We start from the raw sequence: 57,671 nt of genomic DNA on the forward strand, positions 1-57,671 counted from the left end.
AAAACAAAAACATTATTACTTGCTGCACTTTTATCTGCTGGAATTTTAACAGGTTGTTCAACACCTAACAAAGACAATATGTCAAAAGAATCTGAAACTACAATGATGAAAAAAGATGATATGAAAAAAGACGACATGAAGGACGACATGAAAAAAGACGATATGAAAGATGACATGAAGGACAACATGAAAAAAGATGATATGAAAGATGATATGAAGGACGACATGAAAAAAGACGATATGAAAGATGACATGAAGGACAACATGAAAAAAGATGATATGAAAGACGACATGAAGGACGACATGAAAAAAGATAATATGAAAGAAAATAAAAATAACTAGAAATACAGTGCAATAATGAATGCACTGAAATGAATCACTGGAGCAAAAGCGTCGAAATGAGTTAGCACTCCAAGCATTTTATGAAGTGAATATCATTTCAGCTCATTTGAGCCACAATAAATCAAAGTGCGAAAACAAGTGAACTAAATAATCCACTAAAAATATAATGTAAGCGAGGATTTCTGGCTTGATCCACATCGCAAAATGTAACGGAACTCATCAACGTTTCAAGCATTTTGCGATGTGGATATCAAGTCAAACTAAGCGAACAATAAAAGGAGAAATTAATATGCCAAAAGGAAAATTACTTTTAACTAGTCTTGCATGCGTAAGTATTTTAACAGCATGTTCTACACCTCAAGCAACTACTATGACAAAAAAATCTAATATGGAAAAACAAGAACAAACAATGTCAGATGACAAAAAAGATATGAAAAATGACGCTAAAGACATGAAAGAAGAGTCAAAAGATATGAAAAGTGACGCTAAAGACATGAAAAAAGATGATAAAGACACTATGGCAACAATGAATCAAGGATCAATGGCACCTGATTTTAGTTTAGAGGGGGTTGACGGTAAGACATACTCCCTCTCTGATTTTAAAGGTAAAAAAGTATATTTAAAATTCTGGGCTTCTTGGTGTTCTATCTGTCTAGCTACTTTAAATGATACTGAAGAACTTGCTAGCAAGGTTGATGATAAAGATTATGTTATTTTAACTGTTGTGTCACCTGAACAATTAGGTGAACAATCAACTGAAGATTTTAAAAAGTGGTATTCTGGTTTAGATTACAAACACATGCCAGTCCTTATTGATCCTAGTGGCCAATTAATTAAAGAATATGGCGTAAGAGCTTATCCTACAGCTGCCCTAATTGGTAGCGACGGTGTATTAGTCAAAACACATGCAGGTTTTATGGACAAAACAGCAATTGAATCAGCCTTATCAGAAATTAAATAAAACATGGTGCGTCATGAAATGAACAACATTTCAGTAGCTTGAAATCAGAATAGGAGGAACTTATGATGCAAGATAAAACAAGATTACTCTTTATAGTAGGAAAAATACTCATGGTCATTGCCGTTATCTTTTTAGGAAGCCGATTATTTAGCTCGACAGCTTCTTCTGCTGAAAAGATGAAAGAGGCTTCTATGAGCCAACCAAATGAAACTGCACAAAAGGAGAAAAAAGAAACAATGAAAGAAGATATTAAAGAAATCTACCTTGCTGGGGGTTGTTTCTGGGGAGTAGAAGAATATTTCTCACGTGTAGACGGTGTCACTGATGCTGTATCCGGATATGCTAATGGTAAAGGAACAACAACTAAATATGAATTACTCAGCCAAACAGGTCATGCTGAAACAGTAAAAGTTAGCTATGATTCAACAAAAATTTCTTTACGTGAAATTTTATTACACTACTTCCGTATCATTGATCCGACAAGTGTTAACCAACAAGGTAATGATAGAGGAACTCAATATAGAACTGGTGTTTATTATACAGATAATGAAGATTCTGCAATTATTGAAAAAGTATTCGATGAACAAGCTAATAAATTAGATAAACCACTTGCAGTAGAAAAAGGTGCTCTTGATAATTTTATTGAAGCAGAAGAATATCATCAAGATTACCTTAAAAAGAATCCAAATGGTTACTGCCACATTAATGTCAATCAAGCAAGTTATCCAGTAATTGACGAAAGTCTATATTCAAAACCAAGTGATGAAGAAATCAAAAAAATGTTAACTCCTGAAGAATATGCTGTGACTCAAAAAAATGATACTGAACGTGCATTTTCAAATCGTTACTGGGATAAGTTTGATGAAGGTATTTACGTTGACATTGTAACAGGTGAACCACTCTTCTCTTCTAAAGATAAATATGAATCTGGTTGTGGCTGGCCAAGTTTTTCAAAACCAATCAGTCCAGATGTCGCAACTTATAAAGAAGATAAAAGTTTTAATATGGTGCGTACAGAAGTTAGAAGTCGTGTCGGCGATTCACACTTAGGTCATGTCTTTACTGACGGTCCAAAAGATAAAGGTGGATTACGCTACTGTATTAATAGCTTATCTATTAAATTTATTCCAAAAGATGAAATGGAAAGCCAAGGATATGGCTATTTATTAGATTATGTTGGTAACTAATTATCACACTACTCAATTTTAGGGACTGGGAAAAAGTCTAATCATTGCCTTGTTGCAAATGATGACTGAATGCTCAGTCCCCTACTTTTATATTGCTTAATGAATTTGGTATAATAAAGTAAATATAGATTGAAAGGAGAGTATAAACATGTATAGGATTATGATTGTAGAAGATGAATATATTGTGCGTAAAGGTATCTCATCTTTAATTAATTTTGAAAATTTTAAAATGACGATTAGTGCAGAAGCTGAAAATGGCTTGGAAGCATGGGAATTATTTCAAAAAGAACCTGTTGATATTCTATTGACCGACATCAATATGCCCCATATGAATGGTATTCATCTTGCAAAATTAATACGAGAACATTATCCTGCAACTCATATCGTATTTTTAACTGGATATGATGATTTTGAATACGCCCTTTCAGCAGTTAAAATCGGAGCTGATGATTATCTTTTAAAACCTTTTTCAAAGTCAGATGTTGAAGAAATGTTACAGAAGATAAAAACGAAATTAGATTTAGAAAATAAAAATCAACAAATAACAGACCTTGTTCAGCAAAGTGAAACATCCAATCTAGCTCAATTAGTACAAGAACACTTAGCTGATCAGCATTTAACATTAAAATCACTAGCACATGATCTTGGTTTTAGTCCATCACATTTTAGTGTAATATTTAAAAAAGAAATTGGGATTCCTTTCCAAGATTATCTCATTCAGGAACGAATCAAGAAAGCAAAATTACTGCTGCTAACGACAGACTTAAAGATTTATGCAATTGCAGAACAAGTAGGGTTTGAAGATATGAACTACTTTTCACAGCGTTTCAAACAAATCGTTGGCATGACACCAAGTCAATTTAAAAAAGGAGGTCAGCTATGAAACGCCCTTCCCTTTTAATACAGTTAATCGTCTATGTATCGATTATCATGTTATTACTACTTAGTATTGTAGGAACTATATATTACAATACTAGTTCTCGAGTTATTCAAGAAGCTACTGAACAAAGCACCCAACATATTATTTCTCAAAGTGGACGTTTTGTAGAATCCTATCTAAAAAAATTAAAAGAAACTTCTAATAGTCTAACTACCAATGATATGATTCAACGCTATGCAAAAAATCCGACAAAAGAGAACGAAGACAATCTACGCTCACTCTTGGAAACCGTATTAGCAACCGATCCGGATTTAATTTCTGCTGTTGTTGTCACTAAATCTGGTCATCTAGTATCGACTGATGATGAGATTAGTATGGAAACTTCCAGCGATATGATGCGAGAACCATGGTATCAAGCAGCCATTCATGAGCATGCAATGCCCGTCTTAACATCTGCAAGACAAAATGCACTTCAAACGAATGATAAATGGGTAATATCCATTACACAGGAAGTGGTAGACTCGACAGGACATAACTTAGCAGTAATTCGTTTAGATATTACTTATGATAGCTTAGAAACCTACTTGGACAGTTTACAATTAGGAATGAATGGCTTTACTTTTATCGTTAATAAAAATCATCAATTTGTTTATCATCCGAAAAAAAGTGTATATAGCTCCAGTGAAGAAATGCAAGCTATGCAGCCCTATATCGAAACTCAAAATGGATATGTTGAACAAGATCATTCCTATGTCTATCAATACGAAGTACCAGAATCTAATTGGCTAATCATCGGTGTAGCTTCTATGGAAAATTTAGCAGAACTACGCCAACAAATTCTTACTTCATTTATAGGTACAGGAGGACTTGCTCTCATTATTAGTCTTTTAGGTATTTGGTTTATTTTACGTCACTGGATTCAGCCATTGCGTGATTTACAAACAACTATTTTAGCGATTGGTGCTGGAAATGCTAATATTCGAGCGGAGGAAACAGGTGCCCCTGAATTAGTCGATTTAGCACAGCAATTTAATTTGATGCTTGATCAAATTGATAGATTAATGCTAGCAATTAAAGAAGAAGAACAAAATGTTCGCAAATATGAATTACAGGCACTTTCCAGTCAAATCAATCCTCATTTTCTCTACAATACCTTAGATACAATTGTGTGGATGGCTGAGTTTAATGATAGTCGAAAAGTCGTTGAGATGACAAAATCACTAGCAAAATATTTCCGTCTTGCTCTCAACCAAGGTAATGAACAAATTGCACTAAAAGATGAAATTGACCATGTGCGACAATATTTATTTATACAAAAGCAACGTTATGGTGATAAATTAAACTATGAAATTAAAGAAGATTCACATTTCGATAACTTCAAATTACCTAAACTCGTCTTGCAGCCATTAGTAGAAAATGCTATTTATCATGGTATCAAAGAGATTAAAGAAAATGGCTTGATTCGTATTAAGGTTGAATCAAACCCAGATTTTTTAGTAATTTCAATTTATGATAATGGAAAAGGCTTTATTGCTCAAGATTCAACTGAAAATTTATTAATCAAACTCGGTGGTGTCGGATTAAACAATGTTGATCAGCGCTTACGATTACAATTCGGCAATCGCTACCGTATGGAAATTGAGTCAAAACAAGGTAGTGATACACGTGTTTCGCTCTATTTCCCATTAAACAATTAAATGCAAAAAACTACCGTCCTAATAAAAAATGGACGGTAGTTTTTTTATTTAGCTTTCTTTTTCATTGAAAATAACTGCTTACTACACACTAATAGATATGAGAACAAGAAAAATCCAAGTGCCAAGGCTATAACATATTTAAATATGCCATTATATCCATATTTATCCACATTTAAAAAGAAATATGGGAATGGACTATCTGCATTATCTTCAATTGGCAGTCGCAATGTTACGCCAATCCAAACAGCCGAGATAGCATAAGCAATCGGTACAAGCGTCCACCATAGTGGGTCACTCCAGCGATAACATTTTGCCTTATCAAATACTAAACAATCCAACAAAGTTCCCCATGGTACAATATAATGCACTAAAAAATTTTCCACAGTCCAAAATTCTTCGCTCGTTTTTTGTGGTCTGAGCATAATATGATACACAGCTCCAGTCAACACAATCGCCATTGTAAGACCACCTTTCAAACGCATCTGCCCTTTTGTCCAATGACCTTGATGTGCGTACTGATATAATAAATACAACATAAAAAAGCCAACCAATAAATTCGATTGCACCGTATAATAACGCAGCATATACCCACCATACTTAAATAATTGCATAGCCACTCCTATAAAAGCAGCACCTGCAATCATCACTTTAAAACCAATATTCCACCGTATAAATAATGCTCTCAATATCCATTCCCTCCTGCCACGGTTTCTTACAATAATTTTATTATCATTTATACACGATTAATTGAAAAAAATCAAATTTTTTCAGAATTATTTTTTTCGCTATAAAATGCTCATGCAGTACCAATCCTTTATCAGATTAGTACTGCATGAATGTCGCTTTTTTAGTATATTGGGTTGATACTTATATTATATGTCATATAAATTAATACAAGGTGCTTGGACAGTCTCTCGCACTATGTTTTACTCGTACATTGCATCAATTGGTTGGCTGAACCAGCGTCCGTTTAAGACTGATTTATGCAGCATTTCTTTTGTTTCTTCATCGATACTTGTATCTGCTAGCATTTGTTCAATAATATCTGCTGGCATTTCTTTATCTGCTATCATCTCAACTAATGATTTATCTTTATCAGCATCTAATTGAAGCACTTGGCTTTCTGCCGCTGTCCATTGTTGCCATTCCGGAAGTCCGTCTGCGTTTGGATTACCATTTGCTACAAATGCTTTTAAATATTCTTTAAATATTTTGCTTAACTCTTTAGCACCCTCCGTTTCAAATTCATCTGCGATAAAATCAGCATAATTTGACGGAGCTTGTAATAATGGTTCAAAAACTCCATGGAACGAACCTAGAAGTGTGTTTAATTTTGGTGTAACTTCTGCGTTATCACCATAAGAAATTTCACTAATATAGATTGGCGATTGATATTTACCGTCTAACATACGTGCACTATCGACTGTATTAGATAGACGATATAATGCACCACCATATTTTCTAACATAAGCAAATTCTTTACTCAATTTTTCATCACTAAATAATGTACCGTCCCCTACATGCTTACCAAAATAAGCGTCAAAAGCAGAGAACAATGAAAATTCATTCGTTCCAGTTACTAACATCAATGGAACATCATTAAATTTATCTGTTTCAAATCCTTCTTTCGGAATCACAACACCGTCTTTATATAAATGTGGAAACACAGACATTCTAATACCAGCATTGCCCATTAAGCCTGCCAAACGTTCTGCTGATAAACCATATAAGTAATCTGTTACTTCTTGCTCATCTTGCAATAACCATTCGATTGCCTCTTCTTCCGTTGCTTTGACACCGTCTTCAACAACTAAACTAGCAATTGCCTTAGCAAAAATTTGTTGTGATTCAACTTCATCAGCTAAGGTCATACCACCACTATAAGAAATGGCACGATGAAATTTGCCTGCAAACATAGGCGAGATTAGAGTCGCCATGACATCACGTCCACCAGCTGAAAAACCAACTAATGTCACATTATCTTTGTTACCACCGAATGCAGCAATATTTTCTTGTACCCAATCCAATGCAGCTGCAATATCTAATAATGTAAAGTTACCTGAATTTTCTTCATCTGTTCCATGCTTTAATGCTGCTAATGGGTTAAAGCCTAACGCTCCTAATCGATAATTAATCGATACATAGACAGCATTAATATCATTAGCAAATGTATTACCTTTAATTTCTTGTGCATGTCCTGTTTGATTATTACCACCATGTAAAAATACATAAACTGGTAAATTTTCTTCGTCTGTATTAGGTCGCACAATATCAAGATTCAATGAAGATTCCGTTCCAACTAATCCCTCTCTCGATAATTGAACAAATGGTTCAGCAGCTTTAGTCGCATCAAATACTGATTCAAACGAATCCACAGGTTGTGGGGCTTTCCAACGAAATTCGCCTTCTGGAGCTTTCGCATACGGAACTCCTAACCACTCTAAAACATTATGTTCACTATCTAAATTACCTTTAATTTGACCACTTGCAATGTTACGAATTAACACGTCATTTTGTTCTTCTTCAGCTAAAACTTTAACACTCATTGACGCAGAACATAATAATAGCATTAAGGCTGCAAATATTTTTAACAAATAGTTTTTCATTTTTATCCTCCTCTAGTGAATACACTTTCATTTTATGGTCAGTAAATAGTCGTGATTAAATTTCTCACGACTATTTGTGACGACATTGTCGCCTAAATTAATATTATTTTGTGCTATGCTGGTTCAGTTGGATTGACTGGATGTCCACTTCAGAAGTCCTCTCTGTGCGATATTCGCACACCGATGACTTCCTCCAGTGGTTCATTTCAAAACGCTCATTGTCGCACTATGTGGATTCCGGTTCGCTCGGCTTGGCTTGACGTCCACTTCGCAAAAATGCTCGTAGTGCTATCGCACTCCTGTGCTTTTTACTCCAGTGATTCAAGCCAAAACAGCCTCACTCACACTATGTGATTACTCTACGCTAGCTCCATTAGTTGCGATAACTTCTTTATACCAGTGGAATGATTTTTTCTTCGTACGTTTTAAAGTCCCATTTCCGTCATTATCTCGGTCTACATAGATGAAACCATAACGTTTTTTCATTTCACCAGTACCAGCTGATACTAAATCAATACAGCCCCAAGTTGTGTAACCTAATAATGGCACACCGTCTTCATTAATCGCATCACGCATCGCTTGAATATGTGATTTCAAGTAAGCTATACGATAATCATCTTCCACATAGCCATTTTCATCTGATGTATCCACAGCACCTAAACCATTTTCTACAATAAACAATGGTTTTTGATAACGGTCCCAGATAGCATTCATCGTAATACGCAAACCTAATGGGTCAATTTGCCAACCCCATTCGCTCGCTTCTAAGTATGGATTTTTAATTGACGCAAAAATATTGCCTGCTGTTTTTTCTTTTTCAGCTGGGTCGCCAGAAGCCACACGACTTGAGTAATAAGAGAATGAAATAAAGTCAACAGTATGATTTTTTAATAAAGTTAAATCGTCTTCAGTCATCTCTACATGAATATTTTCTTTTTCGAATTTCTTCAATGCGTAGTTTGGATATTCACCACGGGCTTGAACATCGATAAAGAAGTAATTTTCACGGTCTTCTTGCATCGCTTCCCAATAATCTCTTGGATGTGCCGTATTTGGATAATACTGTCCGGCAGCCAACATACAACCTACTTTGTTTTCTGGGTCAATCTCATGTGCAATTTGTGTCGCACGTGCACTTGCCACTAATTCATGATGAGCTGCTTGATATTTTACTTGTGTTTTATTTTCACCTGGTTCAAAATATAAACCTGCTCCCATAAATGGTGCATGTAAAATCATATTAATTTCATTGAAAGTTAACCAGTATTTTACTAATCCTTTATATCGTGTAAATAATGTGCGGCATAAACGTTCGTAGAAAGTTAACATTTTACGATTACGCCAACCACCATATTTCTCAATTAAATGCATCGGACAGTCAAAGTGTGTAATCGTCACTAATGGTTCAATCCCATGCTTATGGCACTCTTTGAATAAATCTTCGTAAAATTGTAAGCCTTTTTCATTTGGCTCTTCTTCATCACCTTTAGGGAAAATACGTGACCACGCAATCGATAGACGATATGTTTTAAATCCCATTTCGCCAAATAACGCAATATCTTCTTTGAAATGATGATACATATCAATCGCTTCTTTTGCAGGGTAGAAATAGCCGTCTTCAAAGTCGAACATCTTTTTCTCACCCGTAATAATTGGGAAACGGTCTGGACCAATCGGTACCACATCAACGTTTGCTAATCCCCGCCCGTCAACATTATATGCACCTTCACATTGGTTCGCTGCCGTAGCACCACCCCATAAAAATCCGTCTGGAAATGTTTTAATTTCTGACATATTTATCTTCCTCCTATTTAGGTTCGTTCAGCTTGACTTGACATCCACTTCAAAAAATTCCTTTGTGCGTTTCACGCACGCCGTCAGTTTTCTCCAGTGGTTCAAGTCAGAACAGCTTCACTCACACCATGTCCTATTTAGGTTCGTTCAGCTTGACTTGACATCCACTTCAAAAAATTCCTTTGTGCGTTTCACGCACGCCGTCAGTTTTCTCCAGTGGTTCAAGTCAGAACAGCTTCACTCACACCATGTCCTATTTGGGTTCGTTCAGCTTGACTTGACATCCACTTCAAAAAATTCCTTTGTGCGTTTCACGCACACCATCAGTTTTCTCTAGTGATTCAAGCCAGAGCAGCCTCACTCACACTATTTATTTATTTCATAAATCTGTCTAGTTATTGGGTCAATAATTTGAACAATATCAAATTGTCCATTTTCATATGTATATTCGTAAATCGCACAGTTAGGCATTATCGGAACAGGCTCTTTTACCAAATTGAGCGAAACATAAAATGTCCACATCGCACCACCATGAGATACCATTATCACATTTTCACCCTCTACGGAATCTAAAGTGTTAGCAATGGTTTCACGCATTCGATTAGCGACTTTATCACTTGACTCTCCACCATAAGCTACAAAGTAATCCCCATAAGTTTTTGCACCTGCTTGATGTTTTGGATTTAAAAATTCTGGTTGGGCTTCAAATTGTCCAAAATTCCATTCTTTAATCCCTTTTAAACGTGTATATGGTTCTCCTTTTGTCAATACGATTTCTAATGTATCACTCGCTCTTTCCTGTGTAGAAGAAAATGCAGCATCAAATTTAATGCCTCGCTCAACAAAATAATCATGAGCAGCTTGAGCTTGTTCTTTACCTAGTTCTGTTAGCGGCGAATCACAAGCTCCTTGAATACGTTTCTGCACATTAAACAATGTCTGTCCATGTCGCATTAAAAATAAGCGTTTCATTTTACACCTCAAACTGTCATTATTTCAATTAACTTTATCTCATTTTCACTAAATCAGACCAAAATGTTTGAACGCATTATAAATACCATTATCATCAACTGCGTCGGTAATATAATCAGCCATTGCTTTTATTTCGTCGCCACCGGAATCAACGGCAACACCAATATCACAATACGCTAACATCGGAATATCAATTTTAGCGTCACCAAATGCAAATGTATCTTGACGATTCATGCCTAAATGTTCTAGCAATAACTCAATTGCTTTCGCCTTATCAACATCGGCAACTCCAATATCACCGAACAAAGCCGTTTCGCCAGCACCACCCCATGTACCGACTTTCAAATGACTAAACTGTTCCTTAGCATCTAAATAATCTTGGTAGGACTCTAAAATGAACGATACCTTATTCAAATCATCACGATATAATTCACCATTATAAATCATATCTGGAAATGCTGATTCTACCGTTGTTTGTTCAGCATTCTCTTTTCCTTTATAGCGAGAATACTCGATAAAAACAGGAGTTCCACGCTCAACAAAGTTTTTAGATGCGTAAAGACCTGAATTTGACTCTAAGTAAAATTCTAATCCACGTTGATGTAACCAATCGACCACTGCTTTAGCATCTTCAGCACTCATCACTTGTTCAAAAATTACTTGGTCATCCGACTCAATATACGAACCATTACCACCGATGTAACCGTCAAAGCCAATATCTAAAATATCTTGATACATTTCAGCTTTAGAACGACCAGTCACCGTATAAACAAGATGACCGTTCGCTCGTGCTTGCCGAATCGCTTCAATGGCAGAAACAGGAATTTGATTTGAATAATTAGTTATTGTTCCATCTACATCTAGGAAAATAATCTTTTTATTCATGCTTATCTCCTAATATAAACTTTCACCATTGGTTGCGATTACTTCTTTGTACCAATCAAATGATTTTTTCTTATAGCGATTCAACGTACCTGTTCCGTCATCATGACGGTCTACATAAATAAATCCGTAACGTTTACTCATTTGAGCTGTTGATGCTGATACTAAGTCGATACAGCCCCATGTTGTATACCCCATTACTTCAACACCGTCTTGAATCGCTTCCCCTACTTGTTGTAAATGTTTTTGTAAGTAATCAATTCGGTAATCATCTTCAACTGTTGGACCATTTGGTCCGTCCACTAAAACATCCTTAGCACCTAAACCATTTTCAACGATAAATAAAGGCAATTGATAACGGTCATAAAAATCATTTAAAACTAAGCGTAAACCAACTGGGTCAATTTGCCAGCCCCATTCAGATGCTTCTAAGTAAGGGTTATTAATACCACCTAAAATATTTCCTTGACCAGAAGAATATTTTTCTGGATTGTGTGCTTGTACGGCACTCATATAGTATGAGAACGAAATAAAGTCAACCGTATGGTTTAATAGCAATTCTTCGTCACCGTCAGCAAACTGAATCTCAATATTATTTTCTTTGAAGAAACGTTTAATATAGTTAGGATATTTCCCACGTGCATGAATATCAGAGAATAAATAGTTTTGGTTTGAAAATTGTCGCACAGCTAATTGGTCCAATGGATGAGATGTCATTGGATAGGCTGGCATCGATAATACCATACAACCTACTTTCATTTCAGGATTAATTTCATGTGCAATTTTAGTTGCTAAAGCTGACGCTACTAATTCATGATGTACCGCTTGATACAAATCTTGTTTTGATAATTCTTCAAGTGGTGTCGCAATCCCCCCACTCATAAATGGAGCATGTAACACTGAGTTCACTTCATTGAAAGTTAACCAGTATTTCACACGATTTTGATAACGCTCAAACACTGTCCGAACATAACGCTCATAAAATGAAATTAAATCACGATTCGCCCAGCCATTGTATTCACGAGCTAAGTGAAGTGGTGTTTCATAATGCGATAAAGTAACTAATGGTTCAATTCCATATTTTTCTAGCTCATCAAATACTCGGTCATAAAACGCTAAACCTGCTTCATTTGGCTCTAACTCATCACCTTTAGGGAAAATACGGCTCCAACCGATTGATAAACGGAATACTTTAAAGCCCATTTCTGCAATCAATGCAATATCTTCTTTATAGCGATGATAAAAATCAATTCCTACTAATTTTAAGTTATCTTCAGTCGGCTCAGCTGTACTTGGCCCAAAAAAGCCTTGTGGTGTCACATCTTGTACACTTAAGCCTTTACCGTCTTCATTATAAGCACCTTCTAATTGGTTAGCAGCTGTTGCCCCACCCCATAAAAATCCTTTAGGAAATACTGTCATTTGTTCTATTACTCCTTTCAAACTTTTATTCCTACCTATACTATTGTAGCGGATTGACAATACTTCTTTCAAATAAAGTCCTATTGTTATCCGCTACTTTTTTGTCACTTAAAAATTATAGTACCGCATCCAATAAGTAATCACCAGTTGATACTTCTTCTGCTTGAGTGGTAATCACATCTGTATATTGATTTGTGTTAGTGATGATGATTGGTGTAATCGTTGGCAATCCTGCTGCTTCAATTGTCGCAATATCAAAATCAATTAATTTTTGTCCCGCTTGAATACGGTCGCCATTTTTAACATGAGCCGTAAAGCCTTTACCATCTAATTGAACAGTATCCATGCCGATATGAATCAAAATTTCAGCACCAGAATCCGAAGTAATCCCCACTGCATGTCCTGTTGGGAAAATAGTTGTTACTACCCCATTAACAGGAGAAACTACTTCACCTTTACTTGGTAAAATCGCAATCCCTTTACCCATTGCCTCACTCGCAAATACTGGGTCTGGTACATCCGTTAATGTCACCACTTTACCAGATAATGGTGCAGCAATTAATTCTTGTTTTAATTGAGTAGTTGTTGGTGCAGCCACTTCTTGCGGTGTTTCAGCTACCATTTCTTTAGTATCATTACCCCCAAAAATATCTTTAACACCATATAATAAAGTTAAAACAAATGACACGCCAATCGCAATCGCAGTACCGATAAACATATGAATCATACTAGAAAAATCACCATTTGCTGGATTAATGTATGAAGGATAAGCAAAAACACCTAAACCACCCATAGCGTAAGATGTTGCTCCTTGCCATGCAACATAAGCACCTTGAGCAGCACCTGCGATACATGAAATAATGAATGGTGTACGCATTGGTAAAGTCACACCATAAATTGCTGGCTCTGTTACACCAAATAATGAAGAAACTAAAGCTGGCCCAGCTAATTGTCTTGTTTTATCTTCTTTTGTTTTTAACATAATCGCAGCCAATGCACCTGTTTGAGTAAAGTTAGGTAAAACAGCAGGTGAAAAAAATGATGAAAATCCTTGTACTGTCATTTGGTTAATTACCATAGGTATAATTGCCCAATGCATACCGAACATTACTAATACTTGCCACGAACCACCTAAAATAAGACCGAATAAAATTGGACTGAAGTTATACACAGCATTAAATGCACCAGATAATAAATTAGATAAAATATTCGATACTGGCCCAACAACGATAAACGTTAATGGCACAGAAACAAGTAATGTTAAGAACGGAACACCGAATAATTTAATTACTGTTGGCATCCAAGATTTAACCCATTTCTCAACTTTCGCAGCAACCCAAATCGCTAAAATAATTGGGATAACCGTTTGATAGTAACTTCCTGCTTGTGGTAGTGCAAATGGAATACCAAAAAGGTTTGTTCCAGCTACAATTTGTTGTCCAATATTAGGATAGAGCAACGCTCCTGTAACAGCTAATGCTGTAAATTGATTTAATTTAAATTTACCAGCTGCTGTAATCGCTAATGCGAATGGTAAATATTGGAAGAATGCATCTCCAGAAGCATTTAATAAAATATATAAACCAGAAGTCGTAATCTCTTTGCCACCAAAAGCACTTAAAATTGCGACTAACCCTTTAATAATACCGGCTGCAGCTAATGCACCTAAAAATGGTTGGAATAAACCAGACATTAAGTCAACAAAGCGGTCAAATAAATTACCATTTGCTTTTTCGTCTGCATCATCGGGTGCTACTTCTCCGACACCTGTAATGCCTTGTTTTAATACAGCCTCATAAACTTCTGGCACATGGTTACCAATAACTACTTGATATTGTCCTCCTGCTTGAACAACCGTTACGACACCTTCACGTTTTTTCAAATAATCTGTATTTGCCTTACTTTCGTCTTTTAATTGGAAACGAAGTCTTGTAATACAGTGTCTTACGTTTTTAATATTTTCCTTGCCACCGACATTCGCAATAATGTCTTTAGCTAAAATTGTGTAATCTGCCATGTTGCATACCTCTTTCTACAATTTTTATTTTTTTCCTACCTAAGTAATGAAAAGAACCTAGATAGATAATCTAAATCACGCTAACACAAATAGCCGATAGTTTGCCTATCTCTGCTATTTTAGATAGCGGCACTTAGATTATCCACCTAGGTTTCGCCTGCATGACCAGTCACGATCCTATTGTGAATTTTCCTATTGCTTTATTTGACTTTGAGTAATCGATCGTTGAATGTGAATCGATAAATAAACCTGTTCATCTTGATTAATCGTAAAACGATGTACCTTTTCGGCATAGTCCTTAATTCTCTGCGTGCACTCAAACGCTTTAGGATAAGACGCTTTTACTTGTTCATAGAGAAACGAATCAGCATCTCCATGATGAAGATTTTTAACAATTCGTTGTGCAAAAAACTGTAAATGCGTTACAAAGCGTGAATAAGTAATTGATTCTTCATCAAAATTAACACCAAAATAAGTACGGACAATATTTAAAATATCTCGAACAATTTTAGTCACCTTAATCGTTTGTTCCAAATGGTCACCTTGTTTACTTGCATTAACTAGATGAAGTGCAATTGAAGTAGCTTCACTTTCATTAAACTGAATCCCAACAATCTCTTCAATCAAAGTTAAGGCTTGCAAACCAATCGCATATTCTTGTGGATAGAAATTTTTTACCTCCCAAGACAATGGATTTTCAAGACTAATTCCATTTTCCTGTCTTTCAATCGCAAAATTAATATGATCTGCTAATGCTAGATAGGCACTAGATTTTAAGGTTATCGACAATTCAGCTTCTGCTAAATCAACAATTTTGAGTAAAGCATCAATCACTTCAGGCTTGGTGCTCTCGTATAAATCAGAGAAAGTAGAAACCGATTCATCTTGCAAGACGAACACTTTTTCTACGACAGATTCATCGATATAATCACCTGTTTTTTTACCGAACGCTATCCCCTTTCCCATTACTATAACTTCTTTATTGGACTGCTCCACTGCTAAGGCCACGTTATTATTGAAGACTTTTAAAATCTTCACACAATCACCCCCAGTAACTCAATAAAAAAACCTATATAAATACAAATCGCCATTTATGGTACTAACCCAAAGCAAAAAACAACTTGTATGTATATAGGTTTTGCCTGCATGACCAGTAACAATCCTGTTTGACATTATCTTATCAAAGTTCAATTTATTTTGCAAGCACTTTTATGAGATATTGTGGGAGGAATTTTATGGAGGGGGAAAGGTGTTTTGTAATTCAAAATACACAATCCTTTTGAAAATATTATTCAGTACCTTTAAATTCTACTCTTATAAAAAAATTGGAAATGCTATTCACTTAACATCTCCAATTCAATTTGTCTTTAAAATAATCCTACAATTTGCCCTTGTGCATCAATATCAATCGATTCTGCTGCTGGTACTTTTGGTAGGCCTGGCATAGTCATAATATCTCCTGTCAAAGCCACAATAAATCCTGCACCAGCTGATAATCGTAATTCCTTAATTGATACCGAAAAATCATTAGGAGCACCAAGTAATTTCGCATTGTCCGAAAACGAATATTGTGTCTTAGCCATACAGATTGGCAAATGAGCGTATCCTAATTCTGTCAATTGTTTGATTTGTTTTTTTACTTGTGGCGACAATTGAATATCACGACCACGATATACTTTTTGCACAATCGCCAATAATTTTTCTTCAATCGTCTGATTTAAGTCATATGCATAAGTTAATTGATTTGGTTGTTTAGATAATTCAACGACTTTTTTAGCTAGTTCAATACCACCCTTACCACCTTTTGCCCACACGTCTGATAACACGACTTCCACACCACGTTGACGGCAAGTTTCGATAACTAAATCAATTTCTGCTTGCGTATCTGTTGGGAACTTATTCAATGCTACCACAACGGGCAATTGATATACTTCCTGTAAATTCGATAAATGACGTTCTAAATTAGCTAGTCCTGCAACAACTGCTGCTAAGTTTTCAGTCGCTAAATCTTTCTTCGCAACACCACCATGCATTTTCAAAGCACGAACTGTCGCAACTAATACAGCAACACTTGGGTTCAAATTCGCCACACGGCATTTAATGTCCAAAAATTTTTCTGCACCTAAGTCTGCTCCAAAACCAGCTTCCGTCACCACATAATCAGCATATCGTAAGGCTGTTTTCGTGGCAATGACACTATTACAACCATGTGCGATATTTGCAAATGGGCCCCCATGTAAAATTGCCGGTGTTTTTTCAAGTGTCTGCACAAGATTCGGCTGAATCGCCTCTTTAAGTAATGTCGTCATCGCACCTTCTGCTTTCAAATCAGCAGCCGTAATCGGTTTTCCGTCAATATCATACGCAACAATAATTTTAGCGATACGAGCTTTCAAATCCATTAAATCCGTTGCTAAACATAAAATCGCCATAATTTCGCTAGCAACTGTAATATCGTAGCCGTCTTCTCTCGGTACACCATTCGTTTTACCTTGAAGACCCGATACAATATGACGTAATTGACGGTCATTCATATCGACAACACGTTTCCAAACAATCGAACGAGTATCAATATTTAACACATTTCCATGATGAATATGATTATCTAACATTGCTGCTAATAAATTATGAGCTGCACTAATAGCATGAAAGTCACCAGTAAAATGCAAATTAATATCTTCCATTGGCACAACTTGTGCATAGCCACCTCCAGCTGCACCACCTTTCATTCCAAAGACAGGCCCTAAGGACGGTTCACGCAATGCTAATATGACATTTTCACCAATCTCTTTGAGTGCATCAGCTAGTCCTACTGAAGTAGTCGTTTTCCCCTCGCCTGCCGGTGTTGGTGTAATCGCCGTCACTAAAATGAGTTTTCCTTTTTCTAGCTGTGGTCCTTTTGAAAAATCAATTTTCGCTTTATATTTGCCATAATGAGATATATGTTCCACATCAATTCCAGCTTGTTCAGCAATTGCATTAATGGGTGCCATAGTAATTTTGTTGGCAATTTCCAAATCGGTTAAATGTGTCATATTGTTTCCCTCCTTTATTTCGGTTCGTATTGGTAGTGTCGCTCGGATTGACTTGACATCCACTGCAAATCGCTCATTATCGCACTATATATTCAGGCTCGCAACATATATTACAATCCGAGTCGTTCAAATATTGTGTCTACCTGACGGATATGATAGCGATAATCGAACGCATCATCAATGTCTTCTGCCGATAGATGTGCTGTAATTATTTCATTAGCTTCAACTAAAGTTCTAAAATCACGTTGTTCATCCCATGACAATGCCGTCAATGGTTGTACGGTATCATAAGCATGTTCACGGCTCAAACCAGCATCAACGAGTTTTAATAATAAACGTTGTGAATAAATCAAACCCAATGTCGCATTCATATTGCGTAACATGTTTTCTGGAAAGACTGTTAAATTTTCAATAATGCGTGCAAAGCGTGCTAATTGATAGTCTAATATCGTCGTCAAATCAGGTAAAATAATACGTTCAGCAGATGAGTGTGAAATATCACGTTCATGCCATAAGTTAACATTTTCATAGGCTGTCACCATATAACCACGCATCACTCGTGCCAATCCTGATACGTTTTCACTACCAATTGGATTGCGTTTATGTGGCATAGCCGACGAACCTTTTTGCCCTTTAGCAAAAAATTCTTCAACCTCACGTGTTTCCGACTTTTGCAACCCACGAATTTCCGTAGCAAATCGTTCGACACTCGTACCAATCAATGCCAAGGTTGCAACATATTCAGCGTGTAAATCACGTGGCAACACTTGTGTCGAAATATCTTGTGCATTAATACCTAAATGCTCGCATACATAAGCTTCAACTTCTGGTGGAGTATTCGCAAATGTTCCGACTGCCCCACTAATTTTCCCTGCTTGAATACCATTAGCAGCTTCATCAAAGCGTTTTAAGTGACGTTTTAATTCTGAGTAAAATCCAGCCAATTTTAACCCAAATGTTGTTGGTTCTGCATGAACCCCATGTGTACGTCCCATACAAACTGTATATTGGTGCTCTTTTGCCTTTTTCGCAACGACATCAATTAAGTGCAATAAATCTTCACGCAAAACTGCATTAACTTGTTTTAATTGATAGCCATAAGCTGTATCCACCACATCAGTACTCGTTAAGCCATAGTGCACCCACTTGCGTTCTTCCCCTAAACTTTCGCTCACTGCACGAGTAAACGCCACGACATCATGATGTGTTTCAGCTTCGATTTCTAAAATTCGTGCAACATCAAACGTTGCATTTTGGCGAATTAATTTCGCATCTTCTTTAGGCACTACACCCAATGTCGCCCATGCTTCAGTCGCTTGAATCTCAACTTCCAACCATGTTTCGTAACGTTTTTCATCACTCCATAAAGCTGCCATTTGTGGTCGAGTATATCGTTCAATCATTGTTTTAAGCTCCTTTTCTATCTCCAACGAAATGAAACACTTTGTGCAGTGATTCGTTTCATAGTACTCGTTGTCGCACTATTTTTATTCTGTTAAGCATTCTGATTTCTATAATGGTATGTTCTTTGTAATCCGTACCTATTTTCCTTTATAATCATAACCGAAATGTGCTTATTTGTGAACTGATTATAGTGGGGAATTTAGTAAAAAAGCTCAAAACACATGTCAAAATAATCATTCTATCACTAAAAATAATATGCCCCTAAATAGCAATAATGAAATAATATCCTATCTCAATACTATTTAAGGAGCATATCTATAGCTCTTTAATTATTTTTACACTCTCATACCCAACTACGCCAACCCATTCTCCGCAACATATTCAACAGCTGCTGCTTTCATCTCAGCAATAATTGCTTGAATTTCTTCTTCACTATACGCATTAGCACCACTTGCCATAGGGTGTCCACCACCATGATGATTCGCAGCAATGCCATTGATAACTGGCCCTTTAGAACGAATACGGCAACGATAGAAAAAGTCTTCTCCGTCTTGTTCCACAAAAGTCACCCAACAATAGACCCCTTTAATGCGTGACGCAATATTAACGATACCATTTGTTTGCTCTTCTGTTATACCAAATTCTGCTAAATGTGTTCGGTCAATTCGTAAAAATGCCATACCTGACGGGTCAACAACTAAATGCTCATAAGCGAATGCTTGAAATTTCAGTTCTTCTAATGTCGTTAATTGGAATGTGTCATTAATTTCAAAGGCATTGATACCTTGTTCTAATAATCGGCTAGTCAACTGATGCGTCATCGCTGTCGTTGCATTATATAAAAAGCGACCGGTATCTCCTACAATTCCAGCATACAATAGTCGTGCTGCCTTAGCATTTAATGGTAGACGATGTTTCAATTCTTCACTCATCGCTGTCAATAACTCACTGCACGAACTCGCTTGTGGATGCACAATTTGTAAATCACCATACTGTTCTACATCGGGGTGATGGTCAATTTTAATTAAGGCTGCCCCTAAAGTATAGTGTTCGCCGTCAATGCGTTCTTGGTTAGCAGTATCGACTACAATAACTAAAGCATCTTGATAATCTTCTCGTGTTACTTTATCCATTTCGCCCAACCACGCTAAACCTTGCGTTGTCGTTCCTGCTGCGAATACTTTCTTTTGTGGATACGTTGCTTCAATCAAATATTTAAGTCCTAATTGTGAACCAATCGCATCTGGGTCAGGTCGTTTATGACGATGAATGATAATACGTTCATATTGTTTCAACAATTGATAAAATGCGTTTGTTTGTTCTGATAATAAGTACATATCGTTTCCTTTCATTTGTTCCATTAACTTCGTTCAATAATTTGACTAGTGACAATCGCTTTAGCTGCTAAAGTATTTTCATGATACACATCTACTTGAACGAGTGCACTGCGTCGATTATGGTGAAATACTTCTTGTTTCAACAATTGATAAAATGCGTTTGTTTGTTCTGATAATAAGTACATATCGTTTCCTTTCATTTGTTCCATTAACTTCGTTCAATAATTTGACTAGTGACAATCGCTTTAGCTGCTAAAGTATTTTCATGATACACATCTACTTGAACGAGTGCACTGCGTCGATTATGGTGAAATACTTCTACTTTAAATTGCATCTCATTGTCTATCTGCAATAAATTAAAGTAATTCAACTCAAATTTCTCAATAATATTATTAAGATTGGTGACTTCTAATACTTGACGTTGTGCCACTTGTGTAATTAACTCACATAGAACACCATACGAAATCGTACCTAAATTGTTAATCATCTGCGGTTGAACACGTGCTTGATAGCGATAACCAGAATAACGGTTCGTTGCTTCAGTCGCTTGCAAATGTACCACCACATCGTCTTCAAAAGTATGCACAATTTGTGGCTGTTGTTGTACTGTATGCACTGCTTTCATCACATCTTGTCGTGACACAACGCCGAGCAATTGTAAATTATCAGCTACTACTGGAATCATTTCAATATCTTCCCAAATCATCTTATGCGACACACTGGCAATACTCATGTGCAACTTTACCGTTACAGTATCTCGTGTCATTACTCGGTCAATTAACACATCTTCTTCACGTCCGATTAAATCTTTTGCTGTAACAACTCCAATCAGACGGTTATTGTATACCACCGGAAAACGTGATAATCCTGTTTCATCTGATAATTGATGAAAAGTTCTAACCGTATCTTGTGCTGTCAATGCTTTTGATTTTTCGATTGGCATGTAAATATCTTTAATCGTCAAAATTTCCTTTTTAATCAATTGGTCTGAAATAGAACGGTTAATCATTGTTGCAACTGTAAAGGTATCATAAGACGTTGAGATAACGGGTAAATTGCGTTCATTTGCTAAATCAATAATTGATTGTTTCGCTGTAAAACCACCGGTAATCAACACAGCTACATCATGTTCGAGTGCCAACTGTTGTACTTCTGTTCGGTTTCCGACAATAATCATCGAATGTTCACTGAAGTAACGCATCATCGCATCTTTTTTCATCGCTCCGATAATAAATTTACTTAAATGACGATTAAGTCCTTTTTCCCCACCCAAGATTTCGCCGTCAATGATACGAACAATCTCTTTAAATGTCAGCATATCGGTCATGTATTTCACTTTTTGTTCAATGCGAATAGTACCGACACGTTCAATAGTCGAAACAAGCCCCACAGATTCTGCTTCTTTAATCGCACGATACGCTGTTCCTTCACTCATCTTGAGTTTTTTAGCAATGCCTCGTACTGAAATTTTATGTCCAACTGGTAATGTTTTAATGTATTGCATGATTTGTTCATGTTTCGTTGCCATAATTTCTCTCCTTATTCTGCTGAAATGACGTTCACTTCGCATAACTCTTGAAGTTTTCTCTCACTATGTTTTATTCTAAAAAGATAACGCTTGCTCAATTATGTACATTATAACAGTTTTTTATTAAAATTCCAATTTGCTATCATGACTATATAACAGCTCATAATTTCGGCAGTAAGCAAAAAAGTTGGCACTGCTCTCAGTCCCAACATTTGCTTACAACTCATCAATGCTCAATTGAATCGTCATCGATTCCGGTTCAACTAAATTCGACACCGATACTCCTAACAACCGAATTGATTTATCAAGATTACCATGCAATTGCCACAGTTGCTGTGCAATTTGATAACAATTTTTAGCGTCATTAAAATATTCGACCACCTGTTGTTGACGAGTGATAGTTTCAAAATCATCATATCGTATTTTTAAAGTCACTAAGTTCGTTAAAACTCCTTTGGCTTGGACTTTTTCCATGACACGCTCGCATAAGCGTTGAATATGGTCGAGCACTTGTGCTTCCTGTTCTAAAAATTGACTGAATGTTCGCTCACGACCTATCGATTTGCGACTGCGTTGATTGCTGACCGGTGCATCATGAACACCACGCACTTTATGATAGAGCGAGTACCCCATTTTGCCAAAATGTTGAATTAACGTATCAAACGATGTATTATACAAATCTTCGCCTGTCTTAATGCCTAATTCATGAAAATGCCCCACTGATTTTTTACCAACGCCATAAAATTTTTCAATCGGTAATTGCTTTAAAAATGGCACCGCCTGTTCTGGAGTCACCAGTGTAATACCTTTTGGCTTGTGAAAATCCGATGCAATTTTAGCAATAAATTTATTATAGGATACTCCAATCGAACACGTTAACTGCAAAGTATCCCATATTTCTTGTTGAATCATGCGTGCTAATTTAAGAGCACTCCATTCACCTAAATGATTTTCGGTTACATCTAAATAGGCTTCATCTAATGATAAAGGTTCGATTTTATCCGTATATTTTAAAAATATTTGACGTATTTGATTGGAAACTTCTTGATAATACTGCATATTTCCTTGAATAAATACGGCTTTGGGACATAATTTATAGGCTTTCATCGCAGGCATCGCCGAGTGAATACCGTATTGTCTAGCAATATAATTACACGTCGACACAATTCCTCTACCCTCTGTTAAATTGGGGTGCTTGGCAATGACAACTGGACGATTTTTTAATGCTGGATTATCGCGCACTTCAATACTGGCATAGAAAGCATCCATATCGACATGTAAGATTTTACGTGATGTATCCGGTACTGGTTCAGCAAAGGTTAACAATCCATATTGCATACTTTCCCTCCTTCATAATTTGGTAACTAATGAGATACTAAATGATAACTCTGTTGAATCATTGACATTATGGCTTCGCTAATTGTATTTTCACGTAAATAAATGGACAGCCAATGCTTTTTATTCATGTGGTAAGCAGGGAAAAACGTATGGTAATCAATACGAGCCTTAATTGTTTCAGGTGGTAATTTAATATTTAAAATCGATACATTCTCCTTTGTATCTAATCCTATTTTTTCACCTGAAATTTCCGTATACAAGGCAAACCAACTACCATTTATTTTAAAAGTTGAAAAATTAGGCGATTTTTCCCATGGTCGCTCAATTTGTGCCTGCGGAAATTGTTGGCTTAATAATGTTTCCATGCGTTCTTGCGTCATGTGTTCGTTCGTCGACCATTCTAATAATTGCTGCTGAATTAATTCTTTGATACGTTCGGCATTCGAATGATTCGTTTGATAAAAAGGTAACCAGACATCATCAAATTGTAAATCGATGACTTCAATAGATGTTCCAGTTTGAGTCACCGTTATGTTCACACTCAACTGTGGTGCTTCATCAAATTGTAGTTTTTTTCTCACGAAATTCTCTTGCACGTCAAAACCTTTGCTCTGCCATGCTTCATTATCGAAATCACTCAATCGTAATTGCTTAGTAAACATCATCTATCACCACCTTGTTAATTAAAATATAGTACTTAGTTCCATTGTCGCACTATATGGATAACGGCTCCAATGAGCTGAAATGACGTCCACTTCACAAAACACCTCTGTGCGTTATCACGCACTCCGGCATTTTGCTCCAGTGGTTCATTTCAAAACGCTCATTGTCGCACTATGTTAATTCCGGCTCGTTCGGACTGCCTCGACGTCCACTTCGCATAGCTCTTGAAGTGCTTTGGCACTTCTTCGACCTCTGCTCCAGTGATTCAAGGCAGAACGTCCTCTCTCGCACTATGTGAAAAAAACAGGTTTGAAACATACTTTCAAACCCATTTTGATTCATTATGTTTGTTAGGCTTATCTTGGCATTCACTTCACAAAATCCCTATATGCACTAACCTTATGCAAGAATTTTGCCCCATTTGTTCCAATCAGAGCAATCTCGCTCCTACCTTAATTTTCATTGAAAATATCTCGTGTATAAACTTTATCCACTACATCTGCTAAGGCATCTGAGTGTCGGTTCGCTAAAATGATTTGTGCTTGTTCTTTGAAATTCGCTAACTGAGGTTCAACACGATAGCCTTCAAATTCATCTACTGATAAAGTTGGCTCATAGATGATAACTTCAATTCCTTTAGCACGTAATAATTCCATTACGCCTTGAATTGATGATTCTCTAAAGTTATCTGAACCGGTCTTCATCGTCAAACGATACACACCGACACATTTCGGCTTCAATTTAATGATTTGATTGGCAATATGCGATTTACGTGTCGCATTCGATGATACAATCGCTTCAATTAAATTATTCGGCACATTAGTATAATTCGCTAATAATTGTTTCGTATCTTTTGGTAAGCAATATCCGCCATAGCCAAATGACGGATTATTATAATGCGTTCCGATACGTGGGTCTAATCCAACTCCTTGAATAATCGACTTCGTATCCAACCCTCTCACTTCAGCATAAGTATCCAACTCATTAAAGAACGATACTCGCATTGCTAAATAGGTATTCGCAAATAATTTTACTGCCTCTGCTTCTGTCGAATTCATCAACAAAATTTCGACATTTTCTTTCAACGCACCTTCTAATAATAAATCAGCAAACGCTTGTCCTTTTTCTCCTTGATTGCCAACGATAATGCGTGACGGATATAAATTATCATACAATGCACGACCTTCACGCAAAAATTCCGGTGAAAAAATAATCGTTAAATTAGGATACAACTGTTGCATTTTCTCAGTGAATCCAACTGGAATCGTCGATTTGATGACAATAATGGCGTTCGGATTTAAAGTTGCGACCTGTGTAATCACACTTTCAACTGATGTCGTATCAAAATAATTTGTTGTTTCATTATAATTGGTAGGCGTCGCAATCACAATCCAATCAGCTTTTTCATAAGCAAATTGGGCATCATCTGTCGCAGTTAAATTCAATTGTTTATTCGATAGATAGTCTTGAATTTCATTGTCAACGATATGTGCTTGACGTCGGTTAATTTTTTCGACAATCGTTGGATTAATTTCTAAAAGCGTAACCTCATGATGTTGTGCGAACAAAATAGCATTGGATAAACCAACGTATCCAGCACCCACTACGGTAATTTTCATATTTTTCCTTCTTTCACTTTAATAAACATTGAAAAATCAGCAGTATTGCTTTCTATTTTGACATTATTCTTCACTCGGTGCATTACCAACCGGATCTGCCACCGACTCAACTGGTGTTTCCGGTATCTCAGGTTCAGTCGGTTCTACTACTGGTGGGGCTATTTCTGATATAGCCGGATCAGTTGGAACTGGTGGTGAGGTAATTAACGTACTATTTTCAGACTGTGAAATTGGCGGTGTCACCACTGGTGCTGTCCAACCACTGCCTACTTCATTGTAATTACTCACTGACGGATTCGTATAGTTATCATAATTATAATAATTTTCTTGTTGTCGAATCGTTTGAACCAATTGTTGTGCCTCATTAATTTCATCAATTTGTGCTTGCGATAAACCACTTGGATATTGATTCATCACAATTGTCGTCGTCTTCGTTACTGGTTTATCCGAATCGGATAATGGGTCTTTCAACGTATTCGCCGTAATGACTGGTAAATCCGTATGTTGCCTTAATTCATTCGCAACTTTTAAACGGTCGCTCATCGGAATGTAAAAATAAAAAATTTCATCAAAGTAAATTTCTTGAAACTTTTCAAAGCGAAGTGCACTAATATTATTTAATGCTGGCATATATTTAGGATAGACCGACAACAATGTTGAAAAATCAAAGTTCGTTCTAACATTTTTCGCCACAATTTTTAATAAGTCTGAATAATATGAAATGGAGTTAACAGATAATAATTTATCCACAATCGCCTTAATCACAATTTTTTGTCGATTTTGACGACCAATTTCACCTTGTGGGTCATCGTATCGCATTCTTGCAAAATTCATCGCTTTGACTCCATTGACTTGACGTGTTTCTCCTTTTTTAAAATTCGTGCCACGATAGGTAAAAGTTAATGGACTCGTCACTTCAATTCCACCAATCGCATCAATCAATTGCTCTAATGCCGACATATCGACAACAGCATAGTAGTCAATCGGAATATTTAAAAACTTTTGTACCGTGTCAATCGACAATTGAGCACCACCAAAGGCATAAGCATGGTTGATTTTGTCCGGAGTGGAATAACCGTCTATATAGGTCAAGGTATCACGTGGAATGCTTAGCATTTTAGTCGATTGCAATTCAGGATTCAAACTGACAATCATAATGGTATCAGAACGGCTTACATATCCTTCAGACTCTAAACGTTCAATATTATTACCATCTGTTCCGAGCAATAAAATATTAATCGGATCACTATTGGTAATTTCTACTTTTTTTTCACGAATCGGTTGTATCGCTACTTCTTCTACCACCGATTGTTTTAGTCCTTGAATATCATGGTTGATTTTATAAAATAAACCGACACCTGCAATGATGACTACTGCAAGTAATACCAGCAATATCTTTATTACGCTGATTTTGCCCTTTTTATTCTTAAACATGCTGATCTTCCTTAATTAAACTCATGATTTCTCTCTCCAATCCATCACTCACTCTTCACTCATTAATCTTTGGATTTGCTGACGTACTTCATCTTGATTCGCTGTTGAAATCATTACATGAGTAGCATTATCAAGCGATTGCTGCCAACTTAGTTGGCTTAATCGTAAAAACTCTTTCCAAGTAATAGAACTATTAATCGCTGTATCTGCTGCTTCAAAATAATATTGCCAATTTAAAAAATGCTGCCAATCGAATAGCTTTTTCCGTAAACTATCCATTACTTCTATTTGTCGTTGTGCAGTTAGTTCATTGGTTTCATCAGAATCATGTAAAATATATTGTAATACTTGCCTAGTTGAAAGTAAAGTTTCCTCGCCTGCTGTAATGACTTTGTCGTCAAGTTGTAAATTAGTTTCCGCCTGAATCGCCAACCCTTGTAACTTTTCAAATAAAGGTCTTGCATGCGATAGATTATATAATGTGGCATATTGCACAGGAGTATTGATGAGTGTTTCAATTTGAGATTGAATTTGTATCATTTCCTTGCGTGGATTATATTCAACCAGTGTTTTATCACCGATTTTGAGTTCCGGAGACAGACTAAATTGAATACTCTTTTTAGTCTGTGGATTAATAGCTGTTAATTGCCAAGCAATCGCTTGTTCCGGTTGGATTCTTCCAGCGTCCGGAAAAGCCATACCGACCGTCAAAATAACGGTCGGCTGGGATTGCATCATCGCATGTTCATCTTCCATTTGCCATTCAGATTGGTATAAAAATTGGTTATAATAATGCGATGCTCGCTGATACTTTTGATACGCGAAGAAAAATAATATTACTAAAACAATCATCGCAATAAATCCTGTAATGAACGGATTTTTACGTTTCGGTCGTTTTCTTGGTGCAATGGTTTGACCAATGGTTTGGTTTCTACTAACTGGTTGTGATTTCTTCATCGTATCACCAACATACTATGCACCATATCCTTGTGGATTGTTTGATTGCCATTTCCATGAATCACGGCACATATCTTCTAATGTTTTTTCAGTTTTCCAGTTCAACTCACGATTGGCTGCAGTTACATCTGCATAGCATACTGCCACATCACCCGGACGTCGCTCGCTGATAACGTGTTTGACTTCTATTTCATTCGTACGTTCAAACGCATGAACTAAGTCCAATACACTATACCCAACACCTGTACCTAAATTATAAACTTTAACACCTTTTTGTTGCTCATTTTTTGCTAATGCACGAATATGCCCTTTCGCCAAATCAACGACATGAATATAATCACGAACACCAGTTCCGTCATGCGTATCATAGTCATTACCAAAAACTGTCAATTGCTCACGTTTTCCAACTGCCACTTGCGTAATATATGGCATTAAATTATTCGGAATCCCTTGTGGGTCTTCTCCAATGCGACCTGATTCGTGTGCTCCGATTGGATTGAAATAACGTAAAATCGTAATACTCCATTCATTATCTGACACTGCCAAATCTTGTAATAGATGTTCATTGACTACTTTTGTATAACCGTACGGACTATTTGCTGTATCAGCTGGCATTGTTTCAACTAATGGTGACGGATTATTTAATCCATACACCGTTGCAGATGAACTAAAGACAATATCTTTAACACCAAATTCTTGCATCACTTCTACTAACGCAAGTGTTCCCTCAATATTGTTATGATAATAAGCTAACGGTTTAGCAACAGACTCTCCTACTGCTTTATATCCTGCAAAATGGATGACAGATTCAATTGTATTTTCTTTAAAAATTTCACGTAATGCATCACGATTTAAAATATCAGCTTCATAAAATTTAAAGGTTTTACCTGAAATTTCTTTAATTCGTTCTAATACGGCTGGTTTACTATTATAAAAATTATCGACAATCACAACTTCTTTATCTAGAGCTAGTAATTCAACAACTGTATGACTACCAATATATCCAGCTCCACCTGTTACTAATACTGCCATATAAAACACTCCCCTATACGTTATGTTTTTCTTTTCAATACTAATCATAATATTTAAAAAAACTTACTGTCTTGATTATAACATTTTTCAAAGACTTCTCAATGTTGAACCCCTAATTTTTTAGAAAATTTAACGTATCAAAACTTTTAGCAAAATTATTATGCCCTATGATTAAAAGTTTGGTATAATAAGTCTATATATTTTCATATTGAATTAGAAATAGGTACTTCGATAGTAGGCATAATGATACATAGCTATACAGTATCATCAACCTACAAGACGTTAATTATCATTATCGAACACCTTACTTAAAGGAGGAATATACAATTGGCAGAAGCACTAATCGTTTTCGCTAGTCTTACTGGTAATACTGAGCAAATGGCTGATATTGTAGCCGAAGCACTTGAAGCAAGAGGGATTGACGTTGAAATCGTTGACTCAATGCAAGCCGATGCACAAGATTTTTTAGATTATGACATTTGTATCGTGGGTAGCTATACCTACGGTGTAGACGGCGTACTACCTGATGAGATGATTGATTTTCACGAAGAATTAGGTGAATTAGATTTAACAGGGAAAATTTTTGGAGTCTTTGGTTCAGGCGATGATTTTTATGACTATTTCTGTGCAGCTGTTGACTTTTTCGAAGACCAGTTTATTAAAACAGGTGCAACAAAAGGTGGCGACAGTGTCAAAGTAAACTTAAATGCAGAAGATGAAGACATCGTCAACTTACAAGCATTAGCAAATGCTATTGCAGATAAAGTGGAATAATTTAGAAAGCAGGTTATTAAATGGTATTAGAAAACTTCAATCAATTATTAGATAAATACGCAAAATTATTAGTAGGTAAAGGATTAAATGTTGGTAAAGGTGACCATGTCATCATCAGTTCAGATGTAGAACAAGCTCCACTCGTTCGCTTATTGACAAAACATGCTTATGAATTCGGTGCTGCTCATGTTAAAGTAAGCTGGATGGACGATGAATTAGCACGTTTAGCTTATACACATCAAAGCATTGAAACATTGACAGATATTCCACAATATAAAATTGACGAAAGCCATTATGACATTGAAAAACGTGCAAAACGTATTGCCCTACGTTCTGGTAATCCAAATGCCTTAAAAGATGTCAACCATGAAAAATTAGCGGCTACTGCAAAAGCCACTTCGAAATCTCTTGAAGCACAACGTATTGCGACACAAGCAAATGTCGTTAGCTGGCTTGTTTGTGCTGCTGCTGGTCAAGAGTGGGCAGAATTAGTATTTCCTAACTTAGAATCAGCTGAAGCAAAATTAGATGCATTATGGGATCAAATTTTCAAAACAACTCGTGTTTACGAAGCAGACCCAATTTCAGCTTGGAATGCACATGAAGCCTTATTGAATACCAAAGCGGATTACTTAAATGAGCAACAATTTGATGCCTTACACTATACTGCACCTGGTGTTGATTTTACAGTTGGTTTACCTGCAAATCACGTTTGGGAAAGTGCTGGCAGTGTCAATCAACAAGGTGAAATTTTTATCGCTAATATGCCGACTGAAGAAGTCTTTACTGCACCGGATTATCGTCGTGCAGACGGCATTATTAAAAGTTCAAAACCATTAAGTTACAATGGTGTCGTAATTAAAGATATGACCTTTACTTTTAAAGACGGTCAAATCGTTGATGTTAAAGCAGCTCAAGGTGAAGAAACGTTACGCAAATTAGTCGAAGAAAATGACGGTTCTCGCTCATTAGGTGAAGTAGCATTAGTGCCACATAGTTCTCCTATTTCTCAATCGAATGTGACATTTTATAATACTTTATTCGATGAAAATGCGTCAAATCACTTAGCAATCGGTTCAGCTTATGCGACATCTGTTCAAAATGGAACTAAAATGACACAAGATGAATTACAGGCTGCTGGATTAAACCGTTCTAATGTCCATGTTGATTTTATGGTGGGAACAGCAGATATGAATATTGACGGTATTACAAAAGACGGCGAGCGTGTAGCGATTTTCCGTAATGGTGAATGGGCGTTCTAGTCAAAAACGTAAATTGGAGGAAATAGGCATGAAAGACAAAATAAACCACGCTGAAGCAATGGAAAAAGAAATTAGTAAACAAATTGATGAAATCGATAAACATCTCGATCGTGGAGGCTTACTTTCACTTATTCTTGTTGTCGTGGCGATTTTTGTCATTGGATATTGGATCATTGACTTTTTTAGAATTCGAGATGACAATCCTGCCCTTTCTGTCCAAAGTCAAGTCGAATTAATGGAACGAATTGACGAACTTGAGCAACGGATAGAAACGCTCGAGTTACAGTTAGGAGTTGAGTAATGAACATTTTACATATTAATTCTTATTACTCTACTTCTGGTTTATTTAAGCAATTATATGAGCGTCAAGTTGAAGAACAATATAATATTCAAGTTTATGTGCCGATTTCACATCAATATCCAAGCGATCGTATCGCTGCGACAGGTGACTATACATTAGTAAGTCGCAATCATCATCATTTCGATCGTTATGTCTTTCACTTGAAACATCATCGCATACTGAAAGATTTAAAGCAGCAATACGACAGTCAAGCCTTTGATTTAGTTCATGCACACTCGCTATTCTCAAATGGGTGGTTAGCATATCAATTTACAAAGAAAACAGATATTCCATATGTTGTAGCTGTTCGCAGCACCGATATTCGTACTTTCTTTGATAAAATGCCTTGGTTAAAAGCTATGGGGCTCAAAATTTTAAAACATGCGGCTAAAATTATTTTTATTTCACAAAATAATTTTAATGAAGTTTTTGACCACCATATTCCAAATTTTATGAAAGACGAGTTATTAGCAAAATCACAAGTAATTCGCAATGGGATTGATGCTTTTTGGCTCGACAATCGTTATGAGAATCGACCTGTTGGTTTCCACCACCCTATTCGTATGGTATCGGTAGGGAAAGCCATTCCCGAAAAGCGTTTTGTACAATTAGCTGATATGGTCAAATCTTACAACGATAATATTCATCCAATCGAGCTGCATGTAATTGGTCCCGCTTGGAATCCAAAAATTGTTGAGCAACTTAATAATCATCCAGTTGTACACTATCATGGACCAAAATCAAAAGAAGCCTTACTCGATTTTTATCGTCAAATGGATATATTTGCACTATTATCTTCACCTGAAACATTTGGTCTAGTCTATCCTGAAGCGATGAGTCAAGGACTACCGGTTATTTATAGTAAAAATGAAGGATTTGATAGTTTCTTTCAAAATCATCAAATAGGCGTCAGTGTTGATAAAAATGATGAACTTGCTTTTATTAAGGCGATTGATTATATTTTAAACCATTACGATACACTATCCCAACAAGCACTTGTCGGTGCTACTCAATTTAACTGGGACACGATTCATCAAGAATATAAAATATTGTATGAGCAAATCATGAATAGTGGAAAGGAACTAAAAGAATGAAAAAAGTTAGAAAAGCCGTCATTCCTGCAGCTGGTTTAGGTACACGTTTTTTACCTGCAACTAAGGCAATGGCAAAAGAAATGCTACCAATTGTCGATAAACCAACCATTCAATTTATTGTCGAAGAAGCGATTGCTTCTGGAATTGAAGATATTTTAATCGTAACTGGAAAAAGTAAACGTTCAATTGAAGATCATTTCGATGCTAATATTGAATTAGAAGAGCATTTAGCAAAACAAGGGAAAAACGATTTATTAGAATTAATTAAACAAAAAACAAATATTAATTTATTCTTTGTGCGTCAGCCTTATCCAAATGGTCTTGGTCACGCTGTATTACAAGCGAAAGCCTTTGTTGGTGATGAGCCGTTTGTCGTAATGCTCGGTGACGATTTAATGGACAGCGAAGTGCCATTAACGAAACAATTAATTGATGTTTATAATGAAACACATGCGTCTAATATTGCAGTTATGGAAGTAGACCCTGCCGATACTTCAAAATACGGTATTATCGACCCAGAGCGTGAAATCAAAGACGGTGTCTATAACGTGCAACGCTTTGTTGAAAAACCAAAACCGGAAGAAGCACCTAGTAATTTAGCAATTATCGGTCGCTACTTATTGACACCAGAGATTTTCAATCTTTTAGAAAATCAAGCTCCAGGTGCTGGTGGCGAAATTCAATTAACCGATGCCATTGATACACTCAACTTAACGCAACGTGTCTTTGCGAAACGCTTTGACGGCAAACGATACGATGTGGGTAGTAAAATCGGCTTCTTAGAAATGAGCATTGAATACGGATTGAAACATCCTGAAATTTCACAAGAATTAAGTGATTATATTATTAAACTTGGGGAAGAATTAAGTTCTGATGACAATACTTCAGCAACAGAAGAAGAATAACATCATACAAAACGAGAGCATCAGCCTGTTTCGATTGAAACGACTGATGCTCTCGTTATAATTTTCTGACAGTTTTAAGCAAAGATATGTGTCAAGCCGACTTGGTCTAGCATTAATAGAAATAAAACTAGCGTAATCACAGATAAAGCACCTGCAATTTTAGCTTCGTGGGGTGTCATCGCTTTTCTTTTTGCTTGCTAAATCAAGTTTCTATTTATTTTTTGAATCCAAAATAATGGTGACTGGCCCATCATTGATGAGTGACACTTGCATCATCGCACCAAAAATACCCGTTTCTACTGTAATCCCTGCTTGACGTAATCGCTCATTAAATTGTTCATACATCTCATTAGCAAATTCTGGTCTAGCTGCATCAGTGAAACTAGGACGATTCCCTTTTTTCGTATCAGCATACAAAGTAAACTGACTAATCGACAAAATCGAACCTTTCACATCTTGCAGTGATAAATTCATCTTTTGATTTTCATCTTCGAAAATACGCATATTAATAATTTTACGTACACAGTAATCAATATCTTCTGCTGTATCATCATGTGTCACGCCGACTAATAACAATAGACCGACCCCACTTTGCCCAACCATTTGATTATCGACAGTCACCTGACTTTTTTGCACTTTTTGAATTACTACTCGCATATTATAAATCCTCTACTACTTCAATTGATAATAATAGGCCGGAATTGTCATAAGCCATAATTTTATCGTCTTCAATCCAATAAGGGTATGGCTGTTCATCTAATTTTTGAACTAAGTAATCATAAATTGCTTGATCCTTAACACCCCAACGAATCATTCTCACGCCTTGTTGTCCGTCTGTTATTTGTGGTAAATCCTCACCTTGCCATGTGTTCCCGGCAATATGATGATGATACGTTCCTGATGCTAAAAATGTCGCACGAGCATCATTGTTATTCGTAATCGTTAAATTTAAAATATCATGATAAAAATTATTTGTTTGTGCAATTGAGCCAACAACAAGGTGAACATGACCGATTTTTACCGATTCATCGAAACCATTATACGTTCTATCTCCTTGTTCAAATATCTCAACCGTCGGAAATTCTTTTGTCGTCATCATCACCGTACCGTCAGCACTTAACCATTCTTCTTGTGGCTTGTCTTTGTATAATTCAATACCATTTCCCTCCGCATCTGGCAAATAAATCGCCTCATGCGTTCCGTGGTCAGCAAAACCATCCATGATAGCCGCATTTTTCAATAGATGACGCAAGACTCCTCCTAACTGTTCTCGTGTTTCATAAACAAAGGCAACATGGTATAAGCCTGTTGTCGCACTTTTTTCTGATGTTGCTGGGAAAATTTCTAATAATGTACGACCATCACTTGTTCCTAGACGATAATACATCGCTTCTTCATCCGATTCTAACAATGACATTCCAATCATTTCTTGATAAAAAGATGCTAACCCACTAGGGTCTAAAGCATTTAATTGATAACTTAATGGAACAAGTTCAGCCTGAAAATCAAAAGTTTCAGGTGCCGCTTCAACCTTTAAGACACTACAAAATCCTATCATCATAATGCTAAATATAGTTTTTAATATTTTTTTCATATATTCTCCTATTCTGAATGTAATAAAAAGAGAAGTATCAGAATCATCATCCAGTAGAAAACTAAGTTACCGAAAACGTCATTGATTTTGATACTTCAAGATTTTCACTTCTAAAATTAATAGTTCATTAATGTTATATAGTCATAACCAGCCAACAATTCTTTTCCTTTTAAGTCATCTAATTCGATTAAGAATGCACAGCCTGCTACAACACCACCTAATTTTTCAACTAAATCAATCGTTGCTTTAATTGTCCCACCAGTTGCTAATAAATCATCCGTAATTAAAACACGTTGACCTGGTTTAATCGCATCTTCGTGAATCGTTAAGGTATTGCTACCATATTCTAATGAATAGTCTACTTCAACGACTTTACGTGGTAATTTACCTTTTTTACGTACTGGAACAAAGCCAATTTCTAATGCATAAGCAACTGGACAGCCGACGATAAAACCACGTGCTTCAGGTCCTACTACCACATCAACTTCTAAATCTTTAGCATAGTTGACAATTTGTTGTGTCGCATAAGAAAAGGCTTTTCCGTCTGCCATTAATGGTGTAATATCACGAAAGATAATGCCTTCCGAAGGATAATTATCAACACGTGCAATATATTGTTTTAAATCCATTTTAATTCCTCAATTCATCTATATATAATTTAATCTGATCGATTGTTTGATAATTTAGTAATGCTTCTGCCTGATATGCCTTTTCATACTGTTGATAAGCACTCGTTTTGAACAAATCATGTTTTGTATTAGAATCAATGACTTGTGCAACAGCAAAACCATTATTTATTGTAACAAAATTTGCTTCAAAAAACACGTGAAATATACCTTTTAATTTCACTATCGGTAAATTAAATTGTTTACTTAATTGTGGTAAAGTATTTCGCACATTGATTGGTTCTTTTTGCTGCTGAATCCAACGGTAAATCATCGCAAAGTCGGCTCTAGTCGGTAAACCTGCTAACCATTTCGATTCTTCTAAATACACACCTAAATCAACTAATGCCCATGAATGTTGCATTAAATTATCAAATGATTTTAAATTTGCTGGTGGCTGAAATAAAACCAAATGCTCAAACTCGGATAAATCAAAAGTTTCAATCTCATCATACGATGCAATCACACTTGAAGTATTAATATGTTGCTTAAGCCATTCACCTAAAGCAGACTGCTGATACATGAATAATGCTTTTTGAGCAGATAATATCGCTGGATTGATTTTTGATGCTCGAAAATCTCGCCATTGCATACCAAAAACAGCTAAATCTTTTAATTGCACTTGTGGCGTTATTTGTCCATTCCATTGATTTAAGGATAATTCTCCAGCAATCGCACATTCTTGTTGCAAATTAATCGTTTCAAACAGAGCTGCTTTATTAAAACCAATCCCCTCAACTGACTTATCGCTATCAATGTCTGCCACCACAAATTTAACATGTTGTTGGTCACTACCAATCAAACGCTTTTGCTTTAATTGCACTGGGTCAAAGGCAATCATTGGTTTAGGATTATCCATACCAAATGGTCCTAATTGTGCACATTCTTGAATAAATTCAACGGTACATTCTTCTGGTTGAATGCAAACATCAATACAAAGTTCTGGTTTTTGTGCCAAAATCTCACGAAAATCAATAGCAGAATCTGCCATTGATTGATTAAACAACTCCCATTGTTGTGCATCAATCGTTAAACCAGCTGCCTGGTCATGACCACCAAACTGTGCAATATACTCTGACTGCTCACTTAACCAACGGAACAAGTTAATTCCAGCAATACTGCGTCCACTGCCACGAAATTGCTCTTTTTCAGTTAAATATTGAAAAATTAACGCTGGACGATGATATTGTTCAACTAATCTGCTCGCTACAATGCCCAACACTCCGGCTGGCCAATCGGCATCAGCTTCGATAATAATATCTGGAATAGCCCCTTTTGCTTCAATTCGTTGAATCACTTGTTGTGTAATAGTCGTGACGATTGATTGCCGTTCCTTATTTTGTTCATTGATTATTTGTAGTAAAGCGAGTGCTTCATCTTCGTCTTCTGCCCTTAATAGCTCGAGTGCTGGCGTCGGATCTCCTAATCGGCCAATCGCATTTAATCTCGGCCCAACAATAAAACCAATAGTTTCAGTATTAATTTCTTGTAAATTGACTTTTTCTTGAGTCAATAACATTTCCAATCCCAATCGGACCGTTTCTTTCATCATTCCTAGTCCACTCAATACGAGCGTACGATTTTCATCCGTCAAAGACACTAAGTCAGCAATCGTCCCAATCGCTGCCAATTCCAATGCCTCAGCCGGTAATTCACCAGTCAACGCATGAGCTAATTTTAATGCAACTCCTGCACCACACAATTCTTTAAATGGATAATCACCTTTAGGGTGTTTGGGGTGAACAATCGCATAAGCATCAGGCAAAGTTGGTGGCAATTCATGGTGATCCGATACAATAACGTCTACGTTTTGTTGCATTGCATAGTCAATCGCCTCAAACCCAGCTACTCCATTGTCACAAGTTAAAATCAGCTGCACACCGTCTTCTTCAATTTTTTGCTTATATCGATTCAAATTCGGCCCATAGCCGTCAATTAGGCGATTCGGCAAATAGTACGAATAATTAGCACCTAAACTTTCAAGGCATTCAACGAGAATCAAGGTACTTGTAATACCGTCTGCATCATAATCTCCGTAAATTAAAATATGTTCGCCCCTCTCGATTGCTTGGTGCAATCGCTCGACAGCCCTATCCATATCGTAAAGTAAAAATGGGTCATGATAAAGTTGTGGTTCTTGATTGGTAGCTTGTTGAATCGCTTGTGGCGTATTTAAACCTCTCTGCAAGCATAAACGCAGAAAAGCGGGTGAATAATTCAGTCCCGCCAATTGTAATTGATTGAGTTGCTCTGCAGTTTCATCGGAAACCGACGGATATTGCCAATAATATTGAGAACGTCGCATATTACTTACTCCATTATTCAACAATTTCTGCTTGGTCAGTCGCTTCCATTTCCATACTTGGCGTTAATTCAGCAACTTCTTCTTGACTCACATTTACTGTATTCTTCTTCACTTGCTTTAACTCACGCACTTGTGTACGCAAATGTGTAATTTCATTATCTTTATCTGACAATTCACGCAATTGACTTTCTTTTAAAGCTGATAATTCTTTTTGAATCTCTTTTTTCTCACGGATGTGAATTGTAATCGATGAGAATGATGCAATTAAACCGACAATCACACCGATTAATAAACTAAATAATATCACTAATACAAGTGGAATTTGGTACTTCGCAAAGAAGAAATCAACTTGAACAGAGCCGGTATTTTGTAATGCAAATACCACTACTAAAATTAATATAATTAATGATACAATTAATTTCCATTGTCCTTTCATAAAGAAACGCCTCTCTTTCACTTTTCTTTTACTTTATCACGCATCACTCTATTTAACAAGTTCAACGATACTTTCGTATTACCATTATTTCAAATTAAAAGCATTCAATGCTAAAAAATCACCAATTTTAGGAAATAAGTTATATAAATTAGCTGCCAAAGACATTGAAAATGGTAGATTGATTTCACGACGTGACGGCTGCGTCATTGCCACTCGAATAATTTGCTCAGCAACTGTATCGACCGACAGACTCATATCTTTGACACGTTCATAATATTGTTGCGAACGCTCATCATGGCTGAAAAATTCTGTTCGAACAGGACCTGGATTGATAGATGTTACCATAATCCCTTTTGCTTTTAATTCTAAACGCAATGCATTTGCATAACTTAAAATAGCTGATTTAGATGCTGAGTAAACACTTGATGCTGGTGTCGCAATTTTTCCTGCAATCGAACTAACGAAAAAGATTCGGCTACCTTTTGACATATATGGTACTGATAATTGTGATAAGTACATCATGCCAAAGGTATTCACTTTAAACATCTCGACAATTTCATCATAAGAAAAATCAACAGCGTCCTTAAACGTTCCATATCCTGCACAATTCAATAGCACATCAATCTTTTTAAAGCGTTGCACTGATTTTTTAACCAAGCGTTCAATTTGTTTTGGTTCCGACATATCGCATTTTACGACTAATGTTGACGTATCGTATTGTGCTACTAATTCTTTTGCTAATTGTGCTAATTTTTTCGTATTGCGTGCAACAAGTGTTAGAGCAGCACCTTGAGCAGCTGCTTTACGGGCAACTGCTTCTCCGATACCACTCGAAGCACCAGTGATTAAAATATGTTGACCATTCATCATTCTGCTGCCTCCTCATTCATTGGAATATCATACTCCTGTAAATCATACACTAAACGTGTCTTTTCAAACACTGTCTTAGCTTCTATTTCTAATTGTTTCGCTTCTTTTCCTAAATAACGAGCACTAATATGATTCAAATACAATTGCTTTGCATTAGCTTTTTTCGCAACAGTAGCTGCTTGAACATTAGTAGAGTGGAAATGGGCTGCTGCTAATGGAGCTTCACTGCCCTCATAAGTCGCTTCATGTACCAATACATCAGCATTTTGTGCTAAAATTGCTAAATTCTCACATGGTTTAGTATCACCTAAAATGGTCACAATTCTTCCCTTGCGTTCAGGTCCAATGAATTGTTTGCCGTCTAGTACCGTTCCGTCACTGAGTGTTACTGTTTCGCCACGTTTTAATTGTCCGAAAATCGGTCCATTTGGAATATTATACGGTGCTAATAAATCAACCAATAATTCACCTTGTGCATCTGGCTCAATAATGCGATATCCAAAACATTCCACTCCATGATTTAAAGGCAAATACTGTACTTGCCAACCATTCGATAAATTCAGTACCCCTCCCTTATCTTCTAATTCCACAAATTTAATACGATAAGATAAACGTGATTTTGAAAAACGGAGTGCTGACTGCACAAACTGGCGAATGCCCACTGGACCATAAATCGTCAATGGGTCGCCGTCACCACCTTGAAATGAGCGACTACTCAAAAAACCTGGTAATCCAAAAATATGATCCCCATGTAAATGGGTAATAAAAATATTGGTAATCTTACGTGGTTTTAATGTCGTTTCTAAAATTTGATGTTGCGTTGCTTCACCACAATCGAATAACCACGTTTCATTTAATTCATCTAATAATTTTAATGCTAGCGAGCTAACATTACGTGACTTTGCAGGCACACCTGCACCAGTCCCTAAAAATAATAATTTCATTCACTTCTGCTCCTATACTTTGTATGGGTCATTTCTCATTATTGATAGCCCTTAGCGTTGACGATATAATTCGCTCGCAATTAACTTGGCTAATTCCAATGACCCTACTGCATTCGGATGAAAATCATCTAAAAGCCAGCTAGGGTGTGAATTAATAAGAGATGACCAATCGATGATGCGAACATTACCAAATCGTTGTGCTGCTTGCATTAATTGCTCGTTTAGTTGTTTTGCCCATGAAAGATTCGTCCCCATTAGGACAAAATAAATGAGATGCTCGTCACCAATTGCTTTAATATAGTCATTGATTTGCCCTTGTGTAAAGGTCCCATTTAAACCGACCACAGTGACCACTATTGGTTTTAAGCGATTATCCTGTTTCAATTTCTCAATCGTTTCAACACTTGCGTATAACTGACGACCTTCCTGTACATCTAATACGGCTTTAGGGAAGACATCTAAAATTTCTTTAGCTGACGCTAATAATAAGGAATCCCCTACAAATGTGACATCTAAGGCATTCGCATACAATTTTACTTGCTGTTCCAACCCTTCAATATTATTAATCACCAGCTTATTGTTGACATCTCCATTGCGTGTCTTAGCAGCAAGTGCCGTATTTTGTTCAAATGTCGCAGCCAATGTCTTTGTTTCCCCTGAACCAAGTTGCGGTGCAAATAACATTCCAAGCAATCCAACGATGACAACAAATGCGTAGCAACTCATTGTCCATTTAACACCGAGCATTCCTGATTTATTCTCATTCAAATAATGCAACTGAAACTTCGTTTTTTGCCAATTAAAATCTTGTCCAAAAGGCAAACTGATACGCTTTTGCTCAATTAACTGATAGGTCAATTCAGCCAGCAATGCCGTCACCAAAACACTAGCAACAATATGAATGACATAATTTCGATTAATCACTTTAATCATGCGTGGCAAAATTAAACTCACAGGATATAACCATAAATAATACGAATAACTACGCTTACCTAACCATACCAATGGTTTACTTGAGAAAAGTCGATGCCAAATCGTACCTGGATAAATCGCCACAAAGACCATTACCACACTTAATAAAGAGAAGAGTGACAAACCGAAACGATAAGCAAATGGTCGTGTGCCATACATGTATAAAATCATCATCAATGCTAACCAAAATACGCCTCCACCCAAAAGGGTTAATTGCCATTTCGTCGACTGCTTTAATTCTTTAGGCTGAATGGACAATGGAATAATAAATCCCAACACGCCCCCTAAAGTATACGCAGAAATACGTGCACAAAAATCATAATAGATTTGGGAAATTGGACTGCCAACCCACTGCATATAAGCCATAAAGCTCATTGATACCAAACTTAAAATTAATAACATATTAATCGCAAGCGAAGAATTTTTATGCCATTGATAACAACAAATAACCAACAGTGGTGTCACTAAAATGAATTGTCCGTATAATGACGTAAACCATAAATGTGCAAACGGACTTTGATTGACAGCTTGATTAAAATATGACTGCTTTAATAAAATCTGATAATAGTTATTACTAAAGAGCAGACTCGAAAATCCCATACTACGTAAATTGTAAAAATTGCCACGTGCAAAAAACAAAATCAAAACCACTGACAACATCATCATAAAAAGCATTGGGAAAAATAAACGTTCAAAACATCGCCGATAATAATCTTTGAAATCAATCGGTTGATTTTGTCTAATACGATAATGAAAATAACGAAAATTTAAAAATCCAGCGATAAACAGAAATAAATTGACAATTAAAAAACCACCAGGAACTAAATGTTCCATGTAACGATAGGCTAGAATAATGATAATCGCTAATCCCTTTAATCCGTCCAATGCGTTAAAATAAGGTAATTTTCTTTTCAATACTTGTGTCATGGATTCACCTTCAATTAATCCACAAACTCAAATTGATAGCCTGATAAATCAACAATATCGCCTGGCATCGCTCCAGCTTCACGCAATGCCTCATCCACTCCCATTGAGCGTAGTTGACGAGCAAAACGCGCAATACTTTCATCATGAACCATATTGGTCATCGCATATAATTTTTCGATTTTCTCACCATATAAACGCCAGTAGCCTTCGCCAAGTGATTCGATATGGAATGGTACTTCCTCTTCTAATTGATAATGTACTGCCTCGATTACTTCTTCTGTCAATGGTACAAACTCAGTTGTTTGAATTAATTCATATGTTTTCTTCAACAAATCTTTAATTCCAGTTGTTTGCCATGCACTAATTTCATAAATAAAAGGTACTTCTTGTCGTCTGTCTTGATAGTAAGTCACGACTTTTTCTTTAAAACCAGCAACATTTTCTTGTGCAGCTACCTCGTCCATTTTATTGAGTGCTAAAATCATCGGACGGTCTAATAATTTTTCATTGTAAGCTGCTAACTCATTAATAATATCTAAAAAGTCTTGATAAGGGTCACGACCATGAGTAGCTGCCATATCAATAACATGAATCAGTACCTTCGTCCGTTCAATATGACGTAAGAAATGAATTCCTAGTCCGACACCTTGTGATGCCCCTTCAATTAATCCAGGCATATCTGCCAATACAAATTCTTGGTCTACCCCTAATTGCACCACACCCAAATTAGGTGTTAGTGTCGTAAATTGATAATCGGCAATTCGTGGTTTCGCATTACTAACGACTGAAAGCAAGGTTGATTTTCCCACACTCGGATAACCAACCAAGCCAGCATCTGCCAAAACTTTTAGTTCAAGAGATAATTCACGTTCTTCGCCAGGCTCACCATTTTCTGCGATTGACGGAGCTGGGTTTTTATGTGTCGCAAAACGAATATTACCACGACCACCACGTCCACCTTTTGCGACAATAACTTGTTGACCATTATCGACTAAATCGGCGATTAACGAACCTGTTTCAACATCACGAACGAGCGTTCCAGGTGGAACTTTGACAATTAAATCATCAGCACCTGCACCATATTTACTTTTACTCATACCATTTTGACCATTTGCAGCTTTAAAATGACGATTATAACGAAAATCCATTAAAGTACGTAAACCTTCATCTACTTGGAAAATAACATCGCCACCACGTCCACCGTCACCACCAGCTGGCCCACCGTCTGGAACATATTTTTCACGACGGAAAGCGACCATACCGTCGCCACCTTTACCAGCTTTTACATTGACTTTTGCTCGGTCTAAAAAAGTTGCCATTATTACCTCACTTCCTTTCTATCCTATCTATTTTTTAAAATTTACTAATTAATTGACGTGGATCCATATAATCCAATACATAATCCGTTAAAGTACGCATAGTTGCTAAACGGTTTTGACGAATCGCATCATCTTCTGCATTGACCATATTTTCTTCAAAATACGCTTGAATTGGATTGACTAATTGTTGCAATACATCGATAACATTACCTAATCCTAATGATAAAGCATAATTAATTAATGCTGTTTCCGACACTGTCTGTGCAAGGTCTACATCAATTGCTGCTACCTCTGCTTTAGCTCCTAAATTCACGACACGTGTAATCGCCTCAACGATTTGACGATATTGTTCTGGTTCTTGAGCTTTTTTCGCTTGTAATTGTGTCGCTGTTTGAACCATTTGAGTTAATACCAATTGTTTATTCGCAATAACTGCTTGAATAATATCATAATCAATGTGTTCACGTTCTAAAGCAACAGCAATACGTGCTTTAAAAAATTCTTGTAATGCTGCTAATAACGGCTCATCATTTTTGACTAATGGGTGTTGTAATAACAAAGCATTTAAGTCAAACTTCCATTGATTCGCTAAGACAATTTCAACAATACCTGTCGCTTGACGTCTTAACGCATAAGGGTCATTTGAACCAGTTGGAATTAATTCTACTTTAAAGTAATGAATCAATGTATCCAATTTATCAGCTACAGCTAATAATTGGCTAGCAGTTGCTGTTGGTAACGCTCCACCACTTGATTTTGGTAAATATTGTTCCTTAATCGCCGTTGCCACTGCTGATGACAAGCCAAAATGTTCAGCATACACAGCACCAATTTCACCTTGTAATTCATCAAATTCACCAACTGTTTGTGTCATTAAGTCATATTTATACACTTGACTTGCTGCAACAGCATCTTGAACTGCTTGTTCATCTGCATGAATGGCATCAGCTACCATTAGAATTAATTCGCCAATACGACGTTGTTTCGCTGCTAATGAACCTAATTTAAAGTGTTCATTTACATGCTCTAATTTTTCTAAGTAATACGATAATGGGCGTTTCAAATCTTCTTTATAGAAGAATAAGGCATCTTCTAAGCGAGCACGCAATACTTTGCGATTTCCTTTGATAACTTGTTCTAAATGCTCAGCATTCCCATTACGCACCGAGATAAAGTATGGTAATAATTTACCAGTTTTATCCGTTGCATAGAAATAACGTTGGTGGTCACGCATTGCCGTAATTAATACTTGCTCAGGCACTTCTAAATAATTCGTTTCAAATTCGCCATAAAAGACTGTCGGCCACTCCACAATTGCCGTAACTTCTTCTAACAAATCAGCATCAATTGGCACTACCCACTGCTGATTCGCTGCTAAATCTTCTATTTGTGCTTTGATGACTGCTTGACGCTCAACAAAATCAACCATAACAAACTCTTGTTTTAATTGCTCAACATAGGTTGCAGGTGATTGAATTAACACATCATGCCCTAAAAAACGATGTCCACGACTTAAACGGTCAGCTGTCACTCCAACAAATTCAAATGGCACTACTTCACTATCTAAAAGTGACACAATCCAATGAATTGGACGAATAAAACTTGTTTCAATCTGATTCCAATGCATTGTCACTGGAAATGTCATCGCTTGAATGACTTGTGGTAATTTAGCTAAAACAGATTCAACTGGTTGACCTGGAATAAATTTTTTAACGTGCAAATACTCTACACCTTTAATAGATTCAACAAAACTATCTTCAGGAGTTGCACCTTGTCCACGCAAAAATCCTAATGCTGCTTTTGACCAATTACCCGCTTCGTCTTTAGCAATTTTCATTGCAGGCCCTTTAGCAACTTCGGAAACATCTTCTTGTTTCTCTGCTAAACCGTCCACAATCACTGATAAACGACGTGGTGTAGATAAAGGCGTGATGTTTTCAAACTCAATACGTTCTGCTTGTAAAAATTGTTCCACACGCTCTTTTAATTGTAGACTTAATGACTGCAAAAAACGTGCAGGGATTTCTTCTAAACCAATTTCTAATAAATACTGTTTACTCATCATTCACACCTCTACTCTTTATTTAATAATGGGAAACCTAAACGTTCACGTTCATCAACAAATGCTTGTGCAACAGAACGAGCCATTTTACGAATACGTGCTAAAAATCCTGCACGGTCAGATACAGAAATCATACCTCGTGCATCTAAAAGGTTAAAACTATGGCTACATTTTAAAATATAATCATACGCTGGATGCACTAGCCCAGCTTCGATTAATTTCAACGCTTCTGTTTCATACGCATCGAATTGTTGGAATAACATCTCACTATTACTTAATTCAAACGCATAAGTCGAATGTTCACGTTCAGGTTGCCGGAAGATTTCTCCGTATTTAACACCCTCGAGCCACTCTAATTCATAAACATCTTCAACGTCTAAAATATACATCGCTAAACGCTCTAAACCATAAGTAATCTCAGAAGTTACCGGCATACATTTTAAACCACCGACTTGTTGGAAATAAGTAAATTGAGTAATTTCCATACCGTCAATCCACACTTCCCAGCCCAAACCAGCACAGCCAAGTGACGGATTTTCCCAATTATCTTCAACAAAACGAATATCATGCTCTAATGGATTAATCCCAATTGCTTCTAAACTTTCAAGATATAATTCTTGAATATTCAATGGTGACGGCTTCATCACTACTTGAAATTGATGATGTTGGAATAAACGGTTTGGGTTTTCTCCATAACGTCCGTCAGCCGGACGGCGAGACGGTTCAACATACGCGGCATTCCATGGTTCTGGGCCAATCGCACGTAAAAAAGTATATGGACTCATTGTTCCTGCACCTTTTTCCGTATCATAACTTTGTAATACCATACAACCTTGCTTAGCCCAAAATTGTTGCAATGTCATAATAATATTTTGCATTGTTTGTTTTTTAGCCATATTATCACTACTCCTTTTTGTAAATATATAGTGCGAACTAGGGGGAACTGACTTGAATCACTGGAGCAACGGTCGTAGAAGTGCCTAAGCACTTCAAGAGCTTTGCGAAGTGGACGTCATTTCTGCTCATTGGAGCCGGAATAAAAAGAACCCCTATGAATGAACACGCTCGTTCACTCATAGGGGCGATTAAATCGCGGTTCCACCCTAATTTATGGGGATTGATAAATAAAATAATCAGTCCCAACTCTCTCGTTTCATTATTCAAACTGGTTAAAAACATGCCACCGATTCGTTTTGGCTTCCACTCTCCCAAAATCGCTTTACTATCTTCTTTTATCTGTCTTTAACTGTCATAATAATACCGATAATATGCGTAAAAGTCAACTGAAAATAGGGAGAAGTCTAGCAAATCTCTAATAAGTAAACTATCGAAAATAAGCAAAAAAATTGACTCAAAAAATCAATGATATTTAAAAATTTACATAAAAACTTTTGCTGTTATACTCCATTTTTCGATATAATCACAATTCATTCCATATAATATTTTTAAGCAGAAATTTCAGTATATATTTTTGCGATGTCCGACTTCTAACGCTAAAATCACCATTTCATTGTCTTGAATATTCACAATAACACGATAATCACCGATACGATACCGCCACTGTCCACTACGATTCGCAACTAATCCTTTTCCTTTTGAACGTGGATTCGTCACAACAGATTCTAAATAAGACTTAATTTGCTTTTGAACAAACTTATCTAACTTTTTAAATTGTTTAAAAAATAAAGGTGTTGGAACAAGATTATAAACCATGAGTTAGCTCACTCCATGATAGTACTTGTCCACCATTTGCTAGATATTCTTCATAATCTTCTAATACCATATCTGCAACTTTCGCATCATATTCGTCTTCAATTGAACGCAATGTTTTATTACGAATCAATTCCGATAAACTAATACCTTCAAGTTTAGCCATACCTTGCAAAAATAGTTTTTCTTGTTCTGATATTTTTAAAGTAATAGTAGCCATGTTATCCCTCGCTTCCCATTCAGTAATACCATTGTATTACTTTTATGATTGAGTGTCAATTCTGACTGCTGTTGTTCTGTATAATTATTCCATTCAAAACAAAAAAACGCTAGAAACCTTATTCCAACAACGTTTCTAGCGTATATATAGTAGCTACCCTACACTACCTTCCATTTCAAAACTAATTAATCGGTTCAGCTCAACTGCATATTCCATTGGCAATTCTTTCGTAAATGGTTCAACAAATCCCATTACAATCATTTCCGTTGCAGCCGCCTCTGACAAGCCACGACTCATTAAATAGAACAATTGTTCTTCTGAAATACGTGACACTTTTGCCTCATGCTCTAAGGCAACTTGACCATTATGAATTTCATTAAATGGAATCGTATCCGATTTTGATTTTTCATCCATAATAATTGTATCACACTCAATATGTGACATCGAACCTTGCGACTGTTTTCCAAAATACACTTGCCCACGATAGTTCACTGTCCCACCGTCTTTAGCAATTGATTTAGAAACAATCGAGCTAGACGTATTCGGAGCATTATGATAAATTTTTGCACCTGCATCTTGCGTCTGATTATGACCTGCAAAAGCAATCGACATAACCGTTCCCCTAGCACCTTGCCCTTGTAAATAGACACTCGGATACTTCATCGTAATATGTGCCCCTAAATTACCGTCGACCCATTCCATTGTTGCTCCCTCATGTGCATGAGCACGTTTTGTAACGAGATTATACACATTATGCGACCAATTTTGAATCGTCGTATAACGACAATACGCATCTTTTTTCACGATAATCTCAACAACAGCACCATGTAAAGACGCAGTTGAATACGTTGGAGCCGTACACCCTTCAACGTAATGGATACTCGCTCCTTCGTCCACAATAATCAAGGTACGTTCAAATTGTCCTGTACCCTCATTGTTAATACGGAAATACGTTTGCAGTGGAATATCACATTTCACACCTTTTGGCACATAAATAAACGTCCCACCACTCCATACAGCTCCGTTTAACGCTGCAATAAAATTATCCGTTGGGGGAACTACGGTACCGAAATGCTCCTTAAATATTTCAGGGTGTTCACGTAAAGCCGTATCCGTATCTGTAAAAATAATTCCTAATTTATCAAATTCTGCTTTCAAATTATGATAGACAGCTTCTGATTCATACTGAACGGCTGCCCCTGCCAAATAGGCACGTTCTGCTTCTGGAATCCCTAAGCGCTCAAAGGTTTGCTTAATTTCATCTGGTACATCGTCCCAAGAGCGTGCCGGCTTTTCACTGGCAATTTGAAAATAAGTAATCTCATCAAAATTTAAATCAGATAAATCTGCACCCCAGTCAACAATCGGCTTTTTATAAAATGTTTCCAATGATTTTAAACGGTAATCTAACATCCATTGTGGCTCTTGTTTATGTGCCGAGATTGTTTTAACAACCTCTTCACTTAGTCCTTTTCCTGTTGAAAAAATAATTTCTGCATTATCTTTAAAACCATAGGCATAATCATCTAATACGGGAACTTCTACTTCCTGTTCGCTCATTTGTATCTCACTCACCTTCCTGTTTCGGTGCAATCGCATTTTCTACTGCTTTCCATGCAAGTACAGCACATTTATAGCGTGCTGGAAAATTCTTTACACCTGCCAAATAATAGGCATCTTTTAATAATTCTTCACTCTCTGCTGCGATTACTTCACCCTTAACTAATTGATTAAATTGCTCAATTAAATAAATCGCTTGCTCCAATGTTTGATTCATTAATACTTCCGTCATCATACTCGCACTCGCCATACTAATCGAGCAACCACTTCCAGTATAGGCAACTTTTTCAATTCTTTCTTCTGGTGACACGGCTAATTGAACGGTAATCGCATCGCCACAAGTCGGATTTAATAATTCCATTTGATAAGTAGCATGCTCAAGTATTTCTTGATTACGTGGATGTTGTGCATGATCCAATATGACCTCACGATATAAATATGCTAAATCATTTAAAGCCATTGAAAAACTCCTTAATCTTCTGTGTCGCTACGATAAAATGTTCAACATCATCTTTTGTCGTATATAATGCCGTACTCGCTCTCAACGTTGCATTGACACCAAGTAGACGCATCAAGGGTTGGGCACAATGATGACCAGCACGCACTGCTATCCCTTCCATATCATATCCAGTCGCTGCATCATGTGGGTGAACCCCTACAATATTAAAGCTCACAATCCCATTTTCACCATATCCATACACATCAATGCCGTCCATGTCCACTAAACGTGAATACAATTCCTGTGTGACATGTTGTTCATGTTGCAGCCTTTCTACTTGATTCAATGTTTGTAACCACTCAATTGCTTTTCCTAAACCAATAACTTGGGCAATCGGTGGTGTACCACCCTCAAATTTCCATGGTGCTTCTTTATAATTGCTTTCTCTATCTCCCACAAAATGAATCATCTCGCCACCATAAAAGAATGGTAGGCAACGTTCATGATGACGCTTAGCTAAATAACAAACTCCCACACCAGTTGGGCCATATACTTTATGTCCACTCCAACAGTAAGCATCTACACCCCATGTCGCAACATCAAGTGGTAAATGTGCAGCTGCTTGAGCACCGTCGACTAGCACGATTATGCCACGCTCATGTGCCCACTTCGAAATAGCTTGAATCGGTTGTTCCACTCCCAATACATTAGAAACATGCTGAATCGCAATCACTTTTATTTTATCTACCCATTCCTGTTGTGCTAATTGCGTTAAATCAGCTTGATAATGATTATCCAATGGCATAAATTGCAACTGTGCACCGATTTTCTTCGTCACTTCTTGCCATGGAACTAAATTAGAATGGTGCTCTAAAGCTGTCACAACAACCACATCATCAGTTGTTAAATAAGGTGCAACTAACCGTTCAGATAAAAAATTAATACTCGCAGTTGTGCCACTCGTAAAAATAATCTCATCAGCCTGTTCAGCGTTCATAAAAGTAGCGATTTGTTGGCGAACAGACTCATATTGTTGGGTTGCCCGTTGTGCTAGCGTATGCACACCACGATGAATATTCGCATTATCTTGTTCATAATAGTGTCGCATCGCTTGAATAACCACTTCCGGTTTTTGCGTTGTCGCCGCACTATCCAAATAAATCAACCGTTCACCATTTATCGCTTGGTGCAAAATTGGAAATTGCTCATGTATCGCCTTATCCATTCAAATCATCTGCCTTAATCGTTGCTAGTTTTGCATCAATGACTTCAATTAATTCATCTCGCACTCGCTGCGACGGCATACTCAAAATCACTGGCCCTAAAAAGCCACGAATCACTAAATATTCAGCTAATTCTTTCGTCAAACCACGACTCATCAAATAATATAATTGCTGCTCATCAATTTGACCGACACTAGCAGCATGACCAGCCGTTACTTCAAATTCTTCAATCAATAAAATTGGATTGGCATCACCACGTGCTTTATCTGATAACATCAACACACGACTTTCTTGTTGTGCATCAGCATGTTTTGCCCCATTTTCAATCAATCCGATACCATTAAATGTCAAGGTTGCTCTATCTAAAATAACACCATGTTGGAAAATATTTCCTATTGTATGATGTCCACGATTAACTACTTTTGAATCAATCGCTTGAATTTGTTTACCATTAGAAATACCGACAATCGCTACTTGCGACTCTGAACCATTACCATTCAAATAAGTGTCTAAATCTAAAACAGTATTGCCGTCATTCATTTCACCAATCGCCCAATCCACTCTCGCATCACGACCTGTTTGGGCATAACGTTTAATATAATTGGATACATTTTGTCCCATAGTATCAATTGCCATATATTTCAAACTAGCACCCGATTTGACAATGGCTTCTACAATAATCGTACTGCTAATTATCTCATCACCAGTAGACTGAACACGTTCAAGATAATCAATACTACTATTTTCTTCCAAAATAATTAACACACGCTTATTAAAGGCTTGTTGATAACGTGCGTCAGCTAATAATAAACTCTCAATCGGTTGCGTTACATGCACATTTTTAGGAATATAGATAAAGATACCCCCATTAAGATGAGCTAAATTGTAAGCGACCACTTTGTCGTCCTGTGGTGCAATCACCGTACCAAAATGTGCTTGAACAAGGTCAGGATATTCCGTCATCGCTTCAAATAAATCCATGACTAAAACACCTTGTTCACGTAATTCCATTGGAATACTTTCCATTATAGTTTGGTTACCTGCATGGGTAATTGACGCATATTCTTCCACATTCAACGATAAAGCAGCATCAGTCCCATAAGTCAATGGATTAAATAATGCTTCTTCATTGACAAAATCACTCGAAAATAATGGCCAGCGATGAAATTTTGCTCGCTCAATTTTGGGTAAAGGCAAAGTTTCCCACTGTGCTATTGCTTCATCACGCATTTCATTGAACCACTCTGGTAATTCATACGCATAAGGTAATAAGTAAAAAACTTCTGTTGTCATCGTATCACCTATGCTTTCTCATCAAAGGTTAAACCGAGTTCTTCACTAATTCCTTTATAACCCTCTGCCTCTAAGCGTAAAGCCAATTCAGCACCACCTGTTTTTACTACTCGCCCGTCCATCATAATATGTACCACATCTGGTGTAATATAATTTAATAAACGTTGGTAATGCGTAATAATCAAAGAACCAAAGCCCTCACCACGCATCGCATTGACACCTTTTGACACTACTTTTAACGCATCAATATCTAAACCAGAGTCAATTTCATCTAAAATCGCAAAACTTGGTTCAATCATCAGACATTGTAAAATTTCATTACGTTTTTTCTCACCACCAGAAAATCCTTCGTTCAAGTAGCGACCTGCCATTGACTCCGGCATATCCAATAATGCCATTTTTTCATCTAATTTTTTAATAAAAGTACGTACATCCATTTTATCGCCTTCATCACGACGTGCGTTAATCGCTGCTCGCATAAATTCAGCATTGGTAACCCCTGGAATTTCACTAGGATATTGTACTGCTAGAAATAAACCTGCTCGTGCACGTTCATCAACTTCCATTTCCAGTACATTTTCTCCGTCTAATAAAATTTCGCCCTTAGTCACTTCATAAGCAGGATTTCCCATAATAGCAGCTGCCAAAGTGGATTTTCCAGTACCATTCGGCCCCATTACAGCATGAATCTCACCTGTTTTAATGGTTAAATTAACTCCTTTTAATATTTCCTTATCTTCGATGCTTACATGTAAATCTTTGATTTCTAATACTGACATCTTTGAATCTCCTTTACTTGTAATATTGCTATTTCATAGCCTTTTCTCATTTATTTTAACGATTATTGAAAATAGTTTCAAATATTTTTTCATAATAGTATCGGTCAATTTTATAAATATTTGCTCGCCTCACGAATGCTTAAAGCCGACAATTGCGTGCGATATTGATTAACAAAATCACGTACCCACTCCACATTCGTTTTAGAATACTCACGTAAACTCCACCCAATTGCTTTATTGATAAAAAATTCCTTACTACCTAAATTATTGAGAATAATTCGACCTAATAGCTCTGTATTCGTACGGTCTTTTCTACCAAGTTGGTGGTCAATGGCAATACGGCGAATCCAAAAATTAGTATCTTGTGACCACTCTAACATTAAGTCATCTACTCTACTATCTGTTAATCCAATATTCCCAATTAAGCGGTCTAGTTGGTCAATCGTATCCCACCATGTATGCTTTTCAGCAAGTAACCGTAAATGTGGAATATCTTCATAACTTAAAAATTTCTCTAGTGCTTTTAAATACTCTAATGCTACATAGTGCATTTCACGGTATTGCGACTGATAGCATAAATCAATCAATGTCCAATCAATACCAACTTTTCGCTCATTTTTATAAAAATCACGCACTATTTGTCGTCTAGTCGGTGTTTGAACCCCTAAAAATTCAAATTGATTACGCATATAATTCGCCATGGAAATTGCCTTTTGCTCATTCGCTACTGATTGTAATTTAGACTCAATATATTGGTATTTCTGTTGTGATAATTGCGTCATATAAATACTCCTTGTTCTTGAATTAACGACCATTTCTGCGACCTTCAGGGCACATTATTATTTTCATCATAAACTTTATACAATAGATAAGCAAATACCATGAAAGTCATGCTCAAAAAAATAATGATAAAATTGTTTATTTTCCATTAAATTCCTTTAATATTCGGTCAAACCATGATAAACTATAACTAGTTAGTTAGCGTTGTAAACCAACCACTGATTATTTTATCTACAATATAATACAATAATAAAATAATAGAAAGGATAATATATATGATTACATCTGTATTTAGTATCCGAAATAATAATGAATCTCTCGTTATGAAAACGATTATCGAGAATAACCCTATTTCCAGAGCTAGTGTTTCTGAAATGACAAAATTAAATAAAGCTTCTATTTCATCAATTGTCAAAACCTTAATCGATGACGGCCTTGTATACGAGACCGGAATCGGAGATGCTAGTTCATTGGGCGGTAGAAAGCCTATTTTACTCGAATATAATAGTAAAGCTGGCATTGCGATTGCAATTGACTTAGGGCATGACTATTTAGATATTGTCGCTGCCTATTTGGATGGCAGCTTAATTAAAGAAACAAAAATGCGTAACTTGACAATTGACAAAGATACGGTTTTAACTATTTTAGAAGATGCGATTTTGGATACAATGAAAGATTTACCGACTGTTGCTAAAGGAGTCATTGGTTGTGCTATCTCCATTCATGGTATCGTACAAAATAATAAAATTATTTTTTCACCAATCTATCCGATTGCAGACGTACCAATCGTCGAACATTTATCAACTAAATTTACTTTCCCATTCTACTTAGAAAATGAGGCAAATTTAGCTGCATTAGGACAATATACCTTTATTTCACGAGCTGATGATTTATTATGTCTATCAATCCATGGTGGGATTGGTCTTGGTATTATTGAAAATGGTGAATTGCGTCAAGGAAAAACTGGCAGTGCTGGCGAAATCGGTCACTCAATACTCTTTCCAAATGGTATTGCCTGCCCTTGTGGTAATCATGGCTGCTTAGAACGTTATGCATCGCAACGTGCCATTTACGATAGCATTGCAGAAAAACTTAATATTCCGGTAGCTGAGATTAATTCAGATACATTAATGGACTTATTACAAGGTGAGCAACGAGAGATTGTTTTGAGTATACTCGAAGAAAAAGCAAAATTATTGAGTATTGCTATTAATGACATTATCCTACTCAATGACCCAGAAGTTGTGTATATTGATAGCTCTGTCTACGAAAAAATACCTGAGCTTGTCGAAATTATTCGTAATCAACTACAAAGCCGATTTACTGACGGTGTCAAAATCAAAACTTCTAATTTTAATGGACGTTCGTCCTTATTTGGTGGAATTGCTGTAATACTGCGTAATTTCTTCAATGTGCCCGTGTTTAAGATGAGAAATGAATAGTAATAGCCCCGCATAGAATTAAATTGCGGGGCTTTTTAAGTTTTAAATTTTGAAGATATTTTTGAGAATAAGAAAAGTGTTGTTACAATAATTTTGCCCAGTTTTGCTTTGCGCTAATAATTCTTGAAACATAAACATTATGGTTTTCAATATAGTAAAAAGCTAAATAACTCTCAATCGGCATGTAGCGATAGGGTTTACTCTCAGCTGATTGACGCCTATAAAAATTGAGCAAAATATAAGTCATATATTTTACGTAAATCTTGCCTGCTACATCTGTAAGGGACACATGGTATTGTTTATGATTAATCAAGTCCAAATTCTTTTCTGACATCCGGTAAAGAAGTGAACTTGCTTTGCTTAATTTCCTGATGCCCTAGCAAAATTTCTTTTTTCAAATCCTTAAATGCTATCTGATACTGAGTATCCGATAAATCACTTGAAACAAACTCTCTTACATCAACTGTCCCAGTCGCAAGTTTTCGTATTGCAGCATTCAAAAAATCATATAAAGTAAGGTTCTCATCAGCTAGAATAACCTTAGCCTGTTGGTAAAAAGTAGAATCTGCTTTAAAATATACAGGTTGTTTATTAGCCATATTTCACCTCTTTGTAAAGATAATTTGTATTTACATTATAACACTTGTTCAAGTTTGACTCACCTTGTAGGGTGATAGAGTAGCAATAATATCAAAAAATGCAAAAAACTCTTAATAAATACCATGTCAAGAGCTTTCTGCATTCTTCTTTCAACTTCAAACTAGGTGATTGTACCCAGTTACAAAGAAATACTATTCAGTTGTAGTAGTGCTTAATTCTGCTTTAGCTTTTCCGTATTCAACAATTTCTTCTGCTTTAACAAATTTAACTGCAATTGGAATTGTTGAATCAATTTTTTCACCTTCAATTGCTTTAACTAAGTTTTCAATAACTTGAACACTTACATTATTTGTTTCAGTGCCGGATAAACTTTTACATATCGTTCATATACCTTACGATATTTTTCTACATTTTCAGCAATTGGCTGATAACGGCAATCATATTTGACAAATTTTTCAATACACTCTTCAACTGACGAAACAACGCCACTACCTAAAGCGGCTAACATCGCCGCCCCGACACCCGGACCTTGTTCTGTTTCTAAAGTAATAATGTCAGCATTAAAAATATCTGCTTGCATTTGTAACCAATCCGAATTTTTTGCGCCGCCGCCAACCGATACTAGCTCAGTAAATACACGTTGTGATGTTTCTGACATAATGACTTGAGCGTCTTTTAGAGAGAACGTAATCCCCTCTAAAACAGCTCTAGCAAAATGTGTCAAACTATGGCGAATATCAATATTAGTAAAACTACCACGAATCTCACTATCGTTATGCGGTGTCCGTTCTCCTGTTATATACGGTGTAAACAATAGTCCCTCAGAACCAATTGGAACCTCTCCAACACCCGATAATAATGTTTCAAATGATAAGTCACGTGCAAATGTATTTTTAAACCAATCTAATGAATTACCGGCAGCCAATGTAACCCCCATTGAATAATGCAAATTGGGTGCACTATGGTTGAACAAATGCAATTTACCTTGATAATCAGCATCGCCATTTTCTTCACTTGAAAGGAAAACACCACTCGTACCAATTGAAATCATGCCACGACCCAGTTTGACGATACCAGCACCCAATGCTGCGCAAGCATTGTCAGCACCCCCTGCCATAACAGCAACTGGATTAGCAAAACCATAACGACTCGCTATTGATTCCGTAACATTTCCTACACATTGTGCTGATTGATACAATGCCGGTAAAATCGCTGCATCAATATTGAATTGGCTCAGTATTTCATCAGACCACTTCAAATTCGCAGCATCAAATAATAATGTTCCAGCTGCATCTGAATAATCCATTGAATAGCTTCCAGTCAATGTATGCACTAAATAATCTTTTGGCAATAATAGATGACATGCTTTTGACCAATTATTCGGTTCATTCTCTTGCACCCACAACACTTTAGGTAATGTAAATCCTTCTAGTGCAATATTTTTCGTAATCGCAAGTAATTCATCACCAAATGTAGCCATAATCTGTTGACATTGAGCTGTGGTGCGAACATCATTCCATAAGATTGCTGGTCGAATTACTTGATTGTGTTCATCTAATAATACTAAGCTATGCATTTGGCCGGAAAAACTAATACCTACTAATTGTTCAGCAAAATCTGAAACAGTCGCTTTTAATTCATCTAATACTTCGAACATCGCAACTTTCCAATCATTAGGATTTTGCTCACTGTATCCCGGTTGCGGCTGAGATAATTCATATTTACGAGAAACAGTTGTAATTAATTTCCCTGCTTGATTAAACAACAATCCTTTTAATGACCCTGTTCCTAAATCAATCCCTAATACATAGCTCATATTTTCACCCCAACTAATTTTTATACTAAGAAATCATTCAAGTGAGATTTCACAATTTCTAAATGATTCGATTCAATTGTAATATCTTGATGCCCTAATGCATATTCTGTTAAAGTTTCTAACGTTTCTTCGCCTGAAACGATGCGTTTACCAACACCTTCTGTATAGCTTGCATAACGTTTTTCTTTTAAGTCATCTAAATATCTTGTTTCTTTTAATTTTGCTGCTGCTTT

The 57,671-nt window shown here is 36.5% G+C and carries 52 protein-coding genes (2 of these 52 cut by a window edge); 11 read left to right on the forward strand and 41 right to left on the reverse strand.

Annotation, left to right across the window (positions count from 1 at the left end):
* The 5 genes from JDW14_06190 to JDW14_06210 form a co-directional block, all read left to right on the forward strand.
* Positions 1-342 carry the 3' portion of a hypothetical protein gene (locus JDW14_06190; protein ID QQD64920.1) on the forward strand. 3 nt of this gene lie to the left of the window's left edge, so only the last 342 of its 345 coding nucleotides appear in the window; its start codon lies off the left edge, out of view; the stop codon is at positions 340-342.
* A 289-nt stretch (positions 343-631) separates the two neighbouring features.
* Entirely contained in the window at positions 632-1,303 is a 672-nt protein-coding gene (locus JDW14_06195; protein QQD64921.1) for a redoxin family protein, read from the forward strand.
* Between the two features lie 65 nt (positions 1,304-1,368).
* Positions 1,369-2,490 (forward strand): peptide-methionine (R)-S-oxide reductase MsrB, encoded by a 1,122-nt coding sequence (gene msrB / locus JDW14_06200; protein QQD66518.1) that lies wholly within the window; start codon positions 1,369-1,371, stop codon positions 2,488-2,490.
* Positions 2,491-2,650: 160 nt separating this feature from the next.
* Positions 2,651-3,373, forward strand: coding sequence for a response regulator (locus tag JDW14_06205; GenBank protein QQD66519.1), 723 nt, complete (start codon positions 2,651-2,653; stop codon positions 3,371-3,373).
* A complete protein-coding gene (locus JDW14_06210; protein ID QQD64922.1) occupies positions 3,370-5,067 on the forward strand; it encodes a sensor histidine kinase in 1,698 nt (565 codons plus the stop codon). The genes JDW14_06205 and JDW14_06210 overlap by 4 nt, the downstream gene beginning before the upstream one ends.
* Before the next feature lie 44 nt (positions 5,068-5,111).
* Here the strand turns inward: JDW14_06210 and JDW14_06215 are convergent, their stop codons facing one another.
* From JDW14_06215 to galE, 19 genes are all read right to left on the reverse strand, one after another.
* Positions 5,112-5,753 (reverse strand): Pr6Pr family membrane protein, encoded by a 642-nt coding sequence (locus tag JDW14_06215; GenBank protein QQD64923.1) that lies wholly within the window; start codon positions 5,751-5,753, stop codon positions 5,112-5,114.
* A 240-nt stretch (positions 5,754-5,993) separates the two neighbouring features.
* The gene (locus JDW14_06220) at positions 5,994-7,673 is read right to left on the reverse strand and encodes a carboxylesterase/lipase family protein (GenBank protein QQD64924.1); all 1,680 of its coding nucleotides are present in this window, start codon (positions 7,671-7,673) and stop codon (positions 5,994-5,996) included.
* Positions 7,674-8,027: 354 nt separating this feature from the next.
* The gene (locus tag JDW14_06225; GenBank protein QQD64925.1) at positions 8,028-9,467 is read right to left on the reverse strand and encodes a 6-phospho-beta-glucosidase; all 1,440 of its coding nucleotides are present in this window, start codon (positions 9,465-9,467) and stop codon (positions 8,028-8,030) included.
* Positions 9,468-9,833: 366 nt separating this feature from the next.
* Positions 9,834-10,439, reverse strand: a complete 606-nt coding sequence (locus tag JDW14_06230; protein ID QQD64926.1) for a histidine phosphatase family protein — start codon at positions 10,437-10,439, stop codon at positions 9,834-9,836.
* Between the two features lie 48 nt (positions 10,440-10,487).
* Positions 10,488-11,324: a Cof-type HAD-IIB family hydrolase gene (locus JDW14_06235; GenBank protein ID QQD64927.1), complete on the reverse strand. Its 837-nt coding sequence runs from the start codon at positions 11,322-11,324 to the stop codon at positions 10,488-10,490.
* Between the two features lie 9 nt (positions 11,325-11,333).
* Positions 11,334-12,743 (reverse strand): glycoside hydrolase family 1 protein, encoded by a 1,410-nt coding sequence (locus JDW14_06240; GenBank protein QQD64928.1) that lies wholly within the window; start codon positions 12,741-12,743, stop codon positions 11,334-11,336.
* A 115-nt stretch (positions 12,744-12,858) separates the two neighbouring features.
* Positions 12,859-14,760, reverse strand: a complete 1,902-nt coding sequence (locus JDW14_06245) for a PTS glucose transporter subunit IIA (GenBank protein QQD64929.1) — start codon at positions 14,758-14,760, stop codon at positions 12,859-12,861.
* Positions 14,761-14,952: 192 nt separating this feature from the next.
* Positions 14,953-15,798, reverse strand: a complete 846-nt coding sequence (locus JDW14_06250; protein ID QQD64930.1) for a PRD domain-containing protein — start codon at positions 15,796-15,798, stop codon at positions 14,953-14,955.
* A 329-nt stretch (positions 15,799-16,127) separates the two neighbouring features.
* Positions 16,128-17,795 (reverse strand): formate--tetrahydrofolate ligase, encoded by a 1,668-nt coding sequence (locus tag JDW14_06255; protein QQD64931.1) that lies wholly within the window; start codon positions 17,793-17,795, stop codon positions 16,128-16,130.
* A 110-nt stretch (positions 17,796-17,905) separates the two neighbouring features.
* A complete protein-coding gene (gene purB / locus JDW14_06260; protein ID QQD64932.1) occupies positions 17,906-19,198 on the reverse strand; it encodes an adenylosuccinate lyase in 1,293 nt (430 codons plus the stop codon).
* A 354-nt stretch (positions 19,199-19,552) separates the two neighbouring features.
* Positions 19,553-20,536 carry a bifunctional oligoribonuclease/PAP phosphatase NrnA gene (locus JDW14_06265; GenBank protein QQD64933.1) on the reverse strand — a complete coding sequence of 328 codons (984 nt, stop codon included), beginning with the start codon at positions 20,534-20,536 and terminating at the stop codon, positions 19,553-19,555.
* A 23-nt stretch (positions 20,537-20,559) separates the two neighbouring features.
* The gene (locus tag JDW14_06270) at positions 20,560-20,721 is read right to left on the reverse strand and encodes a hypothetical protein (protein QQD64934.1); all 162 of its coding nucleotides are present in this window, start codon (positions 20,719-20,721) and stop codon (positions 20,560-20,562) included.
* A gap of 23 nt (positions 20,722-20,744) precedes the next feature.
* On the reverse strand, positions 20,745-22,064 hold the full coding sequence (locus JDW14_06275; GenBank protein QQD64935.1) for a CBS domain-containing protein: 1,320 nt from the start codon (positions 22,062-22,064) through the stop codon (positions 20,745-20,747).
* A gap of 216 nt (positions 22,065-22,280) precedes the next feature.
* Positions 22,281-23,402, reverse strand: a complete 1,122-nt coding sequence (gene dinB / locus JDW14_06280; GenBank protein ID QQD64936.1) for a DNA polymerase IV — start codon at positions 23,400-23,402, stop codon at positions 22,281-22,283.
* Between the two features lie 26 nt (positions 23,403-23,428).
* Positions 23,429-24,067, reverse strand: coding sequence for an MmcQ/YjbR family DNA-binding protein (locus tag JDW14_06285; GenBank protein QQD64937.1), 639 nt, complete (start codon positions 24,065-24,067; stop codon positions 23,429-23,431).
* A gap of 450 nt (positions 24,068-24,517) precedes the next feature.
* Positions 24,518-25,684 (reverse strand): nucleotide sugar dehydrogenase, encoded by a 1,167-nt coding sequence (locus tag JDW14_06290; GenBank protein QQD64938.1) that lies wholly within the window; start codon positions 25,682-25,684, stop codon positions 24,518-24,520.
* A 63-nt stretch (positions 25,685-25,747) separates the two neighbouring features.
* The gene (locus tag JDW14_06295) at positions 25,748-27,118 is read right to left on the reverse strand and encodes an LCP family protein (GenBank protein ID QQD64939.1); all 1,371 of its coding nucleotides are present in this window, start codon (positions 27,116-27,118) and stop codon (positions 25,748-25,750) included.
* A gap of 48 nt (positions 27,119-27,166) precedes the next feature.
* Positions 27,167-28,075: a hypothetical protein gene (locus tag JDW14_06300; protein ID QQD64940.1), complete on the reverse strand. Its 909-nt coding sequence runs from the start codon at positions 28,073-28,075 to the stop codon at positions 27,167-27,169.
* 15 nt (positions 28,076-28,090) lie between these two features.
* Positions 28,091-29,107, reverse strand: a complete 1,017-nt coding sequence (gene galE, locus JDW14_06305; GenBank protein QQD64941.1) for a UDP-glucose 4-epimerase GalE — start codon at positions 29,105-29,107, stop codon at positions 28,091-28,093.
* Positions 29,108-29,434: 327 nt separating this feature from the next.
* Here galE and JDW14_06310 point away from each other — a divergent pair, with 327 nt between their 5' ends.
* Genes JDW14_06310 through galU form a run of 5 tightly spaced genes read left to right on the forward strand, consistent with a single transcriptional unit; the run spans position 29,435 to position 33,482 of the window.
* Positions 29,435-29,881, forward strand: a complete 447-nt coding sequence (locus tag JDW14_06310) for a flavodoxin (protein QQD64942.1) — start codon at positions 29,435-29,437, stop codon at positions 29,879-29,881.
* A 20-nt stretch (positions 29,882-29,901) separates the two neighbouring features.
* Complete coding sequence (locus JDW14_06315) at positions 29,902-31,143, forward strand: aminopeptidase (protein QQD64943.1); 1,242 nt, start codon at positions 29,902-29,904, stop codon at positions 31,141-31,143.
* A gap of 28 nt (positions 31,144-31,171) precedes the next feature.
* The gene (locus JDW14_06320) at positions 31,172-31,444 is read left to right on the forward strand and encodes a hypothetical protein (GenBank protein ID QQD64944.1); all 273 of its coding nucleotides are present in this window, start codon (positions 31,172-31,174) and stop codon (positions 31,442-31,444) included.
* Positions 31,444-32,577 carry a glycosyltransferase gene (locus JDW14_06325; GenBank protein QQD64945.1) on the forward strand — a complete coding sequence of 378 codons (1,134 nt, stop codon included), beginning with the start codon at positions 31,444-31,446 and terminating at the stop codon, positions 32,575-32,577. Before JDW14_06320 ends, JDW14_06325 begins: the two co-directional genes overlap by 1 nt.
* Positions 32,574-33,482: a UTP--glucose-1-phosphate uridylyltransferase GalU gene (gene galU, locus JDW14_06330; protein ID QQD64946.1), complete on the forward strand. Its 909-nt coding sequence runs from the start codon at positions 32,574-32,576 to the stop codon at positions 33,480-33,482. The genes JDW14_06325 and galU overlap by 4 nt, the downstream gene beginning before the upstream one ends.
* Positions 33,483-33,692: 210 nt before the next feature.
* On the opposite strand, the gene JDW14_06335 is transcribed toward galU, so the two are convergent.
* The 19 genes from JDW14_06335 to JDW14_06425 form a co-directional block, all read right to left on the reverse strand.
* The gene (locus tag JDW14_06335) at positions 33,693-34,139 is read right to left on the reverse strand and encodes a D-tyrosyl-tRNA(Tyr) deacylase (GenBank protein QQD64947.1); all 447 of its coding nucleotides are present in this window, start codon (positions 34,137-34,139) and stop codon (positions 33,693-33,695) included.
* A gap of 1 nt (position 34,140) precedes the next feature.
* Entirely contained in the window at positions 34,141-35,076 is a 936-nt protein-coding gene (locus JDW14_06340; protein QQD64948.1) for a VOC family protein, read from the reverse strand.
* 116 nt (positions 35,077-35,192) lie between these two features.
* Entirely contained in the window at positions 35,193-35,705 is a 513-nt protein-coding gene (locus JDW14_06345) for an adenine phosphoribosyltransferase (GenBank protein QQD64949.1), read from the reverse strand.
* Between the two features lies 1 nt (position 35,706).
* The gene (gene recJ, locus JDW14_06350; protein ID QQD64950.1) at positions 35,707-38,046 is read right to left on the reverse strand and encodes a single-stranded-DNA-specific exonuclease RecJ; all 2,340 of its coding nucleotides are present in this window, start codon (positions 38,044-38,046) and stop codon (positions 35,707-35,709) included.
* A gap of 13 nt (positions 38,047-38,059) precedes the next feature.
* On the reverse strand, positions 38,060-38,482 hold the full coding sequence (locus JDW14_06355) for a LapA family protein (protein ID QQD64951.1): 423 nt from the start codon (positions 38,480-38,482) through the stop codon (positions 38,060-38,062).
* 84 nt (positions 38,483-38,566) lie between these two features.
* The gene (locus JDW14_06360; protein ID QQD64952.1) at positions 38,567-39,352 is read right to left on the reverse strand and encodes an SDR family oxidoreductase; all 786 of its coding nucleotides are present in this window, start codon (positions 39,350-39,352) and stop codon (positions 38,567-38,569) included.
* Positions 39,349-40,296: a ribonuclease Z gene (gene rnz, locus JDW14_06365; GenBank protein QQD64953.1), complete on the reverse strand. Its 948-nt coding sequence runs from the start codon at positions 40,294-40,296 to the stop codon at positions 39,349-39,351. Before rnz ends, JDW14_06360 begins: the two co-directional genes overlap by 4 nt.
* 51 nt (positions 40,297-40,347) lie before the next feature.
* Positions 40,348-42,195 (reverse strand): acyltransferase, encoded by a 1,848-nt coding sequence (locus tag JDW14_06370; protein ID QQD64954.1) that lies wholly within the window; start codon positions 42,193-42,195, stop codon positions 40,348-40,350.
* A gap of 14 nt (positions 42,196-42,209) precedes the next feature.
* Positions 42,210-43,514 (reverse strand): GTPase ObgE, encoded by a 1,305-nt coding sequence (gene obgE, locus JDW14_06375; GenBank protein ID QQD64955.1) that lies wholly within the window; start codon positions 43,512-43,514, stop codon positions 42,210-42,212.
* A 34-nt stretch (positions 43,515-43,548) separates the two neighbouring features.
* Positions 43,549-45,576, reverse strand: a complete 2,028-nt coding sequence (locus tag JDW14_06380; protein ID QQD66520.1) for a glycine--tRNA ligase subunit beta — start codon at positions 45,574-45,576, stop codon at positions 43,549-43,551.
* A gap of 11 nt (positions 45,577-45,587) precedes the next feature.
* Entirely contained in the window at positions 45,588-46,472 is an 885-nt protein-coding gene (gene glyQ, locus JDW14_06385) for a glycine--tRNA ligase subunit alpha (protein QQD64956.1), read from the reverse strand.
* A gap of 562 nt (positions 46,473-47,034) precedes the next feature.
* The gene (locus JDW14_06390; protein QQD64957.1) at positions 47,035-47,289 is read right to left on the reverse strand and encodes a type II toxin-antitoxin system RelE/ParE family toxin; all 255 of its coding nucleotides are present in this window, start codon (positions 47,287-47,289) and stop codon (positions 47,035-47,037) included.
* Entirely contained in the window at positions 47,279-47,506 is a 228-nt protein-coding gene (locus tag JDW14_06395) for an antitoxin (protein QQD64958.1), read from the reverse strand. Before JDW14_06395 ends, JDW14_06390 begins: the two co-directional genes overlap by 11 nt.
* A gap of 153 nt (positions 47,507-47,659) precedes the next feature.
* On the reverse strand, positions 47,660-49,066 hold the full coding sequence (gene sufB / locus JDW14_06400) for a Fe-S cluster assembly protein SufB (GenBank protein QQD64959.1): 1,407 nt from the start codon (positions 49,064-49,066) through the stop codon (positions 47,660-47,662).
* 7 nt (positions 49,067-49,073) lie between these two features.
* A complete protein-coding gene (locus tag JDW14_06405) occupies positions 49,074-49,526 on the reverse strand; it encodes an SUF system NifU family Fe-S cluster assembly protein (protein ID QQD64960.1) in 453 nt (150 codons plus the stop codon).
* Positions 49,513-50,730 (reverse strand): SufS family cysteine desulfurase, encoded by a 1,218-nt coding sequence (locus tag JDW14_06410; protein ID QQD64961.1) that lies wholly within the window; start codon positions 50,728-50,730, stop codon positions 49,513-49,515. Before JDW14_06410 ends, JDW14_06405 begins: the two co-directional genes overlap by 14 nt.
* Entirely contained in the window at positions 50,723-52,021 is a 1,299-nt protein-coding gene (gene sufD / locus JDW14_06415) for a Fe-S cluster assembly protein SufD (GenBank protein QQD64962.1), read from the reverse strand. The genes JDW14_06410 and sufD overlap by 8 nt, the downstream gene beginning before the upstream one ends.
* An 8-nt stretch (positions 52,022-52,029) precedes the next feature.
* A complete protein-coding gene (gene sufC, locus JDW14_06420; protein QQD64963.1) occupies positions 52,030-52,800 on the reverse strand; it encodes a Fe-S cluster assembly ATPase SufC in 771 nt (256 codons plus the stop codon).
* Positions 52,801-52,910: 110 nt separating this feature from the next.
* Positions 52,911-53,582 (reverse strand): DNA alkylation repair protein, encoded by a 672-nt coding sequence (locus JDW14_06425; protein QQD64964.1) that lies wholly within the window; start codon positions 53,580-53,582, stop codon positions 52,911-52,913.
* A 273-nt stretch (positions 53,583-53,855) separates the two neighbouring features.
* Between JDW14_06425 and JDW14_06430 the strand changes: the two genes are divergently transcribed.
* Positions 53,856-55,022 (forward strand): ROK family transcriptional regulator, encoded by a 1,167-nt coding sequence (locus tag JDW14_06430; protein QQD64965.1) that lies wholly within the window; start codon positions 53,856-53,858, stop codon positions 55,020-55,022.
* A 305-nt stretch (positions 55,023-55,327) separates the two neighbouring features.
* Here JDW14_06430 and JDW14_06435 read toward each other — a convergent pair whose 3' ends face one another.
* From JDW14_06435 to xylA, 3 genes are all read right to left on the reverse strand, one after another.
* Positions 55,328-55,621: an antitoxin gene (locus tag JDW14_06435; protein ID QQD64966.1), complete on the reverse strand. Its 294-nt coding sequence runs from the start codon at positions 55,619-55,621 to the stop codon at positions 55,328-55,330.
* Positions 55,622-55,962: 341 nt separating this feature from the next.
* Complete coding sequence (gene xylB, locus JDW14_06440; GenBank protein ID QQD64967.1) at positions 55,963-57,438, reverse strand: xylulokinase; 1,476 nt, start codon at positions 57,436-57,438, stop codon at positions 55,963-55,965.
* A gap of 20 nt (positions 57,439-57,458) precedes the next feature.
* Positions 57,459-57,671: the 3' end of a xylose isomerase gene (gene xylA, locus JDW14_06445; GenBank protein QQD64968.1), read on the reverse strand. It continues 1,095 nt past the right edge of the window; only the last 213 of its 1,308 coding nucleotides appear in the window; its start codon lies off the right edge, out of view; it ends in the stop codon at positions 57,459-57,461.

The sequence above is a fragment of the Aerococcaceae bacterium zg-252 genome (genome assembly GCA_016237705.1).
Lineage (GTDB): Bacteria > Bacillota > Bacilli > Lactobacillales > Aerococcaceae > Globicatella > Globicatella yangjingiae.

Bases quoted from the DNA above. Each gene is read 5' to 3' on its own strand.
- glyQ (QQD64956.1), bottom strand. From the start codon at position 46,472: ATGGCTAAAAAACAAACAATGCAAAATATTATTATGACATTGCAACAA.
- JDW14_06325 (QQD64945.1), top strand. From the start codon at position 31,444: ATGAACATTTTACATATTAATTCTTATTACTCTACTTCTGGTTTATTT.
- JDW14_06425 (QQD64964.1), bottom strand. From the start codon at position 53,582: ATGACGCAATTATCACAACAGAAATACCAATATATTGAGTCTAAATTA.
- recJ (QQD64950.1), bottom strand. From the start codon at position 38,046: ATGCGACGTTCTCAATATTATTGGCAATATCCGTCGGTTTCCGATGAA.
- JDW14_06405 (QQD64960.1), bottom strand. From the start codon at position 49,526: ATGGCTTTAAATGATTTAGCATATTTATATCGTGAGGTCATATTGGAT.
- JDW14_06295 (QQD64939.1), bottom strand. From the start codon at position 27,118: ATGTTTAAGAATAAAAAGGGCAAAATCAGCGTAATAAAGATATTGCTG.
- JDW14_06210 (QQD64922.1), top strand. From the start codon at position 3,370: ATGAAACGCCCTTCCCTTTTAATACAGTTAATCGTCTATGTATCGATT.
- JDW14_06320 (QQD64944.1), top strand. From the start codon at position 31,172: ATGAAAGACAAAATAAACCACGCTGAAGCAATGGAAAAAGAAATTAGT.
- sufC (QQD64963.1), bottom strand. From the start codon at position 52,800: ATGTCAGTATTAGAAATCAAAGATTTACATGTAAGCATCGAAGATAAG.
- obgE (QQD64955.1), bottom strand. From the start codon at position 43,514: ATGGCAACTTTTTTAGACCGAGCAAAAGTCAATGTAAAAGCTGGTAAA.
- JDW14_06395 (QQD64958.1), bottom strand. From the start codon at position 47,506: ATGGCTACTATTACTTTAAAAATATCAGAACAAGAAAAACTATTTTTG.
- xylB (QQD64967.1), bottom strand. From the start codon at position 57,438: ATGAGCTATGTATTAGGGATTGATTTAGGAACAGGGTCATTAAAAGGA.
- JDW14_06370 (QQD64954.1), bottom strand. From the start codon at position 42,195: ATGACACAAGTATTGAAAAGAAAATTACCTTATTTTAACGCATTGGAC.
- JDW14_06235 (QQD64927.1), bottom strand. From the start codon at position 11,324: ATGAATAAAAAGATTATTTTCCTAGATGTAGATGGAACAATAACTAAT.
- JDW14_06290 (QQD64938.1), bottom strand. From the start codon at position 25,684: ATGAAAATTACCGTAGTGGGTGCTGGATACGTTGGTTTATCCAATGCT.
- dinB (QQD64936.1), bottom strand. From the start codon at position 23,402: ATGCAATATGGATTGTTAACCTTTGCTGAACCAGTACCGGATACATCA.
- JDW14_06300 (QQD64940.1), bottom strand. From the start codon at position 28,075: ATGAAGAAATCACAACCAGTTAGTAGAAACCAAACCATTGGTCAAACC.
- rnz (QQD64953.1), bottom strand. From the start codon at position 40,296: ATGAAATTATTATTTTTAGGGACTGGTGCAGGTGTGCCTGCAAAGTCA.
- JDW14_06285 (QQD64937.1), bottom strand. From the start codon at position 24,067: ATGATGTTTACTAAGCAATTACGATTGAGTGATTTCGATAATGAAGCA.
- JDW14_06195 (QQD64921.1), top strand. From the start codon at position 632: ATGCCAAAAGGAAAATTACTTTTAACTAGTCTTGCATGCGTAAGTATT.
- JDW14_06205 (QQD66519.1), top strand. From the start codon at position 2,651: ATGATTGTAGAAGATGAATATATTGTGCGTAAAGGTATCTCATCTTTA.
- JDW14_06315 (QQD64943.1), top strand. From the start codon at position 29,902: ATGGTATTAGAAAACTTCAATCAATTATTAGATAAATACGCAAAATTA.
- JDW14_06245 (QQD64929.1), bottom strand. From the start codon at position 14,760: ATGGCAGATTACACAATTTTAGCTAAAGACATTATTGCGAATGTCGGT.
- JDW14_06255 (QQD64931.1), bottom strand. From the start codon at position 17,795: ATGACACATTTAACCGATTTGGAAATTGCCAACAAAATTACTATGGCA.
- JDW14_06340 (QQD64948.1), bottom strand. From the start codon at position 35,076: ATGAAAAAAATATTAAAAACTATATTTAGCATTATGATGATAGGATTT.
- JDW14_06355 (QQD64951.1), bottom strand. From the start codon at position 38,482: ATGAAAGGACAATGGAAATTAATTGTATCATTAATTATATTAATTTTA.
- JDW14_06240 (QQD64928.1), bottom strand. From the start codon at position 12,743: ATGACAGTATTTCCTAAAGGATTTTTATGGGGTGGGGCAACAGCTGCT.
- sufB (QQD64959.1), bottom strand. From the start codon at position 49,066: ATGAGCGAACAGGAAGTAGAAGTTCCCGTATTAGATGATTATGCCTAT.
- galE (QQD64941.1), bottom strand. From the start codon at position 29,107: ATGGCAGTATTAGTAACAGGTGGAGCTGGATATATTGGTAGTCATACA.
- JDW14_06230 (QQD64926.1), bottom strand. From the start codon at position 10,439: ATGAAACGCTTATTTTTAATGCGACATGGACAGACATTGTTTAATGTG.
- JDW14_06270 (QQD64934.1), bottom strand. From the start codon at position 20,721: ATGTACTTATTATCAGAACAAACAAACGCATTTTATCAATTGTTGAAA.
- JDW14_06430 (QQD64965.1), top strand. From the start codon at position 53,856: ATGATTACATCTGTATTTAGTATCCGAAATAATAATGAATCTCTCGTT.
- msrB (QQD66518.1), top strand. From the start codon at position 1,369: ATGCAAGATAAAACAAGATTACTCTTTATAGTAGGAAAAATACTCATG.
- JDW14_06225 (QQD64925.1), bottom strand. From the start codon at position 9,467: ATGTCAGAAATTAAAACATTTCCAGACGGATTTTTATGGGGTGGTGCT.
- JDW14_06265 (QQD64933.1), bottom strand. From the start codon at position 20,536: ATGTACTTATTATCAGAACAAACAAACGCATTTTATCAATTGTTGAAA.
- JDW14_06380 (QQD66520.1), bottom strand. From the start codon at position 45,576: ATGAGTAAACAGTATTTATTAGAAATTGGTTTAGAAGAAATCCCTGCA.
- JDW14_06360 (QQD64952.1), bottom strand. From the start codon at position 39,352: ATGATGAATGGTCAACATATTTTAATCACTGGTGCTTCGAGTGGTATC.
- JDW14_06410 (QQD64961.1), bottom strand. From the start codon at position 50,730: ATGGATAAGGCGATACATGAGCAATTTCCAATTTTGCACCAAGCGATA.
- JDW14_06275 (QQD64935.1), bottom strand. From the start codon at position 22,064: ATGGCAACGAAACATGAACAAATCATGCAATACATTAAAACATTACCA.
- galU (QQD64946.1), top strand. From the start codon at position 32,574: ATGAAAAAAGTTAGAAAAGCCGTCATTCCTGCAGCTGGTTTAGGTACA.
- JDW14_06390 (QQD64957.1), bottom strand. From the start codon at position 47,289: ATGGTTTATAATCTTGTTCCAACACCTTTATTTTTTAAACAATTTAAA.
- JDW14_06335 (QQD64947.1), bottom strand. From the start codon at position 34,139: ATGCGAGTAGTAATTCAAAAAGTGCAAAAAAGTCAGGTGACTGTCGAT.
- purB (QQD64932.1), bottom strand. From the start codon at position 19,198: ATGATTGAACGATATACTCGACCACAAATGGCAGCTTTATGGAGTGAT.
- JDW14_06435 (QQD64966.1), bottom strand. From the start codon at position 55,621: ATGGCTAATAAACAACCTGTATATTTTAAAGCAGATTCTACTTTTTAC.
- JDW14_06220 (QQD64924.1), bottom strand. From the start codon at position 7,673: ATGAAAAACTATTTGTTAAAAATATTTGCAGCCTTAATGCTATTATTA.
- sufD (QQD64962.1), bottom strand. From the start codon at position 52,021: ATGACAACAGAAGTTTTTTACTTATTACCTTATGCGTATGAATTACCA.
- JDW14_06345 (QQD64949.1), bottom strand. From the start codon at position 35,705: ATGGATTTAAAACAATATATTGCACGTGTTGATAATTATCCTTCGGAA.